This is a genomic window from Roseovarius atlanticus, from assembly GCF_001441615.1.
Classification (GTDB): Bacteria; Pseudomonadota; Alphaproteobacteria; order Rhodobacterales; family Rhodobacteraceae; genus Roseovarius; species Roseovarius atlanticus.
The window spans coordinates 1-54660 of sequence record NZ_LAXJ01000006.1 but is presented as its reverse complement, the minus strand read 5'-3'; the positions used below and the strand labels follow the sequence as shown (position 1 = coordinate 54660).

At 65.1% G+C, this 54660-nt stretch carries 63 protein-coding genes (1 of these 63 only partly in view); 18 read left to right on the top strand and 45 right to left on the bottom strand.

Features of this window, described 5'->3' with window-relative positions; translation table 11 throughout:
• The 13 genes from XM53_RS07095 to XM53_RS07035 all read right to left on the bottom strand — a co-directional run.
• On the bottom strand, positions 1–716 hold the 5' portion of the coding sequence (locus XM53_RS07095; RefSeq protein ID WP_057791744.1) for a cation:proton antiporter. Its footprint begins 526 nt before the window's first position; only the first 716 of its 1242 coding nucleotides appear in the window; the start codon lies at positions 714–716; its stop codon lies off the left edge, out of view.
• Between the two features lie 294 nt (positions 717–1010).
• On the bottom strand, positions 1011–1307 hold the full coding sequence (locus XM53_RS07090) for a hypothetical protein (protein ID WP_057791742.1): 297 nt from the start codon (positions 1305–1307) through the stop codon (positions 1011–1013).
• 129 nt (positions 1308–1436) lie between these two features.
• Positions 1437–1727 carry an SCP2 sterol-binding domain-containing protein gene (locus tag XM53_RS07085; protein ID WP_057791740.1) on the bottom strand — a complete coding sequence of 97 codons (291 nt, stop codon included), beginning with the start codon at positions 1725–1727 and terminating at the stop codon, positions 1437–1439.
• Between the two features lie 72 nt (positions 1728–1799).
• Positions 1800–2240 carry a molybdenum cofactor biosynthesis protein MoaE gene (locus XM53_RS07080; protein ID WP_057791738.1) on the bottom strand — a complete coding sequence of 147 codons (441 nt, stop codon included), beginning with the start codon at positions 2238–2240 and terminating at the stop codon, positions 1800–1802.
• Between the two features lie 4 nt (positions 2241–2244).
• Positions 2245–2490 carry a molybdopterin converting factor subunit 1 gene (gene moaD, locus XM53_RS07075; protein WP_057791736.1) on the bottom strand — a complete coding sequence of 82 codons (246 nt, stop codon included), beginning with the start codon at positions 2488–2490 and terminating at the stop codon, positions 2245–2247.
• 3 nt (positions 2491–2493) lie between these two features.
• The gene (gene pgsA / locus XM53_RS07070) at positions 2494–3153 is read right to left on the bottom strand and encodes a CDP-diacylglycerol--glycerol-3-phosphate 3-phosphatidyltransferase (protein ID WP_057791735.1); all 660 of its coding nucleotides are present in this window, start codon (positions 3151–3153) and stop codon (positions 2494–2496) included.
• 162 nt (positions 3154–3315) lie between these two features.
• Positions 3316–5199 carry an excinuclease ABC subunit UvrC gene (gene uvrC / locus XM53_RS07065; protein WP_057791734.1) on the bottom strand — a complete coding sequence of 628 codons (1884 nt, stop codon included), beginning with the start codon at positions 5197–5199 and terminating at the stop codon, positions 3316–3318.
• Positions 5200–5486: 287 nt separating this feature from the next.
• Complete coding sequence (locus tag XM53_RS07060; protein ID WP_057791732.1) at positions 5487–6287, bottom strand: SDR family oxidoreductase; 801 nt, start codon at positions 6285–6287, stop codon at positions 5487–5489.
• Between the two features lie 15 nt (positions 6288–6302).
• Entirely contained in the window at positions 6303–7259 is a 957-nt protein-coding gene (locus tag XM53_RS07055) for a calcium/sodium antiporter (RefSeq protein WP_057791730.1), read from the bottom strand.
• Complete coding sequence (locus tag XM53_RS23550; RefSeq protein ID WP_201455396.1) at positions 7259–7426, bottom strand: hypothetical protein; 168 nt, start codon at positions 7424–7426, stop codon at positions 7259–7261. Before XM53_RS23550 ends, XM53_RS07055 begins: the two co-directional genes overlap by 1 nt.
• 1 nt (position 7427) lies before the next feature.
• Positions 7428–8225: a S49 family peptidase gene (locus XM53_RS07045; RefSeq protein ID WP_057791726.1), complete on the bottom strand. Its 798-nt coding sequence runs from the start codon at positions 8223–8225 to the stop codon at positions 7428–7430.
• Positions 8226–8412: 187 nt separating this feature from the next.
• The gene (locus tag XM53_RS07040; protein WP_057791724.1) at positions 8413–9174 is read right to left on the bottom strand and encodes an ABC transporter permease; all 762 of its coding nucleotides are present in this window, start codon (positions 9172–9174) and stop codon (positions 8413–8415) included.
• Complete coding sequence (locus XM53_RS07035; RefSeq protein WP_057791722.1) at positions 9171–10100, bottom strand: ABC transporter ATP-binding protein; 930 nt, start codon at positions 10098–10100, stop codon at positions 9171–9173. The genes XM53_RS07040 and XM53_RS07035 overlap by 4 nt, the downstream gene beginning before the upstream one ends.
• Before the next feature lie 231 nt (positions 10101–10331).
• Here XM53_RS07035 and XM53_RS07030 point away from each other — a divergent pair, with 231 nt between their 5' ends.
• Positions 10332–11033 (top strand): SGNH/GDSL hydrolase family protein, encoded by a 702-nt coding sequence (locus XM53_RS07030; protein WP_057791720.1) that lies wholly within the window; start codon positions 10332–10334, stop codon positions 11031–11033.
• A gap of 248 nt (positions 11034–11281) precedes the next feature.
• Here XM53_RS07030 and XM53_RS07025 read toward each other — a convergent pair whose 3' ends face one another.
• On the bottom strand, positions 11282–11791 hold the full coding sequence (locus XM53_RS07025; protein ID WP_057791718.1) for a CoxG family protein: 510 nt from the start codon (positions 11789–11791) through the stop codon (positions 11282–11284).
• Positions 11792–11922: 131 nt separating this feature from the next.
• On the opposite strand from XM53_RS07025, the gene XM53_RS07020 reads away from it, so the two are divergent.
• A complete protein-coding gene (locus XM53_RS07020; protein ID WP_057791716.1) occupies positions 11923–12600 on the top strand; it encodes a polysaccharide deacetylase family protein in 678 nt (225 codons plus the stop codon).
• Between the two features lie 50 nt (positions 12601–12650).
• On the opposite strand, the gene arfB is transcribed toward XM53_RS07020, so the two are convergent.
• The 5 genes from arfB to XM53_RS06995 all read right to left on the bottom strand — a co-directional run bounded on the left by arfB (position 12651) and on the right by XM53_RS06995 (position 16986).
• Positions 12651–13067, bottom strand: a complete 417-nt coding sequence (arfB, locus tag XM53_RS07015; protein WP_408006052.1) for an alternative ribosome rescue aminoacyl-tRNA hydrolase ArfB — start codon at positions 13065–13067, stop codon at positions 12651–12653.
• Positions 13068–13390: 323 nt separating this feature from the next.
• Positions 13391–14014 (bottom strand): queuosine precursor transporter, encoded by a 624-nt coding sequence (locus XM53_RS07010; RefSeq protein ID WP_057791712.1) that lies wholly within the window; start codon positions 14012–14014, stop codon positions 13391–13393.
• A 71-nt stretch (positions 14015–14085) separates the two neighbouring features.
• Positions 14086–15012 (bottom strand): penicillin-insensitive murein endopeptidase, encoded by a 927-nt coding sequence (mepA, locus tag XM53_RS07005; protein ID WP_057791710.1) that lies wholly within the window; start codon positions 15010–15012, stop codon positions 14086–14088.
• The gene (locus XM53_RS07000) at positions 14997–16376 is read right to left on the bottom strand and encodes an MFS transporter (protein WP_057791707.1); all 1380 of its coding nucleotides are present in this window, start codon (positions 16374–16376) and stop codon (positions 14997–14999) included. Before XM53_RS07000 ends, mepA begins: the two co-directional genes overlap by 16 nt.
• Positions 16377–16449: 73 nt before the next feature.
• The gene (locus XM53_RS06995) at positions 16450–16986 is read right to left on the bottom strand and encodes an acyl-CoA thioesterase (protein ID WP_057791705.1); all 537 of its coding nucleotides are present in this window, start codon (positions 16984–16986) and stop codon (positions 16450–16452) included.
• Positions 16987–17112: 126 nt separating this feature from the next.
• On the opposite strand from XM53_RS06995, the gene XM53_RS06990 reads away from it, so the two are divergent.
• The 3 genes from XM53_RS06990 to yaaA all read left to right on the top strand — a co-directional run bounded on the left by XM53_RS06990 (position 17113) and on the right by yaaA (position 20622).
• Positions 17113–17421 carry a YggT family protein gene (locus tag XM53_RS06990; protein ID WP_057791703.1) on the top strand — a complete coding sequence of 103 codons (309 nt, stop codon included), beginning with the start codon at positions 17113–17115 and terminating at the stop codon, positions 17419–17421.
• A 267-nt stretch (positions 17422–17688) separates the two neighbouring features.
• A complete protein-coding gene (gene recQ, locus XM53_RS06985) occupies positions 17689–19728 on the top strand; it encodes a DNA helicase RecQ (RefSeq protein WP_057791701.1) in 2040 nt (679 codons plus the stop codon).
• Positions 19729–19863: 135 nt separating this feature from the next.
• Positions 19864–20622 (top strand): peroxide stress protein YaaA, encoded by a 759-nt coding sequence (gene yaaA, locus XM53_RS06980; RefSeq protein ID WP_057791699.1) that lies wholly within the window; start codon positions 19864–19866, stop codon positions 20620–20622.
• Between the two features lie 18 nt (positions 20623–20640).
• Here yaaA and XM53_RS06975 read toward each other — a convergent pair whose 3' ends face one another.
• The 12 genes from XM53_RS06975 to XM53_RS06920 form a co-directional block, all read right to left on the bottom strand.
• Positions 20641–21861, bottom strand: a complete 1221-nt coding sequence (locus XM53_RS06975; protein WP_057791697.1) for a phenylacetate--CoA ligase family protein — start codon at positions 21859–21861, stop codon at positions 20641–20643.
• A gap of 43 nt (positions 21862–21904) precedes the next feature.
• Entirely contained in the window at positions 21905–22492 is a 588-nt protein-coding gene (locus XM53_RS06970; protein WP_057791695.1) for a hypothetical protein, read from the bottom strand.
• On the bottom strand, positions 22489–23316 hold the full coding sequence (locus XM53_RS06965; RefSeq protein WP_057791693.1) for an ABC transporter ATP-binding protein: 828 nt from the start codon (positions 23314–23316) through the stop codon (positions 22489–22491). Before XM53_RS06965 ends, XM53_RS06970 begins: the two co-directional genes overlap by 4 nt.
• A 121-nt stretch (positions 23317–23437) precedes the next feature.
• On the bottom strand, positions 23438–24718 hold the full coding sequence (locus XM53_RS06960; RefSeq protein ID WP_057791691.1) for an ABC transporter substrate-binding protein: 1281 nt from the start codon (positions 24716–24718) through the stop codon (positions 23438–23440).
• A gap of 94 nt (positions 24719–24812) precedes the next feature.
• The gene (locus tag XM53_RS06955; protein ID WP_057791690.1) at positions 24813–25889 is read right to left on the bottom strand and encodes a branched-chain amino acid ABC transporter permease; all 1077 of its coding nucleotides are present in this window, start codon (positions 25887–25889) and stop codon (positions 24813–24815) included.
• Between the two features lie 99 nt (positions 25890–25988).
• The gene (locus tag XM53_RS06950; protein ID WP_057791688.1) at positions 25989–26237 is read right to left on the bottom strand and encodes a hypothetical protein; all 249 of its coding nucleotides are present in this window, start codon (positions 26235–26237) and stop codon (positions 25989–25991) included.
• Positions 26234–26623 (bottom strand): VOC family protein, encoded by a 390-nt coding sequence (locus XM53_RS06945; RefSeq protein ID WP_057791686.1) that lies wholly within the window; start codon positions 26621–26623, stop codon positions 26234–26236. The genes XM53_RS06950 and XM53_RS06945 overlap by 4 nt, the downstream gene beginning before the upstream one ends.
• The gene (locus XM53_RS06940; protein WP_057791684.1) at positions 26620–26832 is read right to left on the bottom strand and encodes a hypothetical protein; all 213 of its coding nucleotides are present in this window, start codon (positions 26830–26832) and stop codon (positions 26620–26622) included. The genes XM53_RS06945 and XM53_RS06940 overlap by 4 nt, the downstream gene beginning before the upstream one ends.
• Before the next feature lie 3 nt (positions 26833–26835).
• On the bottom strand, positions 26836–27825 hold the full coding sequence (locus XM53_RS06935) for a branched-chain amino acid ABC transporter permease (protein WP_057791682.1): 990 nt from the start codon (positions 27823–27825) through the stop codon (positions 26836–26838).
• 80 nt (positions 27826–27905) lie between these two features.
• Positions 27906–28724, bottom strand: coding sequence for an ABC transporter ATP-binding protein (locus XM53_RS06930; RefSeq protein WP_057791680.1), 819 nt, complete (start codon positions 28722–28724; stop codon positions 27906–27908).
• Positions 28725–28810: 86 nt separating this feature from the next.
• Positions 28811–29281, bottom strand: a complete 471-nt coding sequence (locus XM53_RS06925) for a hypothetical protein (RefSeq protein WP_057791678.1) — start codon at positions 29279–29281, stop codon at positions 28811–28813.
• Positions 29278–31251 carry an AMP-binding protein gene (locus tag XM53_RS06920; RefSeq protein ID WP_057791676.1) on the bottom strand — a complete coding sequence of 658 codons (1974 nt, stop codon included), beginning with the start codon at positions 31249–31251 and terminating at the stop codon, positions 29278–29280. The genes XM53_RS06925 and XM53_RS06920 overlap by 4 nt, the downstream gene beginning before the upstream one ends.
• Before the next feature lie 482 nt (positions 31252–31733).
• Here XM53_RS06920 and XM53_RS06915 point away from each other — a divergent pair, with 482 nt between their 5' ends.
• From XM53_RS06915 to XM53_RS06885, 7 genes are all read left to right on the top strand, one after another.
• Positions 31734–32336, top strand: coding sequence for a 2-hydroxychromene-2-carboxylate isomerase (locus tag XM53_RS06915; RefSeq protein WP_057791674.1), 603 nt, complete (start codon positions 31734–31736; stop codon positions 32334–32336).
• Positions 32333–34234: a PAS-domain containing protein gene (locus XM53_RS06910; RefSeq protein WP_057791672.1), complete on the top strand. Its 1902-nt coding sequence runs from the start codon at positions 32333–32335 to the stop codon at positions 34232–34234. Before XM53_RS06915 ends, XM53_RS06910 begins: the two co-directional genes overlap by 4 nt.
• A complete protein-coding gene (locus XM53_RS06905) occupies positions 34231–34944 on the top strand; it encodes a response regulator transcription factor (RefSeq protein WP_057791670.1) in 714 nt (237 codons plus the stop codon). Before XM53_RS06910 ends, XM53_RS06905 begins: the two co-directional genes overlap by 4 nt.
• A 245-nt stretch (positions 34945–35189) precedes the next feature.
• Positions 35190–35840, top strand: a complete 651-nt coding sequence (locus tag XM53_RS06900; protein ID WP_057791668.1) for a histidine phosphatase family protein — start codon at positions 35190–35192, stop codon at positions 35838–35840.
• A gap of 12 nt (positions 35841–35852) precedes the next feature.
• On the top strand, positions 35853–36482 hold the full coding sequence (locus tag XM53_RS06895) for a glutathione S-transferase family protein (RefSeq protein WP_057791666.1): 630 nt from the start codon (positions 35853–35855) through the stop codon (positions 36480–36482).
• Positions 36479–37525: a saccharopine dehydrogenase gene (locus tag XM53_RS06890; protein ID WP_057791664.1), complete on the top strand. Its 1047-nt coding sequence runs from the start codon at positions 36479–36481 to the stop codon at positions 37523–37525. Before XM53_RS06895 ends, XM53_RS06890 begins: the two co-directional genes overlap by 4 nt.
• 13 nt (positions 37526–37538) lie before the next feature.
• Complete coding sequence (locus XM53_RS06885; protein WP_057791662.1) at positions 37539–38681, top strand: saccharopine dehydrogenase family protein; 1143 nt, start codon at positions 37539–37541, stop codon at positions 38679–38681.
• Positions 38682–38746: 65 nt separating this feature from the next.
• Here XM53_RS06885 and XM53_RS06880 read toward each other — a convergent pair whose 3' ends face one another.
• From XM53_RS06880 to XM53_RS06850, 7 genes are all read right to left on the bottom strand, one after another.
• The gene (locus XM53_RS06880) at positions 38747–39355 is read right to left on the bottom strand and encodes an outer membrane protein (protein ID WP_057791660.1); all 609 of its coding nucleotides are present in this window, start codon (positions 39353–39355) and stop codon (positions 38747–38749) included.
• Positions 39356–39544: 189 nt separating this feature from the next.
• Entirely contained in the window at positions 39545–39871 is a 327-nt protein-coding gene (locus tag XM53_RS06875) for a DUF3775 domain-containing protein (protein ID WP_057791658.1), read from the bottom strand.
• Positions 39872–39941: 70 nt separating this feature from the next.
• The gene (locus XM53_RS06870; RefSeq protein ID WP_057791657.1) at positions 39942–40676 is read right to left on the bottom strand and encodes an SDR family NAD(P)-dependent oxidoreductase; all 735 of its coding nucleotides are present in this window, start codon (positions 40674–40676) and stop codon (positions 39942–39944) included.
• Positions 40673–41254 carry a DUF3833 domain-containing protein gene (locus XM53_RS06865; RefSeq protein WP_082630804.1) on the bottom strand — a complete coding sequence of 194 codons (582 nt, stop codon included), beginning with the start codon at positions 41252–41254 and terminating at the stop codon, positions 40673–40675. The genes XM53_RS06870 and XM53_RS06865 overlap by 4 nt, the downstream gene beginning before the upstream one ends.
• Positions 41254–42519, bottom strand: a complete 1266-nt coding sequence (locus tag XM53_RS06860; protein ID WP_057791653.1) for an MFS transporter — start codon at positions 42517–42519, stop codon at positions 41254–41256. Before XM53_RS06860 ends, XM53_RS06865 begins: the two co-directional genes overlap by 1 nt.
• The gene (locus XM53_RS06855; protein ID WP_057791651.1) at positions 42516–43271 is read right to left on the bottom strand and encodes a DUF1365 domain-containing protein; all 756 of its coding nucleotides are present in this window, start codon (positions 43269–43271) and stop codon (positions 42516–42518) included. The genes XM53_RS06860 and XM53_RS06855 overlap by 4 nt, the downstream gene beginning before the upstream one ends.
• Complete coding sequence (locus XM53_RS06850) at positions 43268–44566, bottom strand: NAD(P)/FAD-dependent oxidoreductase (RefSeq protein ID WP_057791649.1); 1299 nt, start codon at positions 44564–44566, stop codon at positions 43268–43270. Before XM53_RS06850 ends, XM53_RS06855 begins: the two co-directional genes overlap by 4 nt.
• Before the next feature lie 115 nt (positions 44567–44681).
• On the opposite strand from XM53_RS06850, the gene XM53_RS06845 reads away from it, so the two are divergent.
• Together XM53_RS06845 and XM53_RS06840 are read left to right on the top strand one after the other, a co-directional pair.
• On the top strand, positions 44682–45341 hold the full coding sequence (locus tag XM53_RS06845; protein ID WP_057791646.1) for a sigma-70 family RNA polymerase sigma factor: 660 nt from the start codon (positions 44682–44684) through the stop codon (positions 45339–45341).
• An 8-nt stretch (positions 45342–45349) separates the two neighbouring features.
• Entirely contained in the window at positions 45350–46000 is a 651-nt protein-coding gene (locus tag XM53_RS06840) for a ChrR family anti-sigma-E factor (protein ID WP_057791845.1), read from the top strand.
• A 98-nt stretch (positions 46001–46098) separates the two neighbouring features.
• On the opposite strand, the gene XM53_RS06835 is transcribed toward XM53_RS06840, so the two are convergent.
• From XM53_RS06835 to XM53_RS06825, 3 genes are read right to left on the bottom strand one after another with little or no spacing between them, the layout of a single operon-like run.
• Positions 46099–46458 carry a cupin domain-containing protein gene (locus XM53_RS06835; RefSeq protein ID WP_057791645.1) on the bottom strand — a complete coding sequence of 120 codons (360 nt, stop codon included), beginning with the start codon at positions 46456–46458 and terminating at the stop codon, positions 46099–46101.
• Positions 46459–46499: 41 nt separating this feature from the next.
• Entirely contained in the window at positions 46500–46901 is a 402-nt protein-coding gene (locus XM53_RS06830; RefSeq protein WP_057791643.1) for a group I truncated hemoglobin, read from the bottom strand.
• 33 nt (positions 46902–46934) lie between these two features.
• Positions 46935–47156, bottom strand: coding sequence for a tautomerase family protein (locus XM53_RS06825; RefSeq protein ID WP_057791641.1), 222 nt, complete (start codon positions 47154–47156; stop codon positions 46935–46937).
• Between the two features lie 181 nt (positions 47157–47337).
• Between XM53_RS06825 and XM53_RS06820 the strand changes: the two genes are divergently transcribed.
• Positions 47338–48036 (top strand): winged helix-turn-helix transcriptional regulator, encoded by a 699-nt coding sequence (locus XM53_RS06820; protein WP_057791639.1) that lies wholly within the window; start codon positions 47338–47340, stop codon positions 48034–48036.
• A gap of 166 nt (positions 48037–48202) precedes the next feature.
• Here the strand turns inward: XM53_RS06820 and XM53_RS06815 are convergent, their stop codons facing one another.
• The gene (locus XM53_RS06815; RefSeq protein WP_057791638.1) at positions 48203–48946 is read right to left on the bottom strand and encodes a glutamine amidotransferase; all 744 of its coding nucleotides are present in this window, start codon (positions 48944–48946) and stop codon (positions 48203–48205) included.
• Between the two features lie 193 nt (positions 48947–49139).
• On the opposite strand from XM53_RS06815, the gene XM53_RS06810 reads away from it, so the two are divergent.
• Together XM53_RS06810 and lpxK are read left to right on the top strand one after the other, a co-directional pair.
• On the top strand, positions 49140–50360 hold the full coding sequence (locus XM53_RS06810; RefSeq protein ID WP_057791636.1) for a 3-deoxy-D-manno-octulosonic acid transferase: 1221 nt from the start codon (positions 49140–49142) through the stop codon (positions 50358–50360).
• Entirely contained in the window at positions 50360–51352 is a 993-nt protein-coding gene (gene lpxK, locus XM53_RS06805; protein WP_057791634.1) for a tetraacyldisaccharide 4'-kinase, read from the top strand. Before XM53_RS06810 ends, lpxK begins: the two co-directional genes overlap by 1 nt.
• A gap of 67 nt (positions 51353–51419) precedes the next feature.
• Here the strand turns inward: lpxK and XM53_RS06800 are convergent, their stop codons facing one another.
• Genes XM53_RS06800 through XM53_RS06790 form a run of 3 tightly spaced genes read right to left on the bottom strand, consistent with a single transcriptional unit; the run spans position 51420 to position 53767 of the window.
• Positions 51420–52541, bottom strand: a complete 1122-nt coding sequence (locus XM53_RS06800; protein ID WP_057791632.1) for a CaiB/BaiF CoA transferase family protein — start codon at positions 52539–52541, stop codon at positions 51420–51422.
• On the bottom strand, positions 52538–53239 hold the full coding sequence (locus XM53_RS06795; RefSeq protein ID WP_057791630.1) for a DsbA family protein: 702 nt from the start codon (positions 53237–53239) through the stop codon (positions 52538–52540). Before XM53_RS06795 ends, XM53_RS06800 begins: the two co-directional genes overlap by 4 nt.
• A 9-nt stretch (positions 53240–53248) precedes the next feature.
• Positions 53249–53767: a DUF721 domain-containing protein gene (locus tag XM53_RS06790; RefSeq protein WP_057791628.1), complete on the bottom strand. Its 519-nt coding sequence runs from the start codon at positions 53765–53767 to the stop codon at positions 53249–53251.
• Positions 53768–53850: 83 nt separating this feature from the next.
• On the opposite strand from XM53_RS06790, the gene mutY reads away from it, so the two are divergent.
• A partial coding sequence (mutY, locus tag XM53_RS06785) for an A/G-specific adenine glycosylase (RefSeq protein ID WP_057791626.1) occupies positions 53851–54660 on the top strand: 810 nt, incomplete at its 3' end.

Sequence of the window (54660 nt, the reverse complement as noted above, 5' to 3'; positions counted from 1 at the left end):
GCCAGCGGCGCGTTCCGCGGCACCGAGAACAGCACGAACGCAAGAACGCGGCCGCCGGCCCATCCGGCAACGGTTCCGACAGCGATGCGATAGACCACGTCCCAGACCAGCCAGTCCAGCGCCCATGCGCTCGGGTTCAGGCCTTCGGCGGCCACGACAAGCCCCAGATACACGAACGGAAACGCCAGCCCGTCGTTCAGCCCCGCCTCCGTCGTCAGGGTAAAGCGCACGGGATGCTCCCGGCCTTCCTGTGGCGGGCCGACCTGCACATCGGCGGCCAGCACCGGATCGGTGGGCGCGATGACCGCCCCCAGCAGAATGGCCCCGGCCACGGTCAGGCCCTCCAGGCTGACGCCAAGCAGTGCCACGGCGGCGATGGTCAACGGCATGGCAATGCCCAGCATCCGCGCCGTCGGACTCCATTTGCGCCAGGGGCTGATCGTGTCGATCCGCATCCCCGTCCCGAACAGCGCCACGATCACGGCCAGTTCGCTCATCCTCTCCCAAAGCAGCGGCGCTTCGCGCGGGTCGGGCATGAAGGCCGCGGCGGGTATCAGCATCGCGGCCCCGGCCCCGAACAGGATCATCAGCGGCGCAAAGACCGGCTCTGCGCGGGACACAAGCCGCGGCAGCCATTGCGCGCTGATGACGATCAAGCCGATCACGGCCAGCGCGATGTGATAGGGGTCCAAGGCGAAGAAGGAGTCCGAGTCCATGGGCGCTTTTAATCGTTTGCAATCGTCACGTAAGACCGGATGTCACTTAGCCCCATAGGCCACCACTGCAAGGCCGCCCGGGGCCTCGGCACGAGACGCGCTTGCCCGCAGTGCCAGGATGCTCACGAACAGTCGATCCCGACCGGCCCGACAGGCGCACTGGTTGACGAGGATGCCGCGGGAGTCCCCCAGTTCCTCGGACGCGTCCCGCGCCACGTCAACGCCGGTTCACCGGACCCGGTCAAGCGCGACAAGCTCTGCAACCACGGGCCGCGCCGGCAGAAACCACGATGGTTATTGCGTCGGCGTGTCCGGCAGCGATCCGAATACCTCTTCGGCCAGAACTTCGCCCGACAGGCTCAGCTTTTTCTGCCCCTGCGGGTCTTCCTCGACCTCCAGCCAGACCTTCTCGCCATCCAGCTCGACGTAGAACCGCCACTCGTCATGCTCGATACTCGCAATCGCGTCTTCGGGCCTCAGTTGCCACGGCGACTTGCCAAAGAATTTCTTCACGTATCCACCAAGCTGCCGGATATCTGCCCCCGGCTTTGCCGAAGTATTTGCCCAAGTCACCTGTGCCGGTACTGCCATCGCATAAACTCCCTCCAGAGAGGTAAATGCTAGCACGGTTTACAATTTTGTCACGATTCTTTGAAAGAGCCACGCAGTTCCGGCCCATACGCCCGAGGAGGCGCCGCTCAGGTTGTTTCGGGACTGTGGCTACCCCGTCAGGATCCCGCTGACCTTTAGCGCCCGCTGCGCGTTGCCCTCGACCTTCAGCTTTCCCGACATATAGGCCATCACCGGGTTCTGCTCGCCCGACAGGATGTTGCGAAAGACCGCGTCGCTGGCCATCAGCACCACGTCGGCGTCTTCGTCGCCCGCCCGCGCGCCGGTCTCGTCCAGCATCACGCTGCCCGCGCCCTCGATCACCAGCTTCGCGGTGCCCCGAATGGTGCCCTTCGCCTTGGGGTCCAGCGTTTCGACATAGCTCTGGATGATCTCGTTCATGGAATGACGCGCCTCTGTTCGACCTGCATATCTCTTGACGCTAGCCACAATCCGGTCAACGCGAACCTTGCGTCACCAGCGACCCAGCGCGTCCTCGTCTTCGTCCTTGGCATCCACCCAATCGGCCCCTTCCCGCGTCACTTCCTTCTTCCAGAAAGGGGCCCGCGATTTCAGGTAATCCATCAGGAACTCCGCCGCCTGGAAGGCATCCGCCCGGTGGGGCGAGGACGTGGCGACCATCATGATCATCTCGTCCGGTTGCAACGCCCCGAACCGATGGATGACCAGCACATCGCCCAGGCTCCAGCGCCTTTGCGCCTCCTCGGCGATACCGGCCAGCGCCTTTTCCGTCATGCCCGGGTAATGCTCGATCTGCATCGCCTCCAGCCCCGGCGCGATATCCCGCACGATCCCGGTAAAGCTGACGACAGCGCCCATGCCGGTCTGCCGCGCGGCAAAGCCATTCACCTCCGCGCCAAGGTCGAACGCCGCGTCCTGCACCCGGATATCCAAGCCCTCAGCCCCCTGTCATGGGCGGAAAGAACGCCACCTCGCGCACGCCCGCCAGCGGCGCGTCGAAGTCCGCCAGTTCCTGGTCCACCGCCACGCGCAGCGCGTCCAGATCGGCAAACGCCATCTCGTAGCGCGCCTCACGCGCCCGTAGCTCCTCGACCAGATCACGTACCGTCGCGGCGCCGGTCTCAACCGTGTCCTTGGGGCGCCCGATCCGTTCGCGGACCCAGGCGAAATACAAAACGTCCATCGCTCAATCCCTCAGATACGGCGTCGCCTTGCGGAAGTAGTCGACACCCGTGATCAGCGTCAGCGCCGCGGCAATCCACAGCAGCCACAGCCCCGCGTGCGACGCGATCACCATGCCCTGGAACTTCCACCGCAGCCCCATCAGGTCCTCTTCCTCGCCAGCCAGCACATCGGCCACCAGCGCCTCGTCCATCCCCATGGACGACATGCCAAAATAATGCTCGAAAACGCCCTGCGCGAACAGCACCGCAATCGCCACCATCTGCAACGTGGTCTTCCACTTGGCCAGCTTGGTCACTTTGAGTGTCCCCGCCGTGTCGCCCAGGTATTCCCGCAGGCCCGACACGAACACTTCGCGAAACAGGATCATCGTCGCCGGCAGGACCAGCCACGGCGACATCGACGAATAGCCCAGGATCACCGCCAGCGCGATCACCACCATCGCCTTGTCGGCGATCGGGTCCAGCATCGTGCCCAGCTTGGTGGTCTGCTTCCACAACCGCGCCAGATAGCCGTCGAACCAGTCGGTCACCGCCGCGCTCACGAACAGCACCAGCGCGAACCAATCCGCCCAGGGCCGGTGAAAGTACAGAAACATCACCGCCACCGCCGGCGCCGCCAGCAGCCTCAGCACGGTCAACACGTTGGGAATATTCCACGTCATGCGTTTGTATCTAGTGCGAACCGCCCCCGTCCGAAAGCCCCGAATCCCACAACCCGGCGCCGTGCTTTTTCTTGCGGCGAATACTCCGGGGAGCGCGAGGGGCTGGCCACTCGCATCAAACCTGTAGCGCGAGGGGCTGGCCCATCAATCCCGGCCAGCCCCTCAGCCCTTCTCGTGGAAGTGGTCGTAAACCTTCTGCGCCAGCGCCGCCGACACGCCCTCGACCGCCTTCAGATCCGCAAGGTTCGCGCGGCTCACCGCCTTCGCGGACCCGAAATGCGCCAGGAGCGCGCGCTTGCGCGCCGCGCCGACACCGGCGATCTCGTCCAGCGGCGAGGCACTCACCGCCTTGGTCCGCTTGGCACGGTGCGTGCCGATGGCGAACCTGTGCGCCTCGTCCCGCAGCCGCTGGATGAAATACAGGACCGGATCGTTGTGGCGCAGGGCCATGGGCCGCTTGCCCATCCGGTGGAACTCTTCCTTGCCGGCATCCCGGTCCAGCCCCTTGGCCACGCCCACCATCGGCAGGTCGCGCACGCCCATCTCCTGCATGATCGAATGCACGGCGCTCACCTGTCCCTGCCCGCCGTCGATCAACAGAAGGTCCGGCCACAGCCCCTTGTCCCGGTCCGGATCCTCCTTGATCAACCGCTTCAGCCGCCGGGTCAGGACCTCTTTCATCATCCCGAAATCGTCCCCGGGAGTCAGCTCGTCGCCCCGAATGTTGAACTTGCGGTACTGGTTCTTCATCAGTCCCTCGGGCCCCGCCACGATCATTGCGCCCACCGCATGCGCGCCCTGGATGTGGCTGTTGTCGTAAACCTCGATCCGCTCCGGCGGGCCCGGCAGGTCGAACGCCTCCGCCACGCCCTTCAGCAGCTTGGCCTGCGTCGCACTCTCGCTCATCTTCCGCGCCAGGCTCTCGCGCGCATTGCGCAACGCCGCCTCGACCAGCTCGGCCTTTTCGCCCTTCTGCGGCACCAGCAATGCCACCTTGCGTCCCAGCTTGCCGGTCAGCGCCTCGGCCATCAGGTCGGGGCTTTCGATCTCGTGGCTCAGGATGATCTGCCGCGCCGGGTCCTTGGTGTCATAGAACTGCCCCAGGAACGCCTCCAGCACCTCCGCCTCGGCCACGTCCGCGCCCACGCGCGGATAGAAATCCTTGTTCCCCCAATTCTGCCCCGCGCGGATGAAGAACACCTGCACGCAGGCCTGTCCCTTCTCCAGGTGCAGCGCCACCAGGTCCGCCTCGCCCACCGTGCGCGGGTTGATCCCCTGCGCCGTCTGCACCTGGGTCAGCGCCTTGATCCGGTCGCGTAACGCCGCGGCGCGCTCGAACTCCATCGCCGCGCTGGCCTCCTGCATGTCGGCGGCCAGCTTCTCCTGTATCTCGGTCGACCGCCCCGACAGGTAGCGCTGCGCGTCCCGGACCTGCGCCGCATACTCCGCCTTGCTGATATACCCCACGCACGGCGCGGTGCAGCGCTTGATCTGGTATTGCAGGCAGGGCCGCGTGCGGCTCTCGAACTGCGTATCGCTGCAATTGCGCAGCTGGAACACCCGCTGCAACTGCCCCAGCGTCCGGTTCACCGCCCCCGCGCTGGCAAAGGGGCCATAATACTGCCCCTTCTCCTTCTTCGCGCCGCGATGTTTCTTGATCATCGGAAAGTCGTGGCCAGTCACCAGGATATTCGGGAACGACTTGTCGTCGCGCAACAGCACATTGTACCGCGGCTTCAGCTGCTTGATCAGGTTCTGCTCCAGCAGCAGCGCCTCGGTCTCGGTCGCCGTCGTCAGAAACATCATCGAGGCCGTCTCCGCGATCATCCGCGCGATCCGCGGCGTGTGCCCCGTGGGCCGCGAATAGCTCGACACCCGCGCCTTCAGGTTGCGCGCCTTGCCGACGTAAAGAACCTGCGATTGCGCCCCCAGCATCCGGTAAACCCCGGGCGAGCCGTCCAGGGTCTTCAGGTACGACTGGATCACCTTATGCCCGGTTTCGGGCGAGGCCTCGCGGCCTGATTCGTGATTCGATTCGCCTGTCATTTGCTCTGGTCGTGATTCTGCGCGTGGGCTGCAATGATTAGCACACACGCCGCAATAGGAAACATCTCCACGGATCGTGTGGATAACTCTGCGGACAAGTTTCGGTTACCCGGATTTTTTCGTTGTTTTCGGCCTGCTTCGTTAAGTTGCTTAAAAAATAGGCGAAAAACTAAGACGTTGTTTCTTAATGATAAAAAATCCGTGGTATCCCAAATATATGAAAACATTAAAACTTTTGTAACGCTTCGGTAACCGCCCTGCGCGCGGTGAACAAGTTGACGCAACGTCTATACATCAACGCCCAGAACATCCGGTGTCTGCCACGCCAGATGCTGCCCGCCATCGACGCAAATCAGCTGCCCGGTCACCGCCTTCGCTTCCAGGAAATAGCCCAGCGCGGCGGTGATATCCTCGGGGTTCACGCCCCGCTTCAGAATCGTCCGCGCCCTCTGGTCAAAGAACTGCTCTTCGCTCTGCTCGGTGCTCTTCAGCGTCGGCCCCGGCCCGATCCCGTTCACCCGCACGCGCGGGGCCAAGGCCTGCGCGGCGGTGCGCGTCATGGTCCACAGCCCCGACTTGGCGATCGTGTAGCTGGCGAAATAGGGCGTCAGCTTGCGCACCCGCTGGTCGATCATGTTCACCACCAGCCCCTGCGCCACCGGCTCGCCGTTCTCGTCCTTCACCGGCTCCGGCACCTGCGCCGCCAATCCTTGCGTCAGCGCGAAGGGCGCGCGCAGGTTCGACTCGATGTGCCGGTCCCAGCTTTGCCGCGTCGCGGTCTCGTACGTCTCGTCCTCGAATATTGACGCGTTGTTCACCAGCACATGCACCGGCCCGCCCAGCCGCGCCGCCGCCTCGGGCACCAACGCCTGCACCGCGTCCTCGTCCAGCAGGTCCGCCTGCACGGTCACGGCCTTCCGGCCCTTGCCCTCGATCTCTCCCGCGGTTTCCTCGGCGGCATCCGCCGACCCGCCGTAATGTACCGCCACGTCATAACCGCGCGCGCCCAGGTACAACGCCATCGCCCGCCCAAGGCGCTTGCCGCCTCCGGTCACGAGGGCGCGGCGGGTGTTCGTATCTTCGGTCATGCCGGGTGGCTCCGTTCAGCTCAACACGACCAAGACATAGATCACGTAAAGCACGGTCAAGGCGATGCCCCACAGCCGGGTGATATCCCGGCCCAGGAACACGAACGGGATCAGCAGCAGCGAGGCCGCCAACATCACCCACAGGTCGAATTCCAGGAACTCCGGGTCGACCGGAATCGTCCCGACAAAGGACGTGATCCCGATGATGGCCAGCAGGTTGAACATGTTCGACCCGATGACGTTGCCCAGCGCCACGTCCGCCTGCTTGCGCAGCGCCGCCATCACCGTCGTCGCCAGCTCCGGCAGGGACGTGCCCAGCGCCACCAGCGTCAGGCCGATCACCGCGTCACTGACACCGAACTCCCGCGCGATGATCGACGCGTTATCCACCAAAAGGTCCGCACCCAGCGGCAGCCCCACAAGCCCCAGCGCTAGGAAGACGAAGATCTGCCACCACGGCATGTCGGGGTCCGCGCCCTCGACCTCGTCCTCTTCCTCCGTTTCCGCATTCCGGCACGCGCGCCGATGGTTCCGCGCATCCCGGAACGCATCGGCCAGCACCAGGCCCAGACAGGCCAGCAGAACCGCGCCGGCCAGCATGTCGAACGGTCCCCGGAACGCCAGCCCGATGAACACCACGGTCGCGCCGATCATGAACAGATACGTCTTGCGCGTGTTACACCCCGAGGTGTGCAGCACCGACAACAGCGCCGGCACCCCCAGCACCAGCAGGATGTTCGCCGTGTTCGACCCGATCACGTTGCCCAGCGCCAGCCCCGGCTTGTTCTCCAGCACCGCGTTCACCGAGATCAGCAGTTCCGGCGCCGAGGTGCCGAAGGCCACGATGGTCAGGCTGACGATCAGCGCGGGGATGCCCACACGCAGGCTCAGGTTCACCGCGCCCTTCACCAGCGCATCCCCGGCCAGAAGCAGGATCAACAGCCCCAGCCCCGACATCAGCCATGGCCACATCAGGATTTGCCCTCCCGGCACTGGCACGGCCCCTTGCCGATGCGGAACCGTTTGCAATGCGGGCAGCGGGCCGACTCCAGCCTCTTCTGTCCGGGAAAGCGCAGGCGTCCGAACATCGCCAGCACGGCGATGAAGGCCAGGAATATGAGGGCGATCTTGCTCAGCACGTCACAGGCCGAACCGTGCAAACGCCGCGCGTTCCTCGACCGAGGCGAACGCATCCTCAACCACCGACGCGCCGAACCGCTGGAAAAAACCCTTCTTCTTGCCATAGGTGGCAAACCGAACCTTGTCGCCGTAAAGCTCTTTCAGCTTCGGCGCCAGATGCGCCACCCCGTCGGCCAGGCCCAGCTCGACGCCCCGGTGCCCCAGCCAGAACTCGCCGGTGAAAAGGTCCGTCTCTTCGCTCAGCCGGTCGCCCCGCCGCGCCTTGATCTGCGCAATGAAGTTGCCGTGCATCTCTTCCAGGATGCCTTTCAGCCGTGCCACATCTTCCTCTTTTTCGGGCTGGAACGGGTCAAGCGTGCTTTTCGACTTGCCCGCGGTATAGACCCGCCGCTCCACGCCCTGCCGCGCCAGGAACACATGCGCACCGAACCCGGCGGAAATCACCCCAATGCTGCCCACGATGGAATTGTCATCGACCCAGATGTCATCCGCCGCCGAGGCCAGCCAATAGCCGCCCGACGCCGCCACATCCTCGACAAACGCGTGAACGGGCACCTTGTGCTCGTCCGCCAGCCGGCGAATCCGCCCCGCGATCAGCGCCGACTGCACCGGCGAACCGCCGGGACTGTTGATCAACAGCGCCACGGCCCTGGGCTTGCCCCGCTTGAACGCCTTCTCGATGGCGGGCGCCATCGCCTCGTCGCTCAGCGGCATTCGTGACCCGGCGCCAATCGCGCCCGACAAACGGACGACCGACACCAGCGGGCCTGATTTCAAAAACGGGATAAATCGCTTCATGGATGCCGATGTAGAATGCCCGCGCACGACAAACAAGGTTGCGACACGTATCAATACCGCCCAAAGGCAAGAAAGCCACGTAAACGACGCGGGGTCAGACCGCCGCCGCCCCATCTTCCGGCGGCGCCCATCCTGCGTAGGGTGGGTGAAAACCCACGCGGTCCAAAACGCGCGGCCCCACTCCCCCTCAACTCTTGATCCGGTACCCCGTCCTGAAGATCCGCCAGATCAGGAACAGGCACAGCGCCGTGAACCCCGCAATCGCCAACAGGCTCAGGCCAATGGACACATCCGCCTGCCCGAAGAACGCCCACCGGAACCCCGAAATCAGGTACACGACCGGGTTGAACAGCGTCACCGTCTGCCAGAACGGCGGCAGCATCGAGATCGAATAGAAAGAGCCCCCCAGGAATACCAGCGGCGTCACGATCAAGAGCGGCACCAGCTGCAACTGCTCGAAATTCTGCGCCCAGATCCCGATGATGAACCCAAAGAGCGCGAAGCTGATACAGGTCAGCAGCAGAAACGCGACCATCGCGCCCGGATGCTGTATCTCAACGTCCACGAACAACGCCGAGGTCGCCAATATCACCACCCCGATGAAAAGCGCCTTGGTGGCCGCGGCCCCCACATACCCGATCACGATCTCCAGGAAATTCACCGGTGCCGACAAAAGCTCATAGATCGTGCCGATGAACTTCGGAAAATAGATCCCGAAGGACGCGTTCGAAATCGCCTGCGTGATCACCGACAGCATGATCAGCCCCGGCACGATGAACGCGCCGTAACTCACACCCTCCACCTGGTCGATCCGGCTGCCGATGGCCGCGCCGAACACCACGAAGTAAAGCGAGGTCGAAATCACCGGCGACACGAAGCTTTGCAAGAGCGTGCGAAAGAACCGCTGCATCTCGAACCTGTAGATCGCCGCGATGGCCAGGAAATTCATGCCGCATCCTCCTTCACCAGCCCCACGAAGATCTCTTCCAGGCTCGACTGGCTGGTTTGTATGTCACGGATCACCAGCCCCGCCTCCGTCAGTTCGCGCACCAGCCGCGCGATCCCCGTCCGCTCGGCATTGGTGTCATAGGTATAGGTCAGGCTCTGGCCGTCCGGGCTCTTCCACAACTCGTAATCCGACAGGCTCTCGGGCACCGCCTCCACCGGCTCGACCAGGTCGATCCGCAGGCTTTTGCGCCCCATCCGCTGCATCAGCGCGGCCTTGTCCTCGACCAACAGGATCTCTCCGTGGGCAATCACCGCCACCCGGTCGGCAATCGCCTCGGCCTCCTCGATGTAATGGGTGGTCAGGATGATCGTCACGCCATCCTGCCGCAACCCTTCGACCACCTCCCACATGTCGCGACGCAGCTCCACGTCGACACCCGCCGTCGGCTCGTCCAGGAACAGGACACGCGGCTCGTGCACCAGCGCCTTGGCGATCAGTACCCGCCGCTTCATGCCGCCCGACAGCTCCTTGATCTGGTTGGTGCGCTTGTCCCACAGGCTCAGCTGCCGCAGGATCTTCTCCACCAGCGCATCGTCGCGCCCCTTGCCGAACAGGCCGCGGGAAAAGCGTACCGTGTTGATCACCTTCTCGAACGGCTCCAACGCGATCTCCTGCGGCACCAGCCCCACCAGCGACCGCGCCGCGCGATACTCGGCCTCAATGTCATGCCCGCCCACGCGCGCCGTGCCGCCTGTGGGCGTCGTGATCCCGCACAGCGCCGAAATCAGCGTCGTCTTGCCCGCACCGTTGGGCCCCAACAGCGCCAGGATCTCGCCCTCGCGGATCTCCAGGTCCACGCCTTTCAGGGCCTGGAACCCGTCGTCATAGGTCTTCTCCAGGCCGCTCACCTCGACAAACGCCGCCATGTCCCGCGCTCCTTCTTTCGTCATTGGCGGCAACCTAATCCGGCAGCGACCCAGCGCAAGCCGCCAGGATAACACAACCCCTTGTGCATTCCTGCGCGCGCACGCCTACGCTGCCCCGAATAAAACGCATTGTTTCCACATTTTGCATTGTGCCCGCCGCCGCAAGCGGGAATCCTAAGCGCGGTTGGGGGCGCATGGTGCCATGCGCATCAAGACAATCGCAGGACAGACATGAAACGCCTCTCTCGTTTTGTCTGGCCGCTCATCATATTCGCGCTCGGTGCCTGCACCGAGACGGTGACGCGTGCCGATAACCCCCGCATCCTTCTCATGGGCGATTCCATGATGGCCTTCCACGGCATGGCCGGGAAATCCGTCTCTCACGCCATGGAACGCCGCCTGGGCGAGCCGGTCATCGACCGCTCCGTCTCTGGCGCCCGCTTCCTTTACGCCCTGCCCATCTCGGGCGCGGCCGGCATGAACATCACGAAACAGTACCGCTCCGGCAACTGGGACTGGATCGTGATGAACGGCGGCGGCAACGACATTCTGTTCGGCTGCGGCTGCGGGCTCTGCGACCGCCGCATCGACCGGCTGATTTCCCAAGACGGCACCACCGGCGTCATCCCCGGCTTCGTCTCGAAAATGCGCAAGACCGGCGCCAACGTGGTGATGGTGGGCTACCTGCACACCCCCGGCGTGCGCTCCCCCATCGAAGGCTGCGTCGACGAGGGCCGCGAGATGGACGCCCGCATGGCCCGCCTCGCCGCGCTGGACCGCGGCGTGCATTTCATCCCGATGAGCGACGTGGTCCCGCCCGGCGACCGCACCTACCACGCGGTCGACCTGATCCACCCCTCGCCCAAGGGGTCCGACGCCATCGGCAGCCGCATCGCCGAGCTCATCCGCCAGACCGGACCGCGCCGGAAATAAAGTGTCCCGCCTTTCACCTGACACTTCAGATAAAGGCGGGGCGCGCGCAACGATCAAGCCTTGCACTGCGCTTCGCCAAAAGCTGTGATTCAGGTTTTTGGCGAAACGCTCTAGCCGCGCGCCGGAGGCGTCCCGACAGACGCCCTCGGCACAACTTCAACGGCGAGGCGCCCCCTTTTCCTCTGGCCAAAAATATCCCCGCCGGAGGCTCCGACGGGGACGCACTCAACCCGGCATAAATCGAAGTCTCACCCCTTCGAGATCATCCGCTTCAGCCAACCCTTCTTCTCGGCCTGCTCTTCCGGCTCGTCCTCCTTCGGCCCCTCGATCACCTCCTCGAGGTTGGAAAAGAACTGGTCGGCCATCTTCTTGGCAAACCCGTCCACGATCCGGCTGCCCAGCTGCGCCAGCTTGCCGCCTACCTTGGCCTCCACGTCATAGCTCAGCTTCGTGCCGCCCTCGACTTCCTCCAGCCGCACATCCGCCGCGCCCTTGGCGAACCCAGCCGCGCCACCCTTGCCTTCGCCTTCAAGGCGCAGGCTCTCGGGCTGGGTCATCTCGCTGAACGTCACCATGCCCTTGAACGTGGCCTTCACCGGCCCGACCTTCTGCGTCACCGTCGCCTCGTACCCGTCCTGGGGGTTGCCCGTGACCTCCTGCGCGCCCGGCACGCATTCCTTCAGCACCTCCGGCTCCATCAGCGCGGCCCAGACCGTCTCCCGGTCCGCCGCTATCTCGCGCTCCCCACTCATCTGCATGGCATGTCTCCTCCTTGGGTTGGCCCGATCCTACCGCACGGCCCCAAACCCTCCAAGACCGATGCGCCCTGCAAATTGACAGAGGCGGGGTGTGTCGCGCATCAAGACCTTAGTCGCATGGGGGATCATCCTTGCCCGGCACGCTCTGCCTCACCTTCGACGATCTCTTCGTCGCCAACTGGGTCGCCGCCCGGCCCGTCTTCGCGGAACACGATGCCCGCGTCACCTTCTGCGTCTCGCACCTGCACGAGGCCAAGCCCGAACAACTCGACGGCCTGCACCTCTTGCAATCCGACGGCCACGAGATCGCCTGCCACACCCGCACCCATCCGAAGCTGAAACCCTACCTCGCAACCCACGGCCTCGACCACTGGCTGGAACACGAGGTCGACCGCGCCATCGCCGACCACCGCGCGGCGGGCTTCCCGGCCCGAACCTTCGCCTGTCCCTTCCACGCCTCCACGCCCGAGACCCGCACCGCGCTGGCCACCCGATTCGAAATCGTCCGCGCCGCTGGCCCCCGCAGCCTCGATCCCGCCGATCCCGCGTCCCGCATCTACACCGAACGCCCGGCCTCCCGCTGTCTCGACACCCTCGGCTTCGCCGACATGCAGCACAAGGCCTTCCCCGGCTGGCGCCAGCAGCATCACCTGCTCGACCTCATCGCCGAGACGGGCGGCCTCGCCGTCTTCACCGGCCACGACATTCGGACCAAGAAATCCGGCCCCGGCTTCTACAGCACCGCGCGCCAGATCAGCCGTTTGCTGGAGGCGGCCACCACGCGAGGCATCACGGTGAAACCTGCGTAGGGTGGGTGAAAACCCACGCGTGCCCCGCCCAATGATGGCCCTTTACAACCTCAAACCCCGTCCACCTTCCCCCTCAACGCCTTCACCTCGCCGCGTTTCTTCTTCGCCTCGACGCGCTTGCGCTTCTGGTTCTTCGACACTTTCGTCGGGATCCGCCGCTTCGGCTTTTCACAGGCCTTGCCGATCAACTCCGCCAACCGCTCCCGGGCGATCTCGCGGTTGCGGGCCTGGCTCCGTTCCTCCGACACCTGCAACACCACCGCCCCGTCCTTGGTCCAGCGCCGCCCGGCCAGCCGCCGCAGCCGCCGCTTCACCGGGTCGGGCAGGTTGGGCGAGCGTTCGGCCTCGAACCGCAGCTCCACCGCCGAGGACACCTTGTTCACGTTCTGCCCGCCCGGCCCGGACGCGCGGGTGAACTGCTCCGTCAGCTCCCAATCCTCGATGGTGATCTTGTCGTTGATCTTCATGATGCCCTGTCAAATAGCACCGATGCATTGCCACTCAAACACCGACGCGATACCGACGCGCCATTTTCACACTAAAAGGGCCGCTCCAACCTCGTGGAACGGCCCTTCTAAAAGTTTCGGAGGCGAGGTCGGTTAGACCCAGGACACCGTAGAAGCGTCCCTGCCAATCCGGGTGTTTACATGCCCAAGGGCTGCCTCAGACACGAACCTCCCTGACTGTTCCGACACCTCTCTCCAATCCCTTTATAGACACTGGATCACCTCCTTTCAGTTGTTGAACTCAAGGGTAGCCTGCCACAGATTTCGCGTTTGTCAAAACAAAATCATGTGGTCCTGCCACTAAGTGACCCCACGATGATGCGAAACGGCACAAGTGCCAAAATTGCCAGCACCAGTTTCACCAGCCAATCCGCCACCGCCAGCGACACCCACAGCGGCACCACCGGGCCCATGCCCAACAGCGGCAAAGCCTCGCCGGCCCAGCTCACGTCGTTGCCCGGCTCCAGGAATGTCAGGCTGGCCGAAAACGCAATGGTAAAAAAGAGCGCCGTGTCCACGCTCCCCCCGATCAGCGACGACACCACCGGCGCCCGCCACCACGCCCCGCCGCGCAGCCGGTCGAACACCGCGATGTCCAGCAGTTGCGCGCTCAGAAACGCCACGGCCGAGCCCAGCGCGATCCGCACCGTCACCAGCGGCCCGAACTCCCCCGAAATCTGCGTGCCGATAAAGGAACAGTTCAGCCCCACCACGAACCCCGCCAGCACCACGCGCCGCGCCGCCGCGCGGCCATAGACACGGTTCATCACGTCCGTCACCAGGAACGCCAGCGGATAGGTGAACGCCCCCCATGTCAGCCACCGGCCGAACAGGAACTGGACCAGAATATTCGACGCGACGACAATCGCCGCCATCGCCAGAACACCGGGAAGGATCTTGGATGTCATGCGCACAGGCCCCCGATACGCGTTTATATCAGGGGCCTGCGCTAGTCACTTCGCGGCAGAACCGCAAGACCTCACTCCGATTGCAGCACGCCCAGGCACTGCGCCGGCAGGTCCGCCATGGTCAGCTCGCGGCGCGGCTTGGGCGGCGGCGCGTTGGGGTCGGGCGGCGGCGGGTTCAGGATGTTGCGCTGCCATTGCCGCGCATCGGCGCAGCCATCCCCGGCGGGCGGTGCCGCCTGATCGACGCATCCTTTCGCGCCGCGCGGACATTTCAGCCGCACGTGGAAATGATAATGGTGCCCGTACCACGGCCGGATCTTGCGCAGCCAGCTGCGGTCGCCGGTCTCTTCCTCGCACATCCGCACCTTGGCACCCGGAAAGACGAAAATCCGCGCCACGCGCGGGTCCTTTGCGGCGGCCTTCATGATCTCGTGATGGGTGCGGTTGTAATTGTCGTTCGTATAGGCCCCGTTCGCCCGGCGCAGCGAAACCGACGACAGGCTTTCGCGCTGCGCCCGGCTGAGGTTCAGGTTGTCCGCCGGCCGCAGCCAGATATCCACGTCCAGCCCCATCTGGTGGCTGCGATGCCCGGTCAGCATCGGCCCGCCCCTCGGCTGGCTGATGTCGCCCACGTAAAGGCCGTTCCACCCCGGCTGCGTCGCGGCAAAGCGCGACAGCTTCTGGACAAAGTCGATCACCTCGGGATGGCCCCAGTTGCGGTTCCGGCTCAGGCGCATCGCCTGCCATGTCGGCCCCGTCTCGGGCAGTTGCACGCCACCGGCCACGCACCCCTTGGCATAGCCGCCAAAGGGGCGCGCCGGCTGCTGCGAGCCGCCCCGCTTGGCCCCGAACAGCTGTTTCGCCTGCACCCCGCGCATGTCCGCCGGAATGTTCTGCGTCGACAGCACCGCGGGCTGTGCATCCTCCGCTTCCTGCGTGGACCCGCCACACCCCGCCAGCACCAGCGCCAGCAGGAACGGCTTTACGATACGGACCATGTCTCACTATCCCCTTTTGCCTGCACCCAGCGTAGCAAGATCAACCCCACGAGGAAAAGCAGAATAAGGGGCGTGACCCCAATTCGCGCGCTTCCGCTGATATAGGTCACAAGGCCGATCAACGCCGGCGCGATAAAGGCGGTGGCCCGCCCCGACAACCCGTAAAGGCCAAAGCTTTCCGTCGGCACCGCCGGGTCCGTGTGGCGCACCATCAACGACCGGCTGGCCGATTGCAGCGTCCCGCCCAGGCCCCCGATCAGCACGCCGCAGCCAAAGAACACCATGTCCGGCAGGCTTGATCCTTCCTCCAGCGGGATGCCGAAAAACATCGTGCGGTCCATGCTGACAATGGTGATGCACACCCCGATCAGGATCCACACCGCCACCACGATCACCGGCTTCGGACCGAACCGCTTGTCCAGCATTCCGCCGACCCAGCTGAACGCCGCCGCACCGATGACGCTGATGATACCGAAGATGCCGACCTTCACGATCGACCAGTTCAGAACCAGCGTCGCATAGGTGCCGCCGAAACTGTAAAGCCCGTTCAAAGCGTCGCGATAGAACATCGACGATCCCAGGTAAGCCAGCAGGCTCTTGCGGTTGGGCAGGTTCGCCACCGACTTCTTCAGCAAAGCCATCGCACCGACGAACCCTGCGCCCTTGGGTGCGGTATCCGCATCGCGCACCCACAGGAAATAGGGGATCATGAACACAACGTACCAAACCGCCGCCAGTGGCCCGACGATACGCTTGTCCTCGTCCTGCGCGGCATCCAGCCCCAGCGCCGGTTCCAGCCCCGCGATGGTGCGCCCCCCGTCCATCGTCTGGAAAAACACCAGCATGATCGCCAGCGACACCAGCCCGCCCAGGTAGCCAAAGGCAAACCCGCTGCCCGAGGTCGATCCCACATCATCCGCCGTCGCCACCGACGGCAGCTGCGAATTGACGAAGATCAGCGCGTATTCCGCCCCGATAAAGCCGATCCCGAACATCACCAGCATCGCGATCATGTTCGATCCGTCCGGCGCCGTCCACCACAGCCCGGCCGCACCGACCACATAGAGCACCGAAAAGAACAGCATCCACGGAATGCGCCGCCCGGTCGAATCCGCCATCGCGCCGATCACCGGCGCGCCAAAGGCGATGACCAGCCCCGACAGCGCCAGGCACCATGACCACAGCGTCTGCGCCCGCGCATCCGCCGCCTCTTCCGCCAGCCCGGTGCCAAGGAAATACCGCGACGCCACGGCGGCAAAGAACGGCCCGAAGACGAATGTCACCAGCAGGGTATGATACGGCTGGCTGGCCCAGTCGAAAAAGAACCAGCCCCAGATCCGCTTGCGTGCCGAAACCTCTGCCATCTCGCCCCCTCGTTTGGTCGCGATCAAACGCGGTTCGAGGGGCGGTGGCAAGCCCTTCGTTCGGCTTTCCGCGTCAGTCCCGCATCGGCGGCCAGGGCCGCTTGGCATCCGCCTCGATCCACGCGGTCACCCATTCGGGTGCCTCGGGCCGCTCGACAGGTTTGCCCAGCGCCGCCATCACCTCGTCAGGCGGCACGATCCCTTTCTTTCCGGTCACGGCCGAGCGATAGACGATGTGATTGGCGCACTCGCCGTCCGCCTTCCACATCGACTGTTCCAGGTAAACGAACCGCGCGTCCCACCACACGGCGCGGGACCGCATCTCGACCGTCTCGAACATCCGGATCCGGCGGCGATACCGCACGCTCGCCCCCGCCATGGTCAGCCCCCAGCGGTTCTTTTTCAGAACCTTCACCAGCCCCGCCCGCATTGCCAGTGGGATACGCCCAAGATCATACAGCGTCAGCGTCCGCCCATTGTTCAGCTCCATCCACAGGTCGATATCCCACGGCAGGCACACATGCCGCGACACATGCGTATCGGTCGGCGCCAGCGGCGGCGAATTGCGGTGCTTGAAAAGCTGCCAGAACATGCGGACGACAGGATACATCGGGCGCTCCTTTTGCCCGAGGTCTTGACGCAACTCACGGCCACGTCAACCACAACCTCGCGTAAAGCTTGCGGAATACCGCCATGACGCTTACCTATTCGGCGCAGCAAGCAAGAGGTTCATCAGATGCAGGCAATCGCAGGTCCCATCGGGCTCATTCTGGACGTGGTGTTCTTCATCATGATCATCCACATCATCATGAGCTGGCTGATCAATTTCCAGGTCCTGAACCTCAGCCAGCAGTTCGTGGCCCAGATTTGGTACGGCCTCAACCGCCTGCTAGAGCCGATCTACCAACCCATCCGCCGCATCCTGCCGGACACCCGCCCCCTCGACCTCGCGCCTCTGGTAGCCTTCGTCGCGCTGATCTCGCTGCGCGACTTCATCCTGCCGGAACTCCTGTGCAACGGACGCCCCCTGGGCTATTGCGGATAGACGCGCCATCGCCAGACCGCGGGCTGGCGACCTGACGGGTGTTCAGGGCACTTCATGTCGGCCAAACCCGAAAAACCTCCAACCGGGGCGCACACGCTCCCCAATCGCCAGCCCGTCCGGGCGGTCTGGCGATGGCGCGGCGGCCTGCGGCCTTGATTCTGCGCAGCCAACATCGACCGTCTGACCCCAATCCGGGACTTGTTTACGATTCCTTAGTGTGGGACTGTCACCCGTAAGAGCAGAAAACTAAAATCTTACAGGTTCCCCATGCAAAGCGCTGCCACGCTGCTGCAAGACGTCTTCGGATTCTCCGCCTTCCGCCCCGGCCAGGAAGAAATCGTCCAGACCGTCGCCCAAGGCACCAACACCCTTGCCATCATGCCCACCGGAGGCGGCAAATCCCTCTGCTATCAACTCCCTGCCCTCCTGCGCGACGGCGTCACCGTCGTCATCTCCCCTCTCATCGCGCTCATGCGCGACCAGGTCCGCGCCTTGCGCGCGGCGGGCGTCGAGGCCGGCGCACTCACCTCCGGCAATACCGAGGAAGAAACCCAGGCCGTCTGGGACGCGCTCGACGACGGACGCCTGAAACTGCTCTACATCGCCCCCGAACGCCTCGCCGCCGGGTCCGCCATGGGGATGCTGCGCCGCATCGGCGTAAACCTCATCGCCGTGGACGAGGCGCATTGCGTCAGCCAATGGGGCCACGACTTCCGCCCCGATTACCTGCGCATCGGCGAGCTGCGCCGCGCCCTGGACGTGCCGCTCGCCGCCTTCACGGCAACCGCCGACGCTGAAACCCGGGCTGAAATCGTCGAGAAACTCTTCGAGGGCCAACAGCCCGAAACCTTTCTGCGCGGCTTCGACCGGCCCAACATCACGCTGGCCTTCTCGGCCAAGGACAGCCCCCGGCAACAGATCCTCAGCTTCGCCGCCGCCCGCAAGGGCCAGTCCGGCATCGTCTATTGCGGCACCCGCGCCAAGACCGAAACGCTGGCACGCGCCCTGCGCGAGGATGGCCACAGCGCCTGTCACTATCACGGCGGCATGGACCCGGACGACCGGCGCCATGTCGAACACCGCTTCAGCACCGAGGACGGGCTGGTGGTCGTCGCCACCATCGCCTTCGGCATGGGGGTGGACAAGCCCGACATCCGCTGGGTCGCCCATGCCGACCTGCCCAAGTCGATCGAAGCCTATTACCAGGAAATCGGCCGCGCGGGCCGCGACGGCGCGCCCGCCGACACGCTCACACTCTTTGGCCCCGACGACATCCGCCTGCGCCGCAGCCAGATCGACGAAGGCCTCGCCCCGCCCGAACGCCGCGCCGCAGATCACGCCCGCCTCAACGCCCTTCTGGGCCTTGCCGAAACCCACGCCTGCCGCCGTCAGGCGCTGCTGCGCTATTTCGGCGAGGATCCGGCACCGTGCGACAATTGCGACACCTGCGCCACCCCGCCCGAAACCTTCGACGGCACCCAGGACGTGCGCAAGGCGCTCTCGGCCATCCTGCGCACGGATGAATTCTTCGGCGCGGGCCACCTGATCGACATCCTGACCGGCAACGAGACCGACAAGATCCGCGCCCGCGGCCATGACGGCCTGCCCACCTTCGGCGTGGGTCGCGACACCGATCGCCGCACCTGGCAGGGCATCTTCCGCCAGATGATGGGTTGCGACCTGATCCGCCCCGACCCCGAACGCCACGGCGCCCTGCGCATGACGGAACGGGCCATTCCCATCCTCAAGGGCGAGGACCAGATTACCCTGCGCCGCGACACCCTCGCGCCCAAGTCCCGCCGCCCCGCCGCCAAGACGCTGGTGGCCGAGGAAGACGCCCCGCTGCTGTCGGCGCTCAAGGCCAAGCGCCGCGCGCTGGCCGAGGCCGCCAAGATGCCCGCCTACATCGTCTTCAACGACCGCACCCTGATCGAGATGGCCGAAACCCGCCCCCGCACGCTCGACGACATGGCCCGCATCTCGGGCGTCGGCTCCAAGAAGCTGGAACAATATGGCGCGGCCTTTCTCGAGGTTATCAACGGCGAGGCCGAGGTGATGCACCCCACCCGCCGCAAACTCGCGGGCCGCGAGACAGGCACGGTCTATGACCGCCTGCTGGAAGTGCAGGCCAATCTGCAACGCGGCGAGGATGGTATCGACAAGCCGCTCTCCTGCTCCGCCAGCCTGCTGGCCCGCGTCGCGGCCTCGAAACCCCGCGACCTCGGCGACCTCGAACGCCTGCTGGGCGACAAAAGGACCGAGCGTTTCGGCCCGGCCTTTCTGGACGTCCTGCACGCGACGGACTGAGGTGTTTCGAGGACAACATGACCAGAGTATCGCCAATGTCCCGAGAACGCCGAAGGCGTGACAGGGTATTGGCGATTCCATTTTTCCTCGAAACGCCCTAGATCCCCGGAAAGCTTAATTTCTCAAGGGTCACAAATGCTCGTCGTCGTCTCGCCTGCCAAGAAAATGGACATGTCCCCGGCCGAGGGGGTCCACCCCACCGGCCCCGCCTTCGCCAAGGATGCCCACGCCCTGGCCGACGTGGCCCGCGACCTCAGCCAGGCCGACCTGAAAAAGCTCATGGGCATCTCCGACGACCTGGCCAAGCTCAATGCCCAGCGGTTCAGCAATTTCGGCAAGCAGGACAAAAAGCCCGCCGCGCTGGCCTTTGCCGGCGACACCTACCAGGGGCTCGAGGCGGGATCGCTCGACGCGGACGAACTCGACTGGGCCCAGGACCACCTGCGCATCCTTTCGGGCCTCTACGGTCTCCTGCGCCCGCTCGACAATATCGAACCCTACCGGCTTGAGATGGGCAGTCGTCTCAAGACCGAGCAGGGCAAGTCGCTCTACGACTACTGGGGCGATCGGCTGTCAAAGGCGCTGAACCGGCAGGCGAAAGAGACCGGCAGCAAGACACTGGTCAACTGCGCCAGCCAGGAATATTTCGGCGCGGTGGACCGCGACGCGCTCAAGCTCAGGGTCATCACCCCCACCTTCCTCGACACCAAGAATGGCGAGGCCAAGGTCATCAGCTTCTTCGCCAAGAAGGCCCGCGGCGCGATGGCCCGCTTCATCGTCCAGAACCGCCTGACCGACCCCGAAAGCCTGAAGGAGTTCGATAGCGGCGGCTACCGCTACGACCCGTCTCGCTCGACCCAGGACGAACCGGCGTTCCTCCGCGACGAACAGTGACGCGGCCCCCGGACAGCGTCATTCGTAACTGCGCAAATCCTCGATCACCTTCCCATCGTTGGGCAGGCTGCCCCGTGCCACGACCTCGATCTTGCCCTTCAGCTTCAGAACGTCGCTCACCGTCGCCGCATAGGCCTCGGGCGCACCGCCATCGGCCTCGATCTGCACGGTCATCACGTCCATCTCGCCCTCGCGGCTGGCCACGACCCTTGCCCGCGCGATCTCGGAATGCTTGGCCACCAATGCGGCCACCTGCTCGGGGCGCACGAACATGCCCTTGATCTTGGTGGTCTGGTCGGCCCGGCCCATCCAGCCCTTGATGCGCATGTTGGTGCGTCCGCAGGGGCTTTCCCCCTCCATCACCGCACTCAGGTCGCCGGTGGCAAAACGGATCAGCGGATAATCCGGGTTCAGCGTGGTCACCACCACCTCGCCCACATCTCCGGGCGCCACCGGCGTGCCGGTGCCGGGCGTCACGATCTCCACGATCACGCCCTCGTCGAGGATCATCCCCTCCTGCGCCACGCTTTCATAGGCGATGTTGCCCAGATCCGCGGTGGCATAGCATTGCAGGCAGGTGATGCCCCGATCCGCATATTCCTGCCGCAGCGAAGGAAACAGCGCCCCGCCCCCCACGGCAGCCTTGGTTATCTTCAAAGCCAGCCCCATCTCGTCCGCCTTATCCAGGATCACCTTCAGGTAATCCGGCGTTCCGGCATAGGCCGTGGTCCCGATGTCATGCGCGGCCTGCACCTGCAATTCCGTCTGGCCCGTCCCGGCAGGCAGCACCGTGGCCCCCACGGCCCGCGCCCCGTTCTCGAACATCATGCCAGCCGGCGTCAGGTGATAGCCGAAACAGTTCTGCACGATATCGCCCGCACCGATCCCGCAGGCGTGCAGAAACCGCCCCATCCGCCACCAGTCGCCCCCGGCCCCGCCCGGCTCATAGATCGGCCCGGGGCTCTGGAATACATGCGCAAAGCCCGAGACCGGCCCCGCCGTCAGCCCGCCAAAAGGCGGCGCGGCCTTCTGCGCCTGCCCCAGGTCCGCCTTGCGCAGCACCGGCAACCCGGCCAGATCGGCCACGCTCTTGATATCCCCCGGCGCGACTCCGGCCAGGGTATCACCATACCCGGCAAGGCCCTGCGCCCGTTCGATCTGTGACTGCAACGCACGCGCCAGCGCCGATGCCCGGTCCTCGGGGTCCCGTGTCTCAAGATCGTCGAAATACTGGCTCATCTGTCGGCCCTCCGCTGGCCAATGTCTCTGCGTCCAACCGCTCTCATATCCGGTACCCGTCCGATGCCAGCCCTGGCCGCCCCACATTCCGCTCCAGGCTGTCCCTGACCGCATCCATCACTGGCGTGCCATAGGGCCAGTTCCACAACCCCACGCCAAAGCCGGCCAGGATAAAGCCGCCCTCGGCCGCCCAGTCATTCACCGCCGTGTCGACCCCGCAGGTGATGCACCTGACGGCCCCATCGGAAAAGTCGGCATCGGCCACCCTCTCTCCGATCTCGTTGATCTGGTCGTCAAAGGCTTCCGTGTCCTGATCCGAAATCGTCACCCCACAGTGGCGACACTCCAGCGTGCCGGCGTTCAGCGGACCGTAATTGAAGATCAGAGACCCGCAGAACTCCGCCCCATTGGTCAGCAGCTCCATAAAGGAGTCATATGGCCCCGCAAGTGCCACCGCCCCTTGCGCCGGTCGATGCACCGGCCCCCTGGGCTCACCCAGAATGGCCTCCGGGTCCTGGTCCCGCCGAATGATCCCCTGCCCGACCAGATCGGCAATCGTGCCGCCCAGCAAAGCCGCGGCGTCGGGCGGCGTCGGTTCCGGATAGGCAAAATACCAGACACTGTCGCTCATGAAAGCCACCGCTTGCGGCGGCGATAGCTGCGCACGTCGCGGAAAGATTTGCGCCCCTCGTCCGACATGCCCAGGTAGAATTCCTTCACATCCGGGTTCTCGCGCAATTCCTTCGCCGGCCCGTCCATCACCACGCGGCCAGACTCCAGGATATACCCATACTGCGCGAACCGCAGCGCCACGTTGGTGTTCTGCTCGGCCAGCAGAAAGGTATAGCCCTCCTCCTCGTTCAGCGATTTCACGATCCCGAAAATCTGCTCCACCAGCTGCGGCGCCAACCCCATGCTGGGCTCATCCAGCAGGATCGTCTCGGGCCGCGACATCAGCGCACGCCCGATCGCGCACATCTGCTGCTCCCCGCCGGACGTGTAACCCGCCTGGCTCTTCCGCCGCTCCTTCAAGCGCGGAAAATACTCGTAGACAAGGTCCAGATCCTTCTCGATCTCCCCCTTGCTCGACCCGCGCGTATAGGCGCCCGTCAGCAGGTTCTCCTCCACCGTCAGGTGCTCGAAGCAATGGCGCCCCTCCATCACCTGGATGACGCCCTTCTTCACCAGCTCCGATGGCACAAGGTCCTGCACCCGCTCGCCCCGGTACCGGATATTGCCCTTCGTCACCTCGCCCCGCTCGGATTTCAGCAGGTTGGAAATCGCCTTAAGCGTGGTGGTCTTGCCCGCCCCGTTGCCGCCCAGCAGCGCGGTGATCCCGCCCTTGGGCACGCTCAGGCTCACGCCCTTCAGCACGAGGATCACGTGGTTGTAGATCACCTCGATATTGTTCACCTCAAGCAGGGTCTCCTGCGTCTCGACGGCGGCCTCGGCCATGGCTCAACTCTCCCGCGCGCGCCCCGGGGCACAAGCTGCACCCCCGGCTTTCACTGTTCTTCAAATACTCAGGAATTCCCCGGCCGCCACCATGTGCAGCGGCCGGGAAGAAAGCGTCAGATCAGCATCCCGGCTCGATGCCGTTCTCTTCCGCGAACGCCGCCGAATCCTCTTCCACCAGCGGTTGGATGACCTCCTGGTCCGACTGGTAGTATTCGGTGATCAGGTCGAACTCGCCGGCCTCCGCGTTCCACTGCGACACGGCGCCAAAGCCGTTGCCGCCATGGTTCTCGCACGACACCTTGAACTCGGGGCCAAAGTTCGGAAGGCCAAGCGCGGCCATCTTCTCTTCGGTCATTTCCAGATTCTCCATGCCGTCGCGCATCTGCGCGGCGTTGATCGCGGTCACGCCGTGCATCTCCTGCGCGGTCTTGATCGCTTCGGCGGCCAGCATCGCGGCATACATGCCCCGGTTATACAGGACCGAGCCGATCTGATCGCCCGCACCGGCGGCATTGCCGGTATCCACGACATATTGCTGGATATCGTCATAGACCGGATAATCGGACCCCAGGTTGTGGAAGGTCAGCGCCTTGTACCCATCGGCCCCGGCGCCCGCGGATTTCACGTCGTTCTCCGAACCCGACCACCAGATGCCGATGAAGTTCTCCATCGGGAACCGGATGTTCACGGCTTCCTGGATCGCGACCTGGTTCATCACGCCCCAGCCCCACATGATCACGTAATCCGGGCGCTGCTGGCGCACCTGCAACCATTGCGACTTCTGCTCCTGGCCCGGGTGGTCGACGGGCAGTTCCATGAGTTCGTAACCGTGCTTCTCGGCCAGGCTTTGCAGCGTCCGGATCGGCTCCTTGCCATAGGCGGAGTTATGATAGACCAGCGCCACCTTCTTGCCGCTCAGATCGCCGCCGTTCTGCTCCAGCAGATGCGTGATCGCAAGGCTCGCCCCGTCCCAGTAGTTGGCGGGATAGTTGAACACCCACTTGAACACCTCGCCGGCCTTGGCGCTGGTGCGGCCATAGCCCATCGTGTGAAGCGGGATACCGTCGGCCGTCGCCTTCGGGATCAGCTGATAGGTGATGCCCGTCGACAGCGGCTGATAGACCAGCGTGCCTTCGCCCTTGGTGGCCTCGTAGCACTCCACACCTTTCTCGGTGTTGTACCCGGTCTCGCATTCGATCAGGTTGATCATCTCGCCGCCGATGCCGCCGTCACGCTCGTTCAGCAGGGTGAAATAATCCTGGTAGCCATCCGAGAACGGGATGCCGTTCGCCGCATAAGGCCCGGTGCGATAGCTGGTATCGACGATGGTCAGCTCCGCAAGCGCGGGGCTCGCCACCATCGCCACAGCCGCAATCGCTGTCAGCAGTCTCTGTTTCATCGGTTTGTTCCTCCCTTGGTATGTCCGATGTTCCTTCATGAACGCGCGATGCGTCCAACCCGTAGGGTGGGTGAAAACCCACGCGTGCCCCGCCCTAATGGGGGAAGGGCCATAGTCTCAATTTCTCCTTGGCCACCCGCCACAGCTGCGCCAGCCCGTGCGGCTCGGCCACTAGGAATATCACGATCAGCCCGCCCACGATGATGAACTCGAAATGCGCCGCCAGGTCCGTGGGCCAGCCCAACCCGCCCACCAGCACGTTCTTCAGCAAGACCGGCAACAGCACCAGGAACGCCGCCCCGGCGAACGAGCCGAAGATCGACCCAAGCCCGCCGATGATCACCATGAACAGCACCAGGAACGACTTGTTGATCCCGAAAACCTCGCCAACTTCCACAGCGCCCAGGTAGACGGCAAAGAACAGTGCACCCGCGATGCCCACGAAAAAGCCCGACACGGCAAAGGCGCTCAGCTTGGCCTTCAGCGGATTGACCCCGATGATCTCGGCCGCGATGTCCATGTCCCGGATCGCCATCCACTGCCGCCCCTGCATCCCCCGCGTCATGTTCCGCGCCACCAGCGCGCAGACAACAGTGAACACCAGGCAGAAAAGATAGGCCGCCCATGGCGCAGTCTCTGCCCCGGTGATCGGCACGCCCAGCACCGTGCGCTCCGGCGCGTTGATCTGCCCCGAGGCCGAGTAGTTGTAGAACCACCCCACCCGGTTGAAGAGCCACACCAGGAAAAACTGCGCCGCCAGCGTCGCCACCGCCAGGTAGAACCCCTTGATCCGCAAGGATGGCAAGCCGAAAAGCACACAGACCCCCGCCGTGATCCCGCCCGAGATGATCACGTGGAAAAAGATGCTCACCTCCGGGAAACCCGTCATCAGCTTGTAACAGGCATAGGCCCCCACGGCCATGAACCCCCCGGTGCCCAGGCTTACCTGCCCGCAATAGCCCACCAGGATGTTCAGCCCGATCGCGGCAATCGAATAGATCAGAAACGGCAGGAAGACCGCGTTCACCCAATAATCGTTGATCACGAAGGGCACGATGGCGAACGCCACCAGCAACACCGCGTAATAGCGGAACCTGTCGAACTTGATCGGAAAGGTCTGGCTGTCCGCCACATAGGACGTCTTGAAATCGCCCGCCTCACGATAAAACATCAGATCTCTCCTCCACATACGTCACAGGCCCGAAACGAAGGTCCCGGGCGGGCGGGTGCCGTGGCCCGCAGGGACACGCGGTCGCCCGCGCGGGCCCGCTCAAACCGGTTCCGCATCGTCATCCTCCCGCATCATCACCCGGTTCGCGGGCCGGGCATAGCCGGTCTCTTCCGCGTGCCGCACCAGCCAGAAATACGCCAGCATCCCCGTGCCGCCGCCCAGCGCCGCCAGGATCGCAGCCACTACCATCTGGCCGCTCTGATCCACGCCCGAGGTCAACGCCAAGTAGCCAAAGGCCCAGAACCCCGACCATGCCACGACATTCAGAATCGCGATCAGCTGTCTCATCTCCCGGTCTCTCCCTCGAACCTGGCCGCGTCGCCGGGCCAGTCGTCACCCTGCGGCCCCACCAGGCAGAACCTGTGCCCAGTCGGCGCCTCCATCACGATCCAGCCGCGCAGCCGTTCGACCTCGCGCGCGCCCAGCGCCGTCAGCCGCGCACATTCCGCTTCCCGGTCGTCAGTCTCGATATCCAGATGCACGCGCGGCGCGTGATCCACCGCCTGCAACAACACCTTCGGATGCCCGCGATGTCCGTCGAACTGGGTGTATTTCCCGCGTTCGTCGATCTTTGCGTCCTTGCCCAGCGCCGCCGACCAAAACGCCGTCGCCTCCGACAGGTCCTCGGTCTGGCAGTCGATGCAGACCACGCTGATACGCGCCTTGTGGGTCATGCCTCACCCTCCCCGGCCTTCAGCATATCCGCCTTCAGCGCCGCGAACTTCGCCTGCGCCGCGCCCCAGCTTTCCCCGGCGCGTCCCGCCATGGAAATCTCCGCCCCACACGTGCCACAGGCAAACGACGCCCCTTCCATCAGCGCCCGCGTCTCTATCGCGATGGGCGTGCCGCAATCCGGGCAGTCTATGCTCTGCTCAAGGCGCACCGCTCATACCCTCTCGATGATCTTCTCGCCGAACAGACCCTGCGGCCGGAACACCAGGAAGATCAGCGCCAGCACATAGGCAAACCAGATCTCCGTCGCCCCGCCCAGGTAAGGCGCGCCGATGGCGAATTCGAAAAGCTTCTCGCCCACGCCGATCAGCAAACCGCCCACGATGGCGCCTGGGATCGACGTGAACCCGCCCAGCATCAGAACTGGCAAGGCCTTCAGAGCGATCAGCGACAGCGAGAACTGCACGCCCGACTTCGTGCCCCACATGATCCCCGCCACCAGCGCCACGAAGCCCGCCAGCGACCACACCATCACCCAGATGAAGTTCAGCGAAATGCCCACCGACAGCGCCGCCTGGTGGTCATCCGCCACCGCCCGCATCGCGCGCCCCTGCTTGGTGTATTGCGCGAACACGATCAGCGTGAACACCAGCGCGGCGGCAATCACCGTCGCCACGATGTCCAGGTTGTCGATGAAAAAGCCGTATCCGAACCACCCCGCCGTCGTCTCGTCGATCACGTCGTTGATCCCCTGCGGCAGGCCCACATCCATCGTCTTGATGTCCGACCCCCACATCATGTCCCCGAATCCTTCCAGGAAATAGGCAAGGCCGATCGTGGCCATGAACAGGATGATCGGCTCCTGGTTCACCAGGTGCTTGAAGATCAGCGTGTTCACCGCCCAGGCCAGCGCCACCATCACCACCATCGTCAGCAAAATCGCCGCCAGCGCCGGCACGTGCCAGCCGAAATGGTGGATCTCGGTGCCGAAGATCGCGTTGATCAAGTGCGAAAACGGCACCTGCCCTTCCATGATCCCCACCAGCGTCAGCGCCGCGAACAGCGCCATGACGCCTTGCGCGTAATTGAAGATCCCCGACGCCTTGTAAATCAGCACGAAGCCCAGCGCGACCAGCGCATAGAGAACCCCGGCCATCAGACCGTTCAGGAACACTTCCATCCCGAATATCAACTGATCAGGCATTTCTCACCTCCGCGCCAAATTTCTTCGAAGAAATTTGACAAAAATTTTCGAAAATTTTTGGCCGCACACACCCCAACCGTTCAATCATGCGCCACCCCCAGGTAAGCGTCGATCACCGCCTGGTTGCTGCGCACCTCGTCGGGCGTGCCATCCCCGATCTTCTTGCCGTAATCCATCACCACTACACGGTCGCTGAGGTCCATCACCACACCCATGTCATGCTCGATCAGCACAATCGTGGTCCCGAACTCGTCATTCACATCGAGGACAAAGCGGCTCATGTCCTCCTTTTCCTCGACGTTCATCCCCGCCATCGGCTCGTCCAGCAGCAGAATAGACGGCTCGGCGGCCAGCGCCCGCGCCAATTCCACCCGTTTCTTCAACCCGTAGGGCAGCCGTCCCACCGGCGTCTTGCGAATATGCTGGATCTCCAGAAAGTCGATGATCCGCTCCACGAAGGCCCGGTTTTCGACCTCCTCGCGCTCGGCCTTGCCCTTCCAAAGCGCCTGCGCGAACAGCCCCGATTTCATCTGCCGGATGCGCCCCGTCATCACGTTGTCCAGCACGCTCATCCCCTCGAAGAGCGCGATGTTCTGGAACGTCCGCGCAATCCCCTGTTGCGCCACCTGGTAAGGCTTCATCTGCGGGCGCTTTTCACCCTTGTACCAGACCTCGCCCTCCTGCGGATTGTAGAAGCCACTGATGACATTCAGCATCGAGGACTTGCCCGCGCCATTGGGCCCGATGATCGCCCGGATCTCGCCCTCCCGCACGTCAAAGCTGATATCCTGGATAGCCACCACCCCGCCGAAGCGCAGCGTGATGTTCTTCATCTCCATCACCACGCCGCCAATCTTGCGGCCATCCTCGGTGGTGTATCCTTCGATCTGATCAAGCATCAAAACTCTCCCAACGCCAAACGGGATGGCGGGCGGGGCGAAAGCGCAGCTGAGCGTCGTCTCGACAGCTGGCAACCCATTTGAATCTACTGCGTGCTTTCATTCTCGCCCTCTTCGGAAACACATCCTCGCATAGCGTATAACTCCTGAGTCTGCGTCGCGAGGTCCCCGCGCGGCGTTTCAAGGTCGACGCCCATTTCATCCTCGAACTTCGCAACCAGACGCTCGGGGAATTCCGCATCCACGGTCATTGCTTGACTTCTACGCGCGACCAGCCACCCGACACAGAACTCGGCTGAAGCGCCGGGATGTGCCATGCGGAACGCGTTCTCGGAGTTTAGAAACTCAGGGTCCGATGACCTCGGGCAGCCTCCGAGACCTGCAACCACGTCCGCGGCAAGACGACTTGCATTTTCCCGATGCCGCGCGGCCCTTTCCCGATCGGGTAGCGCGAGGACAACACAATCCACCTCCCTGAACAGCGCCTCCGCGTCAGGCGCTGCGGGGACCATGCAAGGGATCACAAATGCGATCGAGGCAATGACCACGCGCTTCATTCCGCCGCCACCTTCTGCGTCTCCACCGGCACCACCTTGGCCTCCACGATCTTCAGCGTGGCCGAGATGCTGCCCTTGCGCCCATCTTCATAGGTGACTTCCGTCGTCGTGAACTTCTCCTCCGAGCCGTCGTACAAGGCCACCAAGAGTTCCTCGAACTTCTCCGAGATCACGCCCCGCCGCACCTTCCGCGTCCGGGTCATCTCGCCATCATCCGCATCCAGCTCCTTGTGCAGCACCAGGAAGCGATGCACCTGGCAATGCGCCAGCATCGGGTCCTCGGCGAGGCTCCGGTTCACCTCCTCCACGTGTTCCTTCACCGTCTCCAGCACGCGGGGATGCCCCGCCAGCTCCTGGTAAGACGCATAGCCAATATTGTTCCGCTCGGCCCAGTTGCCCACGGCATTCAGGTCGATGTTGATAAAGGCCGTACACTCGTCCCGCTGGTTACCGAACACCACGGCCTCCAGAATATTGGGATAGAATTTCAGCTTGTTTTCCACGTATTTCGGCGCGAACAGGCTGCCATCGGCCATCTTGCCCACATCCTTCGCCCGGTCGATGATCTTCAGATGCCCGGTCGCCTCGTCGATGAACCCGGCATCGCCCGTGGCGACCCAGCCCTCGGCATCCTTGGTGCTCGCTGTGCTCTCGGCGTTCTTGTAATACTCCTCGAACACCCCGTCGCCGCGATAGAACACCTCGCCACTCTCGGCGATGCGCAACTCGACGCCCGGCGCGGCAACGCCCACCGTGTCGCTGTAGACCTCGCCATCGGGTTGCAGCGTGATGAACACCGACGCCTCGGTCTGCCCGTAAAGCTGCTTCAGGTTGATCCCCAAGGAGCGGTAGAAATCAAAAATCTCCGGCCCGATCGCCTCCCCGGCGGTATAGCCCACGCGCACCCGGCCAAAGCCCAGCGTATCCTTCAACGGGCCGTACACCAGCAGCCCGCCAAGGCGGTATTTCAGCCGGTCCCAGCCGCTGACGCTCTTGCCGTCCAGGATCGCCGGCCCCACCTTCCGCGCGTGGGCCATGAAGGTATGGAACAGCCATTGCTTCATCCGGCTGGCATCCTCCATCCGGATCATCACGTTAGTCAGCTGCCCCTCGAACACCCGCGGCGGGGCGAAATAATAGGTCGGCCCGATCTCGCGCAGGTCCACCTGCATCGTGTCCGGGCTTTCCGGGCAGTTCACACAGAACCCGCACCAATAGGCCTGCCCGATGGAAAAGATGAAATCCCCCACCCACGCCATGGGCAGATAGGCCAGCACTTCCTCGTTCCGCGTCAGGTGATCGAACTCCGACGACGATTTCGACGCCTCAATGATATTGCGATTGGACAGCACCACGCCTTTCGGCTTGCCCGTCGTGCCCGAGGTATACAGCATCACGCAGGTGCTGTCGTAATCCAGGGCCTCCCGCCGCGCCTTGAGCTCGGCCATCAGCGTGTCCTTCGCCTCACGCCCCTGCGCCTGCACATCGCTGAACTGGTGCAGCTTGCCATGATCGTATTTCCGCAGGCCCCTGGGGTCGACATAGATCATGTGCTCGAACTGGTGCAGCTGGTCCTGAATGTCGATAATCTTGTCGACCTGTTCCTGGTCCTGGACGATGGCGAACCGCGCGCCGCAATGGTCCAGCACATAGGCCATCTCGTCGCTTGCGCTGTCCTGGTAGACCGGCACCGGGATCGCGCCCACCGATTGCGCCGCGACCATCGACCAGTAGAAATAGGGCCGGTTGCGCCCAATGATGGCAATGAAGTCGCCTTTATCGACGCCAAGCTTCAACAGCCCCAACGCCAGCGCCTCGATCTCCTGCTCCGCCTCGGCCCAGGTCCAGCTTTGCCAGATCCCGTATTCCTTTTCCCGATAGGCGGGCTTGGTCCCGAACTGCGCCGCGTTGCGCTGCAAAAGGGCCGGAATGGACACAAGCCCATCCGCGCCTCTCGACGACTGTGCCAAATTTTGTCCTCCCTTTGTCCGCTCTCTCCCGCGAACAGACCGCGCCCCCTGGGGACCGAGTCTCGATCCCCATAGAGTGCGCAGCCGACGCTGAGCGTCAACTTTTTCCTGATCTTTGCCCAATCCTTACGAATTGTAACAGGCGCAACGAAGTGCACCGGAGCCGCGCGCTCGCCAGACCGCGGGCTGGCGAACGACCTTCCATCAGCGCGCTTTATCCACGCCAAATCCGCAAAACCTCCAATCGACGCGCCCACGTCCCCCAATCGCCAGCCCGTCCGGGCGGTCTGGCGATCGCGCGGCGGGCCTGAAGGCCCTTGATTCCGCGCGCCACCACTTCAAAACGCCATCCCGGACCTGATCCGGGATCTCCCGCCCCGCCATCCCGGACCTGATCCGGGATCTCCCGCCCCGACGCAGCCCCACCCTTGACATACCCGCCATTTCCCCGTCGATTGCCCCTCTCGCAAGAGGATCCAACGATGACCCGGCCACAGATGGATTTCTGGTTCGAATTCGCCTCGACCTATTCCTATCTCAGCGTCATGCGCCTGCCCGCCCGCGCGGCCGAGGCCGGCATCACCGTCCGCTGGCGCCCCTTCCTGCTCGGCCCGATCTTCGCCGCGCAGGGCTGGGACACGTCGCCTTTCAAAATCTACGCCGCCAAAGGAAATTACATGTGGCGCGACATGGAACGCCGCTGCGCCGCGCGCGGCCTGACGTTCAAACGCTCCAACACCATGCCCCAGCACAGCGTGCTCGCCGCCCGCACCGCGCAACTGGCGCTCGAACACCCCCAGGGCATCGCCTTTTGCCAGAACGTCTACCTCATGCAGTTCGCCGAAGGCCTGAACATCGCCGACCGGTCCGTCATCGCCGCCTGCCTCGACGCCGCCAAACTGCCGCCCGACCTGATCGACCAGGCCCAGGCCGACGCCAACAAGCACCGCCTGCGCGACACCACCGAAGAGGCGATGCGCCGCGGCATCTTCGGCGCCCCCAGCTTCACCGTAGAGGATGAACTTTTCTGGGGCGACGATCAGCTCGATACCGCCCTCGACTGGGCCCAGAGGCACGCCGCATGACCCAGCGCGACACCACCCGCATGACCACGGCGGGCCTCAACCTCATCCAGCAGGCCCTCACCATCTACGACGCCGATCTCGACCTCGCCGTGTGCAACCGCCGCTTCCAGGAAATGTTCGACCTGCCCGACCGGCTGGTCACCCCCGGCGCCCGTTTCGAGGACACGATCCGCTTTCTGGCCGAACGCGGCGACTACGGTAAGGTGACAGACCTCGACCATTTCGTCGCAACCCGGGTCGACACCGCCCGCGCGTTCAAACCGCATTACATGGAACGCACCCGCGCCAATGGCCGCACCATCAGCGTCGAAGGCTCGCCCCTGCCCCAGGGCGGCTGGGTTACCGTCTACACCGACATCACCCGCGCCAAACAGCAGGAGGCACTGCTCGCCGCCCGGTCCGAGGAACTGTCGGACCGGCTCGTCACTTATTCAGACGATCTGGCGGCCGCCAACCGGCAGCTTGAATCCACCATCATCGCGCTGGAAGAGGCCCAGCGCCAGGCGTCCGAAGCCGAGGCCCGGATGCGTCTGACGACCGAGATGGTGCCCGCCCATATCGCCCATGTCGGCCCCGACCGGCGCTATACCTATTCCAACCGCCGCCTGTCGCTCGTCATGCCGGGCAGCACCGCCGACCCGGTCGGCCTCGCCCCCGCCGACGCGCTGGGGGAAGAGACCTTCGCCATCATCGCGCCCCATCTCGACCGCGCCTATGCCGGCGAGCCGTCCGTGTTCGAGTTCACCCACGCCACCAGTTCCCGCCGCATCCGCGTCGCGCTCACCCCCGATCCGGCCACCGGCGGCGTCTACATCCTGTCAATGGACATCACCGAAGAGGCCCAGACCCGCGCCGCGCTGGGCCAGCACCGCCGCCGCGAGATGGCGGCCCAACTGACCTCCGGCCTCGCGCATGATTTCTCGAACCTGCTGACGATCATCCTCGGGATGCAGTCGCGCCTGCAATCCATGTCCCTGCCCGAAGAGGCCGCTGACCTCATCGCCGCCACCTTGGGCGCGGCGCGGCGCGGCGGCGCCCTGCTCGACCGCATCGCCGACATGACCGGCCCGCGCGAACACACGCCCGTGCCCACCGACCTGCCCGCCTTCCTCAACGATCTCGAACCGCTGGCCCGCTCGGTCCTGCCCGACACTGTCACCCTCGATATCCGGCCCGCCGACGCGCCACGCACCTGCCTTCTCGACCCGGGCATGTTGCAGGACTCTCTGATCAACCTCCTCCTCAACGCCCGCGACGCCATCGCGGGGCCGGGCCGCATCACGCTTGCCCTCACGACCGTCCAGGACACCTGGCTCGACGTGACGGTCTCCGACACCGGCCCCGGCTTTTCCGACCACGTCCGCAGCCACGCGTTCGATCCGTTCTTCACCACCAAGGGCGGCGAAGGCTCGGGGCTGGGCCTCACCATGGTCTACAACATGACCAAGCTCGCCGGGGGCCGCGTGATGATCGACAACACCGACGCGGGCGGCCAGGTCACCCTGCGCCTGCCCCTGCGCGAGGCCAGCGCCGACGACACCCCCGGCTTTGTCCTCCTGGTCGAGGACAGCGCCGACCTGCGCGAAAGCATCCGCGCCATGCTGCGCGCCGACGGTCACCAGGTGATCGAGGCCACCAGCGCCACCGAAGCGCAGGCGCTTCTGAACGGCCTGCCCGAGATCACCGCCATTCTTTCCGACATCACCCTCGAAGGCGAGGCCACCGGCCTCGACCTCATCGACGCGCTGCCAGCGCGGCACCCGCCTGCGGTGCTCATGACCTCGCTGCCGCCCTCCGATCCGCTTCACGCCGCGGCCCTTGCCCGCGCGCCGGTGCTGCGCAAACCCTTCCAACCCGGCGCTCTGCGCGCCGCCCTGTCTGGCGGAGCGCCGCGATGACCGCCACCACACCCCTCGTCACCATCCTCGACGATGAACCCGCCATTCGCACCATGCTGGCCCAGACGCTTGAAGAGGCCGGCTTTCGCACCCTCACCTTCGCCCGCGCGACCGAGTTCGAGGCCGCGCTGCGCACCCACTCGCCCGATATCTGCCTCGTGGACCTCTCGCTGCCCGACCGCGACGGGCTGACGCTGGTGCATCGCCTCGCACTGGAACAGGGCGCACGGGTCATCATCATCTCCGGCCGGGCCGAGGTGCAGGACCGCGTCACCGGGCTCGAACTCGGCGCCGACGACTACATCATCAAGCCCTTCGATCCCGCCGAGGTGGTGGCCCGCATCCGCGCCCGCCTGCGCCGCGACGCTCCCGGCCCGAATACCGGCAACACCGCCCGCTTCGGCCCATGGACCGCGCATTTCGACCGCTACGTCCTGGAAGACGACACCGGACAGGAAACCCCCTTTTCCCATGCCGAGGGCGAGGTGCTGCGCCTCTTTCTCGACCGCCCCAAGCGCCTGATCTCGCGCCAGGCCATGCAAGAGGCCCTGGGCGGCGCGGCGGGCGAAAGCTTCGACCGTGCCATGGACGTCCGCATCTCGCGCCTGCGCACCAAGCTGCGCGAGGACCCCAAGAACCCCCGCCTGATCAAAACGATCTACGGCGCCGGCTACATCTTCCTCGGCGATGTCAGCTGGGGCCCTGCATAACGCACGGGCCACCGCGTAGGGTGGGTGAAAACCCACGCGCCTCCACCCCCTGCAAACCCCTCGCCCGCCACCAAGGCCCTCCGGTCCATCTTGCGGCCACGCATTCCGGACCCGCCACATCCAACGCGTAGGGTGGGTGAAAACCCACGCGTCCCCATCCCCCGAAATAATCCGCCCCAACCGCCTTCACCCTCCCGCGCCCCGGCGCTAGGTTGCCCGCATCTGACACAACGAAAGCACCCACCTTGGCGGAACTCATCCTTGTGCGGCACGGGCAGGCCAACAGCCACGCCACCGACGAAGCGGGCTACGACCAACTCTCCGACCTCGGCGCCGACCAGGCCCGCTGGCTGGGCGAGCACATCGCCGCGACCAACCCGCATTTCGACCGCGTCCTCACCGGCACGCTGCAACGCCAGGTCGACACCGCTCACCACATGGGCGTCACCGTCACCGCACAGGATCCGCGCCTGAACGAGCTCAGCTATTTCGCCCTCGCCCAGGCCGCCTTCGACGCCCACGCCATCCCGGTGCCCACCGACCCGTCAGAGTTCGCCACGCACCTGCCCCGGGTCATCACGCTCTGGACCACCGGCGACCTGCCCGGCGTCCCCGAAAGCTTCGATGATTTCGCTGCCCGCATCACCGAGGTGCTGACCGAACAATGCGCCGACGCGGGCCGCACCCTTCTGGTCACCTCCGGCGGGGTCATCGGCATGGCCCTGCGCCACGTGCTCGACCTCGACAACACCGCCATGGCCCGCGTCATGCTGCAAATCAACAACGCCTCGATGCACCGCCTCAGCTACGTGCACGACACGCTCATGGTCGCGGGCTTCAACGCCATCCCGCATCTCGACCGCCCCGACCGGGCCCATGCCCGCACCTTTGTCTGAAGGACCCCGCGCATGAAATTCTACTACGCCCCCGGAACCATCTCCGTCGCCACCGGCCTGCTTCTGCAAGAGGCCGGGCTGGACCATACCCCCGTCGCGCTCAGCTTCGCCGACGGCGACCAGACCAAGCCTGACTACCTCGCGCTCAACCCCAAGGGCCGCGTCCCGGCCCTGGTCACCGATCAAGGCATCCTGACGGAAACCGGTGCCATCGCCGAATACATCGGCAGCCTCGCCCCGGATAAAAACCTCGTCCCCGCCGACCCGTGGCAGGCCGCCCAGATGCGCAGCGTCTGCTACTACCTTGCATCGACCATGCATGTGAACCACGCCCACGGCCCCCGCGGTATCCGCTGGGCCGACAGCGACGCGGCGCTCGCGGACATGAAGGCCAAGATGCCACGGACCATGGCCGACAGCTGCACCTTCATCGAGGAAAACTGCACCTTCGCCCCCTTCGTCATGGGCCAAGAGATGACCATCGCCGACCCCTGGCTTTTCGCGATCTGCTGCTGGCTGGAAACGGACAATGTGGACGTGGACCACTTCCCCAGGATCAAGGCCCATCGCGCCATGATGGCCGCCCGCCCCTCGGCGGCGGCGATCCGCGCCTACGGCCTGCTGACGAAAGACTTCGCATGACCCATCTCTGGCTCCGCGCCGAACAGCGCGACAACGAAGACCGCACCGGCCTCACCCCCGAGGGCGCCGCCGCCCTCATCACACAAGGCATTGAGGTCAGCGTCGAAGACAGCCCCGACCGCATCATCCCCACCGACCGTTACGCGCAGGCCGGCGCCACCATCGTGCCGCAGAACAGCTGGCCCGACGCGCCCCGCGACGCCATCATCTTCGGGCTCAAGGAACTGCCCGATGACGGCACGCCCCTGCCGCACCGGCACATCATGTTCGGCCACGCCTTCAAGGGCCAGCATTCCGGCCGCCGCCTGCTGGACCGCTTCAAGGCCGGGGGCGGCACGCTCTACGATCTTGAATACCTGGTCGACGAGCAGGGCCGCCGCGTCGCCGCCTTCGGCTACTGGGCGGGCTATGCGGGCGCCGCCGTCAGCCTCTTCGCCTGGGCCGCCCAGCAACACGGTCAGACCTGCGGGCCCGTCTCCGCCTACCCGGACAAGGACGCGCTGCTGACGGATCTCGCCGAAACCCTCGACGCCACCGGCGTCGAGCGTCCCTCCGCCATTGTCATCGGCGCGCTTGGCCGCGTCGGCACTGGTGCTGCCGACCTCTGCACCGCGATGGATATCACCCCCACCAGGTGGGACATGGACGAGACCGCCCATGGCGGCCCCTTCCCCGAAATCCTGCAACACGACCTGTTCCTCAACTGCATCTTCGCCCGCCCCGGCACGCCCGTCTTCGTGCCCAAGGACGCCCTGACCGCCCCCCGCCGCCTGACCGTCGTCGGCGACGTCGCCTGCGATCCGGACAGCGATTACAACCCCGTGCCGGTCTATTCCGAAGCCACCACATGGGACGCCCCCGTGACCCGCGTGCACGACGCGCCGCCACTCGACGTCATGGCCATCGACAACCTGCCGTCGCTCCTGCCGCTGGAATCCTCGCAAGACTATGCCAGCCAACTCTTGCCATCCCTGAAAACACTGGACAAACTGGACGCCGGAGTGTGGGCGCGCGCGGAACAGACCTTCCGCGCGCACGTTTGAAGGGGGCACCAACATGACAATCCACTGGTGTGGCACCGGCCTGTCGGCGGTGCCCGGCCTGCGCAGGCTGATCGAGGCGGGCCAGCCCGTCACCGTCTGGAACCGCTCGCTGGACAAGGCCGAGGCTGCCGTGGGCGACCTCACGAACCGCATCCGCGCGTTCGACTTCGACATGCTGTCCGCCGAGGTGCAGGAAGGCGATATCGTGGTCTCCATGTTGCCCGGCGACTGGCACGTGCCCATCGCCGAGATGTGCATCAACAAGGGCGCGAACTTCGTCTCAAGCTCCTACATCGCCCCCGAGATGCGCGCGCTCCACGCCAAGGCGCTCCTGCGCGGCGTTTCCGTGGTCAACGAGATCGGCCTCGATCCGGGCATCGACCACCTGATGGCCCATCACCTGATGGCCGATTACCGCGCCTCGGCGGCCTTCAACCCCGAAAACGATCTCAGCTTCCTCAGCTATTGCGGCGGCATCCCCAAAAACCCCAACCCCTTCCGCTATAAATTCAGCTGGTCACCCCTGGGCGTGCTCAAGGCCCTGCGCTCGCCCTCCCGCTCGATCCGCAACTACTCCGAACTGAACGTGCAGCGCCCGTGGGATGCCCTCGGCACCTACACCGCGCCCCTGCCCACGCCCGAAACGTTCGAGGTCTACCCCAACCGCGACAGCCTGCCCTTCCTCGACGACTACGGCTTCGAGCCCGCCTGGCGGGTCAAGGAATTCGTCCGCGGCACGCTGCGCCTCGACGGCTGGTCCGAGGCGTGGGCCGATGTCTTCGCCGAGATCGAAACGCTCGAAGGCCCCGAAGGCGAGGCAAGGCTCAAGGAAATGTCCGACCAGTTCTGGCGCGACAACGCCTATGGCGAGGACGACCCCGACCGCGTCGTGCTCTGCGTCGACCTCAAGGCCGAACGCGGCGGCGACGCCGTCTGGCACAAGACCTTCGTGATGGACGCCTGGGGCGACGCGCGCGGCACGGCGATGTCCCGGCTGGTGTCGGTCCCGGTCTCTCTCGCGGTCGAGGCCGTGGCCAATCACGAAATCCCCGCCGGCGTCAGCCCCGCCCCCAGCGATCCCAAGCTGGTCGCACGCCTGCTGTCAGAGGTCGACCGCCTCGCGCAGCATTTGCAGGTCGTGGACCACCTGGCCTGAAGCGCGGTCACAAGGCGTAGGGTGGGCGAAAGCCCACGCGCCACCCTCGTCACTGTGACCCGGGTCTAAAACCGGTACGACATCCGCAGCCGGTACGTCATGCCGTCGACACCGCCGGACGGCGAAACGTCGTCGAACTCGTGGTACAGCGCATCCGCGCCCGCAACCCATTTCTCGCTCAACTTGAAATCGACGCCCGCACCGGCCACCCAGCCCCAACCGTCCAGGCTGAACCCGCCACCGCTACCGCTCATATAGGCCGCGCCGGCGGTGCCATAGACAAAGGCGCTGCCGGTATCGACGCCCATCCGCAGCCGCAGCCGCGAAATGGTGTCCACGTCGACCGTGTTGAACGAAATGTCGGTAAAGTCGATATCGGCCTCGACGCCGTAAACCAGCGTGCCCCGGTCCCAGTTGTACCCGGCATGGACACCGCCCAGGAACCCATCATCGCTCAGGTTGACCGCCGGAAAGTTGGCGCCGGGCGTGGGGTTCGTGGCGTTGATGTCAAGATCGCCAAAACCCAGCTGCACACCGGCATAAGGTCCGGCCCAGTCCGAAATCGGCGCGGGCGGCGGGGCCACATAGGGGTCCGCCGGCGGCGTGATGTTGCCCGCGAATGCCGGGGCTGCAAGAACCGAAACGATGGCTGCGACGGATACAGATGCTTTCATGTCACCCTCCTGGAACGCTTTCGAGACTGTTATACCATGTCTCACGCGCTCTCGGACCGTCTCCGTACATCACGCCGCATTTTCCCGAATCGCGCGGGCAAACGCGCAACACCCGTAGGGTGGGTGAAAACCCACCTTGGTGTGTGAAAACCCACCTTGGTGGGTGAAAACCCACCTTGCCGCAAAACGTCATCCCCCGCGCACCAGGTCGTCCTCGTCGTCCTGCGCCGACAGGCCCAGCTCTTCCAGCCCGTTTTCCAGGTGATCCGACAAATGCGGCGTGCCAAGCAGGTAATCGGCGGTGGGTGTCGTCGCCTCCTCCCGCGCCGTCGCCTTGGCCTCTTCCAGCTCATCGGCCCCGAAACTCCCGCGCCCGATCCACATCAGCGCCACCAAGCTGGCCTGCTCGTCCTCGGCCAGCCGCTCGATGAACGCCCGAACCTCCCCTTCCGCGCGGTCCAGTTCGCGCGACATGAGGATCACCTGGGCGACTTTGTAAGTGCTGATCTCCAGCATGTCCCGACCTCCTTTTCCGGCAGTGATTCTACCAAAAATATGGCCTTCGGGACAGGCGCCGACCTTGATCTCACGCAAACAGGCGGAAATACAGCCAGTTGGGCAGGAACCGCGCGCCCCGGAACACCAGGCTGAACCAGCTGGGGAAATTCCGGTCGAACGCGTTCTCGTCGTTCATCAATTCGAACATGATCTGCGCGGCCTCTTCGGGCTCCATCAAACCCGGCATCTTGAAATCGTTCTTGTCGGTCAGCCGCGTGCGGATAAAGCCCGGGTTGGCGCATTGCACCAGCACACCCGTCCGCCACAGGTCCGCCCGCATACTCTGCGCCAGCGACATGATCCCGGCCTTCGAGGCACCATACCCGATCGCCCCCGGCAGCCCGCGAAAGCCCACCAGCGAGCCAGTCACAACGATGTGCCCGTGGTCCCGCGCAACCATCTTGGGCACCACGTGGTTCAGAACCCGCACCGTGCCGGTGAAATTCACGTCCGCCATGGCTGTCACCTGCTCAGGCTCCCACTCGGTCGCCTTCATCGGCCAGTAGACACCGGCCAGCGTCACCACGCCGTCGATCTCGCCCACCTCTTCGGCGGCGGCCTTCACGCTTTCTTCGTCGGTCACGTCCACGGTCACGACACTGGATCGCCCCGGCAGCATCTCCGCCACCTCCTTCAGCCGGCCCTCGCTGCGCGCAGACAGGATCACTTCCGCCCCCACCGCGCTCAGTTTCCGTGCCAGCGCCGCGCCAAGCCCTTCGCTCGCGCCCACCAGCCAATAGCGTTTTCCAGTCCAGTCCATTATGCCGCTTTCTGAATTTCCGTGTCGTCCAACTTGTGCATGGTCGCCACAAGCTCGGCGACCTTGATCCCATACTTGCGAAACTGGCTGCGGTTCACAATGGTTCCACCCGGCGTCAGGTACATCCAGTCCTCGACGCTCAGAACATGACCACCCGCCTCGGCGGGCAGGCGAATATCATAGCACAATTGCACCGCCGCGCCCGCGTGCCGGCCCTCGCCGGTGCCGACCACGTCGTCGGCCTCGGCCCGGATGCGCCCGTCATTGCCCAGCTCAAGCCGCCACTCGCGTTCCTGCACCGTGCCGCTGTCATAGGTGAAACGCTCGGCCATAACGCCCTTGTTGCCGTCCCAGCGCGCGTCGAACCGTGCCGAAAACCGCGACGCCACGCGCCCGAGCGGGCCGTATATCACCCCTTCGCAGCGCATCGGCCCGTTCAGATGCTGGCGCAGGTCGAACCGCGGCAGCGTCTCGGCGTAATCCTCGACGCTCTGCGCCCGGAACCCGGCGAACCGATTGCGCAGCACCGCCACCCCCGTGGCCAGCGCCGCCCCGCACATGATCAGAAATCCTTCGAACATCATCTCCGTCTCCCCGCTTCAACCATGGCCCCCTGGGGCGCGTCCCCGCCCCCGGGCGCCGTCGCCAACAGCGCAATCGCCGCCAGTTTCAGAACGCAGGGCACCGCTCCGTAAAGCAGGCTCAGCGCCCACAACGCGTCTTCCGAATTCTCTTGCCCCGAGGCATAGCCGACCGACTCCAGCAGCGGCAGCAGGCCCACAGCCGCAATCGCCAGCGTGATCTTCGACACGAAGGACCACAGGCTGAAGCCCTCGGCCGCCCCCGGCGACACCTCCGCCATCCGGTCGGCGAACAGCGCCGGCAAAAGCGTCATGTCCGCCCCCAGCGCCACGCCGGTCAGCACGCAGATGACCGCAAAGGCCCAGATGTCGCCCGCGCCCAGCATCACGGCGAACGCGAAGGCCACGATGGCCAGTACCATCGCCCAGATCAGCACCCGCCGCGCGCCATAACTCTCGGCCAGCTTGCCCCACATCGGCGCCGCGGCCGCCGCACTCAGGAAAAACACCAACAGCAGCGGCCCTTCCCAGCCCGGCGCCGCCAGCCTGTCCTCGACATAGAACAGAAACAGCGTCGAACTCACCGCCACCGGCGCCGAATTGGCCAAGGCCACCAGCAACAGCCGCCGCGCTTTCGCATCGCGCAGCACCGTTCCCAGCTGCGAGGTCACGCCCTCCTCCGGCGGCTGCCCGCGCCACTCGGTCCCCATCCCCCACAGCGCCACGAGCCCCAGCCCGGCGAACGCCACGGCAAAGGCCGCGTACCCACCCAGCGCCACGGGCGCCACGGCGGCGGCACAAATGCCCAACAGCGCCCCGGTCTCGCGCCACCGCGCCACGCGCAGGTGGCCGCCTTGGCCGGTGCGGCCCGCCACCGACACGCCTTGGGCATAGAAACAGATCGTCAGGTAGCTGAACGCCGAAAAGACCAGCGTCAGCATCACCGCGAACCACCACAGGGGCGGCAACACCGGCTCCACCGCGAACAGCCCCAGCATCCCCGCGATCATCGCCACGCCCGCGATCAGTACGGTCATCCCGCGATAGCCCGCCGTCATCGCCGACACCCGCCCCAACAGCGGGTCCTGCACGAAATCCAGCAGGCGCAGCACCCCCAGCACCGTCCCCAGCGCCGCCAGCGACACGCCGTATTCGTCCACGAAAAACTTCGGCGCGTGCATATACAGCGGCAGTCCCGCCGCCGACAGCATCGCCGCGAACAGCGCAAAGGCCGGCAGGCGCGGCGCTTTGCCGGCCCCGCTCATCGGCTCACTTCCCGCGTCGGCGGCTCGGGCCGGTTCTGGAATTTCGCGCCCTTCCACCACAGCTTCAGCGCCTGCCAGTGGATCAGCGCCAGCACCCGGCGCGACCCCAGCGGCCGCCGCGCCAGCGCCTTCAGCACGCTCCCGGTCGTCAGCGGCCTGCGATCCCCCACCAGCGTCGCGATCACCCCGCCCTTTCCCCGGCTCAGGTCGATCCAGATCCCGATCCGGTCGGGCCGAATATCGAACCGAAAGGTATACTCCCCCTCGATCGTCTGGAATGGCGAGACATGAAACAACTTCTTCGCCCGCAGCCGGTCTTCGGGGCCGATGGGACTGCGATCGTCGTGGTGACACAGGTACGAATGACGGTCGCCATAAGTGTTGGTCACTTCCGCGATCACCACCATCAACTCGTCCGCCGCGTTGTAGCACAGCCAGAACGACACCGGGTTGAAGATATGCCCCAGCACCCGCGGCTGGGCCAACAACTCGATCCGCACAGGCGCCGCGAACTGGTGCGCGTCCAGCACCTCGCGCACCCAGACCGGCCCGCGCCCCTGCCCCGGCGGGCCGCCGTGGTCCCGGTCACGCAGGCTGAAGAGGCCGGCGCGGTTGCGCCCGAACACACGGCTTGGCGACAGCGCCGCCTCCGCATCCACCATCACGTAATCGATACTGTACCGGAACGCGTTGCGGATATCGCCCTTGCGCCCATGCCACGTATGGCCCGCGATATGGTCGGCCCCATTCACGCCGCCGCCGCGGCGCTGTCCCGCGCCAGGATCGCATCGGCCACGTCATAGGCGCTCGACAGCCCGTCCTCGTGAAACCCGTTCTTCATCCACGCGCCACAGAACCATGTGCCGCCCGTGCCGTTGATCCGGGCCACTTCCTGCTGTGCGCGCAGCATGTCCATGTCATAGACCGGATGCCGCAGCACCGTCTGGTCATAGATCATCTCGTCCCGAATGGGCCGCGTGCTGTTCAGCGTCACGAAATGCGGATCGTCCATCGCAATGGGCTGCAAGCTGTTCATCCAGTAGGTCAGGTCGATCTGCCCGTCCCGCTTGGCCGGCCCTTCCATGTAATTCCACGACGACCACACCGCCCGCCGCTTCGGCATGACGGATGTGTCGCAATGCAGCACCACGTCGTTCGGCTGGTATTTCACGCGGCCCAGCGCGGCGCGCTCCTCGGGCGTCGGGTCTTCGAGCATCTTCAGGCTGTCATCGCCATGGGTGGCAAAGATCACCTCGTCAAAGCTCGCCCACTCGGCACCATGCGCCCGCACCTCCACACCGCCATGCGTCCGCCTGACCCCGGCAATCGGCGCGCCGGTCCGGATGCGCACGCCAAACTTGCGCAACGCCTCTTCCAGCCGCGAGACATACTCGATCGACCCGCCTTGAACGGTGTACCACTGGTGCTGCCCTTCATAGCCAAGCAGCGCGTGGTTCTCCATGAACCGGATCAGCGCGTGCGCCGGGAAATCCATCACCTTCTCCGTCGGCGTCGACCAGATCGCACCGGTGAACGGGCTCAGATACCGCTCGCGAAACCACTTCCCCAGCCCCATCGTCCGCAACAGCTCGCCGATACTGGCCTCGGGATGCGCCTCCGCCGTGCGCACCGCCCGCGCATTGAACCGAAAGATATCGCGCAGCATCATCCACATCCGCGGGTCCAGCACGTTGCGAGTCTGGGCAAAGAACGCCTGCGCCCCGTCCAGCCCGTACTCGAACCGCGTGTCCCGGAACGACGCGCCAAAGCTCATCTTGCTTTTCACCACCGGCACGTCCAGCGCCGCGAAGAGCTCCGTCAGATGCGGATAATTGGCATAGTTGAACACGATGAACCCGGTATCCACCGGCTGCGTCCCGTCCTTGCCCGCCATCCGGGTCCGCGCATGGCCGCCCAGCCGCGCCTCGGCCTCGTACAGCGTGACATCGCACGCCCCGGCCAGCCGCCACGCGGCCCCCAATCCACTGATCCCCGCGCCGATGACTGCGACTTTCTTGCGCAACGGCGCAACTTTCGTAACTGGCATTCCGTGTAGTACCTTTAATTGTCCCTGCTTAAGGTACGACCATGCGTCGAAATCGGATGCAAAGAAAACGTCTGAATTTTTTGATCCGATACGGCAATGCCCGCGTAGCAAGGACATGTTCAGTGATGCTGACGCCATCGAGATCACCGGCCCCCGTGCCGACACCTCGCCTCAGGCGGGCGTGCTTCTTTCGATCCGAGGCAAAGGCAAGAGTATTGAACCGGTGATCGAGAAGACGGAAGAGCATACCCAGGACTGGGCGCATTACATCGCCCGGATACGCGATCAGCGCGACCGCGCCGCCTTTCAGCGGCTGTTTTCGCATTTCGCCCCACGGGTTAAAGCCTTCCTGATGAAATCCGGGACAGACGCCTCACTGGCCGAAGAATGCGCACAGGAGGTCATGGCGACCCTCTGGCAAAAGGCCCATATGTTCGATCCTTCCCGCGCCAGCGCGGCGACCTGGATCTTTACCATCGCGCGGAACCGCAGGATTGACGCGATCCGCAAGCAAAGACGACCCGAACCCGAGGAATTGCCCTGGGGCCCGGAGCAGGAACCAGACCAGGCAGATGCCCTGGCCCTGCAACAGGAGAGCGAAAAACTGGGCGCTGCCATCGCGCAGCTGCCCGAAAAACAGAAGGACCTGATCGAAAAGGCCTATTTCGGCGATCTCACCCATTCCGAGATCGCCGAGGAAACCGGCCTCCCGCTCGGGACCATCAAATCGAGGATCAGACTGGCGCTGGACCGCCTGCGCCACCAGATGAAGTGATGACGACGATGACAGACACGATCAAACACCACCTGAGTGACAAGCTGCTCATGGGCTATTCCGCGGGCACCCTGCCCGAGGCGTTCAGCCTCGCGGTGGCCGCGCATATTTCCATGTGCGACGAATGCCGCGCCCGGCTGGCGTCCTTCGACGCCGTCGGCGGTGCCCTGATGGAAGACTGCGGCGATGCCGACCTGTCCGACACCGCATTCGAAGACACGCTGGCCCTGATCGACGCGGCCGACACGCCCGCCCCCGACACCACCCAGACGGCCGCCGGCACGCTGCCGCGCCCCCTGCAGGACTATATCGGCGGCGATCTCGACGCGGTGAAATGGAAATCCGTCGGCATGGGGGTCAAGCAGGCCATCCTGCCCACTTCGCGCGAAGCCACGGCCCGCCTGCTCTACATTCCCGCCGGCGCCGCCGTGCCCGACCACGGCCACCGCGGCACGGAACTGACGCTGGTGCTGCAAGGCGCCTTCGCCGACGAGGTCGACCGCTTCGGCCCCGGCGATATCGAGATCGCCGACGAAGACCTCGACCACACGCCCGTGGCCGAGGTGGGCGCCGACTGCATCTGCCTTGCCGTCACCGACGCCCCCCTGCGCTTCCGCGGCTTCCTGCCCCGCATCGCACAGCCGTTCCTGCGGATCTGACTTGCCGCTCGCGGCACACGCCGGGCAGATTTCGAAACGCCCGCCGCGCGGATCGGCGGGCGTTTGTCGCTCGGGTCGGCAGCAAAGCTGACTCCAACCTACTCGTTCGCACTCTCGAACAGGATAAGTTCCACCCGCGTGTCGCCCGCGACATGGGCATCATGGCCCGGCGGAATCTCGAAGAAATCGCCGGGTGTGATCTCGGTTTCGCGTCCGCTTTCGACCATCCGCACCACCAGCCGGCCCGACAGGCAATAGCCCGTGTGATGCATCGGGCAGGTCTCGGGATTGCCCAGCAGCGGTTTTTCGTCCGCCTCCCAGGTCCATCCCGGCTCGAACACGGCATGCATCCCGGTGCAGCCCTGCGCGGTCTTCACGATGTCGATCCCGCCTCGCTCTTTCATGTCGAGCCTGTCATCCGGGTTCTCGAAGCGGCGAATCTCGATCTCGGTTGTCATCTCGGTCTCCTTTCCACGATCCGGCCAACGGGCCGTACCGTTCATGCGTGAGTGATCTCGGGTTTCAGCGATTGCAGGATCTCGCCCACCGCGGCGCAGGTCTCCACGTCATACCGCAGGGCGTCCATCGTCCGCAGGATGTCCCCCGCGGCCGCGTCATACTCGGCCGCGTCGATATCCATCCCGCGATGCGCGTCGCGCATGCTCCGCCCGTCATAGGCGTCCGGCCCGCCGCTCCCGGCCGCAAAGAAATCGCAGGTATGCGCCTTGATCTCCTCGACCCGCTCGGGCTGGTCGGCATAGGGCGCGAAGCGATGACAGATCAGCGCATTCTCCATGTGCGCGGCAACCGCGCCATCGACGATCCGCCGGATTCCGGCCGGACCGCCAAGGCGCTCGAATAGCGTCACGTCGTTCAAATCTTCCGCGACATGCGGTGTCATGTCTCCTCCTTTCTCCTCCGGTGCTGGCTGGCTTCAGGCCGGTTCCGTCTGCATCGCCTTTACGTCACGCGCGCTCAACGGCTTGCCACCGATGGCCCATTCGCCACCGGCCACTTCCTTGATCCGCACCCAGGTGACGCCGCGCATGGCCTCGCCCTCCACGCCGACCATCGCCTCGGTCACGTCGTGGATCATTCTTCGTTTCTGGTCATCGTCGAAGACACCTTCGATCAGTTCGATATCGACAAGGGGCATCGGTCTTCTCCTTTCTGTCCTGTGTTCATCTCACCGGGCTCACCGGCATGGGCCAACCGTGACAGACCCGCCGCCCGCCATGCCAGTTCACAATCTGAATCCGCCCGGTACAGACTCTGAACTGGCCGGACGGGGCATCGATATGTCAGGATGCAAAGCCGACACCGAAAGGAGGCCAACCATGACCAACGCGAGCTACAAGCAATTCTGCCCGGTCGCGATGGCGGCCGAAGTACTCTGCACCCGCTGGACAATCGTCCTCTTGCGGGAACTGGTCGCCGGATCGACCCGCTTCAACGAGCTGCGACGCGGCGTGCCGCGCATGTCGCCGGCCCTTCTGTCCAAGCGCCTCGGCGAACTTGAAACGGCCGGCGTGGTGGAACGCACGCGCCTCACCGGCCCGCCAGAGGTCGACGCCTATCGTCTCACCCCGGCGGGCCGCGACCTGCAGCCGGTGATCGAGGCGTTTGGCATGTGGGGCCAGAAATGGGTCGAAACCGAGCCCTCGCTGGAAAACCTCGACCCCGAGTTGCTGATGTGGGACATGCGCCGCAACCTGAACACCGAACCGGTGCCGGACCGGCGCGTGGTGATCGCCTTTACCTATCCCGAACTGCCCACATCCCAGCGCAAGTGGTGGCTCATCGTCGAGCCGGAAGGCACCGTCGACCTCTGCCACATCGACCCCGGCTTCGACGTCGACCTCTATGCCAATGTCGACCTGCGCACGATGACCGAAATCTGGATGGGCCTGAGGTCCGTCGCCGATGCCATCGATCGCGACGCGCTGGTGCTGGTTGGGTCGTCCGAACTGATCCGCAACATGCAGGCCTGGCTCGGCCTCAGCCCCTTCGCGCAGCAGGCGAAACTGGCCGGGTAAACGCGCCGCAATAATCGACAGGTCGCATACCTTCCGTGGCGCCAGTCATTTCAGGCGCGCGCCTTGCGCAATCCGTTAACCCGGTAGTTCCCCGGCAAATCACACCGTCGCCGTACCACTCGGATACCGACGTGATACCGACGCCCTTTTCGTGCCTGCCCTGCCGTTAACCCCTGCCGTACCGCTTCACGAAATTCCGCAGGATCATCTCGGGCGCGAACACGTCCGCCGCCCGGCACATCGCGATCAGGTCATCCGCATCCTCGGGCGGGAAATAGCCCCGGTCGCGATAGATCCTGATCCGCGTCTCGAACCCCGCCGCATCCGCTTCGGGGTGGAACTGCGTGGCATAGACATTCTCTTTGTACCGCAGCATCTGGTAGGGGCACGCCTCCGACCTAACAAGATGTACACATCCGTCCGGCAGATCCTGCAACGCCTCCTTATGCCCCACGAAGGCGTCGAACGCCGTCGGCACACCCTCCAGCAGCGCATCCTCGCGGCCCTCCGGCGTGACGTCGCAAGCCGAGGTGCCCACCGCCTCGCCATAGGCCCGCTTGCTGACGTCACCCTTCAGATGCGCCCCCAGGATCCCGATCCCGTAACAGCATCCAAGAAAAGGAAAATCCCGCGCCGTCACCTTGGGCATCAGCCCCAGCACATCCGCCTCGATCCGCGCCTCGACCTCGGATTTGTCCTCCGGCGTATCGCTGACACAGCCCGGCCCACCGCCCACGATCACGCCGGAAAACTCATCCAGATCAATATCTTCCGGCAGCCGCTCTTGGTCCATCCGGATGCGATGCACCTCCCCCGCCTCCAGCCCGCCTTTGGCGAGGATCGCCGCAAACTCGTCATCCGCGGCCTCGGTTTCGGGCCGCAGCTGCAAGATCAAAAAGGGCTTCGTCATCGCACGGTCTCCGGTCTCATCCTGTCCATTGGCCCCATTCCGCCGCTCGGGTCAACCCGTCGCCCTCCCTTGACCCCGCCCGGCAATCAAATACCCTGCGCCCAACCCGGCCCGCCGCGAAGGACCCCATGGTGCAGCGCCCCTACAACCCTGATTTCCGGGACTTATTCACGCCAGCCCCCGGGCCGCGGCCATGAGCCGTTCGCTCAGCCTCACGGCCTATCTCGCCTACGCGCGCCGCGGCCCCACGCGCCGCTACGCGCCCGACGCGCCGCGCCCGCCGGGCCGACTGCTTTGGGCTCACGCGGCCGACACGATCCATATCGACGCCTTGCTGCAACTCTTCGACCGGCTGCGCCTGCACCGGCCCGACCTGTCGCTTCTGCTCACCACCGCTGGCGCGGTGCCCGACACCCCGTTCAAGCCTCGCGCCGAGGTCGTTGTCGAACAGCTCCCCGAGGACACAGTCGCCAACGCCGCGTCCTTTCTGTCCCACTGGCAGCCCGACATCGCCCTCTGGACCGGCGGCGCGCTGCATCCGGCGCTGATGGATCGCGCGGGCGAGCTTGGCATTCCCATGGCGCTGATCGACGCCACCGAAACGGCCATGTCCCGCCCCGCCTGGCGCTGGTTTCCCGACCTGCCCCGCGCGCTCTTGCGGCAGTTCGAATTCGTCATGGCGAGAGATGAGGCGTCCGCCCGATACCTGCGCCGCATGGGCGTGCCCGAACGCGCCCTGTCCGTCACCGGCCCCCTGCTCGAAGGCACCGTCTCGCTGCCCCACAATGAGACCGACCGCACCGAACTCGCCACGCTTCTGCTGGGCCGCCCGGTCTGGCTTGCCGCCATGCTCCGCCCCGAAGAGATTGGAACGATCCTCACGGCCCACCGCGAGGTCAGCCGCTTTTCCCACCGCACCCTTCTGATCGTCGTCCCCGACTCACCCGAAGACACCACCCCCTTCACCGACGCCCTGGCCGAGGCCGGGATGCGCCATATCGCCTGGTCCACCGGCACCTTTCCCGACGAGACGACACAGGTCATCCTCGCCGACACCCATGGCGAAATGGGCCTGTGGTACCGCCTCGCGCCGATCACCTTCATGGGCAGCTCTCTGGTCTCCGGCGCACATGGCTGCGACCCGAACGAACCCGCCGCGCATGGCTCCGCCATCCTTTACGGCCCCAATATCCGCCGCTACCTGCCCAGCTATTCGCGCTTTGCCGAGGCCGGCGCCGCCCGCATCGTCCGCGATGCCGAAACCCTGGCCGCCGCCGTCAAGCGCCTGATCCCCCCGGATCAATCCGCCGCCATGGCCCATGCCGCGTGGGAGGTCGCCTCGCGCAGCGCCGAACTGACAGACCGGATCGCCGATCTTTTGAACGACCGGCTCGATCAATTGGAGATGCGCTGATGCGTGAACCCGCCTTCTGGAACACGCCGCCGCGCCGCCCGTCCCTGCGCGCCCGTGTACTGTCGCCACTCGGCGCGCTCTATGCCCGGGCCACCGCCCGCCGTTTGGCCACGCCCCCCGGCTACCGCGCGCCGGTCCCGGTCATCTGCGTGGGCAACCTCAACGCCGGCGGCACCGGCAAGACGCCCACGGTCATCGCCCTCGTGCAACACCTCAAGGCGCGCGGGCGCACCCCCGCCGTCATCTCGCGCGGTCACGGCGGCAGTCTCGACGGCCCCGTCGAGGTGGACGAGCGCCAGCACACTGCCGCCCAAGTCGGTGACGAACCCCTGCTGCTTGCCGCCTTCACCCGCACCTGGATCGCCCGCGACCGCGCGCTTGCCGCCCAGGCCGCTGCCGCCTCGGGCGCGGACGTGATCGTCATGGATGACGGTCATCAGAACCCGTCGGTGGCCCGCGACCTGTCGCTCGTCGTGGTCGATGCGGTCAAGGGCTTCGGCAATGGCCGCTGCATCCCCGCCGGCCCTCTGCGCGAACCCGTCCTGACGGGTCTCGACCGCGCCGATCTTCTGCTCTCCATCGGCCCCGAAGCCGCCCAGATCGAGTTCCGCAAGACATGGGGCCACATCATCCTGATCCCCCATGTGAACGGCCGGCTGGAACCGCTGCAAACCGGAATGGACTGGACCGGCACGCGCTTTCTGGCCTTCGCCGGCATCGGCCACCCCGAGAAATTCTTCGCCACCCTGCGCGGCCTCGGCGCCACGCTCTCGCGGGCCGAGGCGCTGGACGATCACCAGCCCCTTACCGAGGCGCTGATGACCCGGTTGGAAAACGAGGCCGCGCTCATCCACGCCCAGCTTGTCACCACCGAGAAAGACGCCGTCCGCCTGCCCCCGGCCTTTCGCCGCAAGGTGCTGACCCTGCCGGTCCGTCTCACCCTTTCCGATTGGTCGGCAATCGACGCAAAGCTGGAAAACCTGGGCCTCTGACCCGATTTTCACTGTTCTTCAAATACTCAAATCGAAAAACAAAGCGTGGCGCAGCCACACAATCGGATCACGCCGGATCGTTCTCGCCCAGCTTCGGCGAGGCACGGCACAGCGACAAATCCGCATCGGAAAACCGCATCGGGCTGCGCACGCCCGGCACCCCGTCCACCTCCACCTTCAGGCCGCGTGCCACGACCTGCGGATCGGCGAAAACCTCCGCCATGTCGTTGATCGGCCCCACTGGCACGCCCTGCGCCTCGCACCCGGCTTGCAACGCGGCCTTGGTCAGGCGCACCGTGTACCCGGTCAGTGCCGCAGTCAACGCGTCTCGATTCGCCACCCGGTCGGCATTCGTTGCGTACTCCGGCGCTGCCTTCACTTCCGCCGCGCCCAGCACTTCGCAGAACCGTCCGAACTGCGCGTCGTTGCCCACCGCCACGATCAGGAATCCGTCCGAACACTCGAACACCTGGTAGGGCGCCAGGTTCGGATGCTGGTTGCCCAGCCTTTGCGGCGGCGTGCCCGTGGCAAGGTAATTCATCGCCTGGTTCGCCGTCACCGCCACCGCCGTATCCAGTAGCGCCATGTCGATATGCTGGCCCTTGCCCGTCGTCTGCCGCTGGTGCAACGCCGCCAAGATCGCGGTGCTGGCATAGACGCCGGTGAAGATATCCGTCACCGCCACGCCCACCTTCACCGGCTGGCCGTCGGGCTCGCCCGTCATGCTCATCAGCCCGGACATGCCCTGGATGATGTAGTCATACCCCGCCTTGCCCGCATAGGGCCCGTCCTGCCCGAACCCGGTGATCGAACAATAAATTAACTCCGGATTTACGTTTGCAAGGCTAGGGTAATCCAGCCCGTACTTGGCCAGCCCGCCAACCTTGAAATTCTCGATCAGGATGTCGGCACCCGCCACCAGCTCACGGACACGGGCCTGACCCGCCTCGGTGCGGAAATCCACCGTGACGCTTTGCTTGCCACGGTTGCACGAATGGAAATAGGCGGCCGAGCGGTCGCCGTCGCGCTCGATGAACGGAGGCCCCCACTGGCGCGTATCGTCGCCCGCGGGGCTTTCCACCTTGATCACCTCGGCCCCCAGGTCGGCCAGCACCTGCCCGGCCCACGGGCCGGCCAGGATCCGCGCCAGCTCGACGACCTTCAGGCCGGCCAGCGGCGCGGGCTTCATTCCGCCAGCTGTTCGTCGATCATCGCCTTCAACTCGTCATAGGACATGTTGGAATGTGTCTCGCCATTGATGACCAGCGTCGGCGTCGAATTGACGTCGTCGGCCTCGGCGTTCTCCTGGAACCACGCGACCAGCGTCTTGGCCTTGTTGGCATCGTTCAGGCAGGCATCCAGCTGATCATCATTCAGCCCCGCGACCTTGCCGATCTTGCGCAGCCGCTCGGCAATCGCCACCGGGTCCTGCCCGTCGCCGATCCAGTCCTTCTGCTGGTCATAGATCATGTCGGTGATGCCAAAGAATCGCTCTTCGCCACCGCACCGCGCCACCATCGACGCCCAAAGGCCGTAGCGGTCGAAATAGACGTCGCGATAAGTGAAGTGCACCTTCCCTGCGTCGATATACTCGGACTTCAGCTGCTTGAACTGGTTCTCGTGAAAATTCGCGCAATGCGGACAGGTGAAGGATGCGTATTCCACGATCTTCACCGGCGCGCTTTCCTCGCCCAGCGTCATTTCCACGATCGAGGAGGTGTCGATCTCTTCCGCCGGCGCGTCCGAGGCCTCCTGCGCATTGGCCGCACCGGGCAGGTCGATCATGCCACTGTCCTGCGTCGTGTTGCCGGTCTGCCCGCTCAGCCACCAGCCGCCGCCGGCCGCCAGGACAAGGGCCGCGGCCCCGGAAAGAAGCACGTTTTTCATCTTATCACCTTACGATTTCTGCGTGTTGCTTTTCGATAGTACGTTCCGGCCCAGCATTTCCAGCGCATCGCGCAGCATGGCATCGCCCACGGGCTGCGCCAGCCTGGCGGCGACGGCCATGGTCATCTCGCTGGGGGCGGGCTTTTCGGCCGCCTTGGGCCGGTGCTCGAAACTGGCCTGCCCTTCGGCAAAGCCGGTGGGCGCGGTCTGCGTGATCTGCACCCGCGCGATGGCATTATATCCATAGGCGGTGTTCACGCGCTCGCGCAGTTTTTCCTTCTGCATTTCCAGCATCGGCGCCTGTGCGCCCGTGGTCAGCACGACCAGCGTCGCCCCGAACCCCTGCCGCGCATAGCTCACCTTGACGGGGCGGCAGATGGCGGCGATCTCTTCACCCGCGATCTCGGGCCAGTGGGTCACCACGCGCGACACCGCAAAGCCCCTGCTTTCCGAGGCTTTCCGGATCTGCGCCCCCAACAGGGCGCCACTGCGCTTGAAGCCTTTCGTCGTGCCCCGATATGCGGGCATGGCTGACCTCCCGTTTCCTCGCCCTAATGTAGGGGGTATGAGGATGAACGACAAACGCAAAGCTGGCAAAGGCGGGATAACAGATGCGTGACACCAAGCTGAGCGCCGAACTGCTGGACTGGTACGACCGCCACGCCCGCCAGATGCCGTGGCGCGTGCCCCCGGATGCGAAACAGGCCGGCGTGCGCCCCGACCCCTACGCCGTCTGGCTCAGCGAGGTGATGCTGCAACAAACCACCGTCGCCGCCGTCAAAAGCTATTTCGAACGCTTCACCGCGCTCTGGCCCACCGTCACCGACCTCGCCGCCGCCGAGGATGCGCAGGTCATGGGCGAATGGGCGGGCCTCGGGTATTACGCCCGCGCCCGCAACCTGCTGAAATGCGCCCGCGTCGTGGCGTCCGACCACGATAGCCAATTCCCCGGCACCGCCGCCGAATTGCAAAAACTGCCCGGCATCGGCCCCTACACCGCCGCCGCCATCTCGGCCATCGCCTTCGATCAGCCTTCCGTGGTGGTCGACGGCAATGTCGAACGGGTCATGGCCCGCCTGCACGACATCCACACCCCCCTGCCCGCCGCCAAGCCCGAACTGACCGAGGCTGCGGCAACCCTCACGCCGCCTCAGCGCCCCGGCGACTATGCCCAGGCGGTGATGGACCTTGGCGCCACCATCTGCACGCCCCGCGCGCCCGCCTGCGGCATCTGCCCGTGGCGCACGCCCTGTATTGCCCGCAAGAACGGCACGCAGGCCGAACTGCCCAAAAAGACCCCGAAAAAGGCCAAGCCCACACGCCTTGGCATCGCCTATGTCGCCCGCCGCGCCGATGGCGCCTGGCTGCTGGAACGCCGCCCCGACAGCGGCCTTCTGGGGGGGATGCTCGGCTGGCCCGGC

Excerpts from the sequence above, each read along its gene's own strand:
- XM53_RS07090 (WP_057791742.1), bottom strand. The coding sequence starts at position 1,307 with ATGGCAGTACCGGCACAGGTGACTTGGGCAAATACTTCGGCAAAGCCG.
- XM53_RS07085 (WP_057791740.1), bottom strand. The coding sequence starts at position 1,727 with ATGAACGAGATCATCCAGAGCTATGTCGAAACGCTGGACCCCAAGGCG.
- moaD (WP_057791736.1), bottom strand. The coding sequence starts at position 2,490 with ATGGACGTTTTGTATTTCGCCTGGGTCCGCGAACGGATCGGGCGCCCC.
- pgsA (WP_057791735.1), bottom strand. The coding sequence starts at position 3,153 with ATGACGTGGAATATTCCCAACGTGTTGACCGTGCTGAGGCTGCTGGCG.
- uvrC (WP_057791734.1), bottom strand. The coding sequence starts at position 5,199 with ATGACAGGCGAATCGAATCACGAATCAGGCCGCGAGGCCTCGCCCGAA.
- XM53_RS07060 (WP_057791732.1), bottom strand. The coding sequence starts at position 6,287 with ATGACCGAAGATACGAACACCCGCCGCGCCCTCGTGACCGGAGGCGGC.
- XM53_RS07055 (WP_057791730.1), bottom strand. The coding sequence starts at position 7,259 with ATGTGGCCATGGCTGATGTCGGGGCTGGGGCTGTTGATCCTGCTTCTG.
- XM53_RS07045 (WP_057791726.1), bottom strand. The coding sequence starts at position 8,225 with ATGAAGCGATTTATCCCGTTTTTGAAATCAGGCCCGCTGGTGTCGGTC.
- XM53_RS07040 (WP_057791724.1), bottom strand. The coding sequence starts at position 9,174 with ATGAATTTCCTGGCCATCGCGGCGATCTACAGGTTCGAGATGCAGCGG.
- XM53_RS07035 (WP_057791722.1), bottom strand. The coding sequence starts at position 10,100 with ATGGCGGCGTTTGTCGAGGTGAGCGGCCTGGAGAAGACCTATGACGAC.
- XM53_RS07030 (WP_057791720.1), top strand. The coding sequence starts at position 10,332 with ATGAAACGCCTCTCTCGTTTTGTCTGGCCGCTCATCATATTCGCGCTC.
- XM53_RS07025 (WP_057791718.1), bottom strand. The coding sequence starts at position 11,791 with ATGCAGATGAGTGGGGAGCGCGAGATAGCGGCGGACCGGGAGACGGTC.
- arfB (WP_408006052.1), bottom strand. The coding sequence starts at position 13,067 with ATGAAGATCAACGACAAGATCACCATCGAGGATTGGGAGCTGACGGAG.
- XM53_RS07010 (WP_057791712.1), bottom strand. The coding sequence starts at position 14,014 with ATGACATCCAAGATCCTTCCCGGTGTTCTGGCGATGGCGGCGATTGTC.
- mepA (WP_057791710.1), bottom strand. The coding sequence starts at position 15,012 with ATGGTCCGTATCGTAAAGCCGTTCCTGCTGGCGCTGGTGCTGGCGGGG.
- XM53_RS07000 (WP_057791707.1), bottom strand. The coding sequence starts at position 16,376 with ATGGCAGAGGTTTCGGCACGCAAGCGGATCTGGGGCTGGTTCTTTTTC.
- XM53_RS06995 (WP_057791705.1), bottom strand. The coding sequence starts at position 16,986 with ATGTATCCTGTCGTCCGCATGTTCTGGCAGCTTTTCAAGCACCGCAAT.
- XM53_RS06990 (WP_057791703.1), top strand. The coding sequence starts at position 17,113 with ATGCAGGCAATCGCAGGTCCCATCGGGCTCATTCTGGACGTGGTGTTC.
- recQ (WP_057791701.1), top strand. The coding sequence starts at position 17,689 with ATGCAAAGCGCTGCCACGCTGCTGCAAGACGTCTTCGGATTCTCCGCC.
- yaaA (WP_057791699.1), top strand. The coding sequence starts at position 19,864 with ATGCTCGTCGTCGTCTCGCCTGCCAAGAAAATGGACATGTCCCCGGCC.
- XM53_RS06975 (WP_057791697.1), bottom strand. The coding sequence starts at position 21,861 with ATGAGCCAGTATTTCGACGATCTTGAGACACGGGACCCCGAGGACCGG.
- XM53_RS06970 (WP_057791695.1), bottom strand. The coding sequence starts at position 22,492 with ATGAGCGACAGTGTCTGGTATTTTGCCTATCCGGAACCGACGCCGCCC.
- XM53_RS06965 (WP_057791693.1), bottom strand. The coding sequence starts at position 23,316 with ATGGCCGAGGCCGCCGTCGAGACGCAGGAGACCCTGCTTGAGGTGAAC.
- XM53_RS06960 (WP_057791691.1), bottom strand. The coding sequence starts at position 24,718 with ATGAAACAGAGACTGCTGACAGCGATTGCGGCTGTGGCGATGGTGGCG.
- XM53_RS06955 (WP_057791690.1), bottom strand. The coding sequence starts at position 25,889 with ATGTTTTATCGTGAGGCGGGCGATTTCAAGACGTCCTATGTGGCGGAC.
- XM53_RS06950 (WP_057791688.1), bottom strand. The coding sequence starts at position 26,237 with ATGAGACAGCTGATCGCGATTCTGAATGTCGTGGCATGGTCGGGGTTC.
- XM53_RS06945 (WP_057791686.1), bottom strand. The coding sequence starts at position 26,623 with ATGACCCACAAGGCGCGTATCAGCGTGGTCTGCATCGACTGCCAGACC.
- XM53_RS06935 (WP_057791682.1), bottom strand. The coding sequence starts at position 27,825 with ATGCCTGATCAGTTGATATTCGGGATGGAAGTGTTCCTGAACGGTCTG.
- XM53_RS06930 (WP_057791680.1), bottom strand. The coding sequence starts at position 28,724 with ATGCTTGATCAGATCGAAGGATACACCACCGAGGATGGCCGCAAGATT.
- XM53_RS06925 (WP_057791678.1), bottom strand. The coding sequence starts at position 29,281 with ATGAAGCGCGTGGTCATTGCCTCGATCGCATTTGTGATCCCTTGCATG.
- XM53_RS06915 (WP_057791674.1), top strand. The coding sequence starts at position 31,734 with ATGACCCGGCCACAGATGGATTTCTGGTTCGAATTCGCCTCGACCTAT.
- XM53_RS06910 (WP_057791672.1), top strand. The coding sequence starts at position 32,333 with ATGACCCAGCGCGACACCACCCGCATGACCACGGCGGGCCTCAACCTC.
- XM53_RS06905 (WP_057791670.1), top strand. The coding sequence starts at position 34,231 with ATGACCGCCACCACACCCCTCGTCACCATCCTCGACGATGAACCCGCC.
- XM53_RS06895 (WP_057791666.1), top strand. The coding sequence starts at position 35,853 with ATGAAATTCTACTACGCCCCCGGAACCATCTCCGTCGCCACCGGCCTG.
- XM53_RS06890 (WP_057791664.1), top strand. The coding sequence starts at position 36,479 with ATGACCCATCTCTGGCTCCGCGCCGAACAGCGCGACAACGAAGACCGC.
- XM53_RS06885 (WP_057791662.1), top strand. The coding sequence starts at position 37,539 with ATGACAATCCACTGGTGTGGCACCGGCCTGTCGGCGGTGCCCGGCCTG.
- XM53_RS06880 (WP_057791660.1), bottom strand. The coding sequence starts at position 39,355 with ATGAAAGCATCTGTATCCGTCGCAGCCATCGTTTCGGTTCTTGCAGCC.
- XM53_RS06875 (WP_057791658.1), bottom strand. The coding sequence starts at position 39,871 with ATGCTGGAGATCAGCACTTACAAAGTCGCCCAGGTGATCCTCATGTCG.
- XM53_RS06865 (WP_082630804.1), bottom strand. The coding sequence starts at position 41,254 with ATGTTCGAAGGATTTCTGATCATGTGCGGGGCGGCGCTGGCCACGGGG.
- XM53_RS06860 (WP_057791653.1), bottom strand. The coding sequence starts at position 42,519 with ATGAGCGGGGCCGGCAAAGCGCCGCGCCTGCCGGCCTTTGCGCTGTTC.
- XM53_RS06850 (WP_057791649.1), bottom strand. The coding sequence starts at position 44,566 with ATGCCAGTTACGAAAGTTGCGCCGTTGCGCAAGAAAGTCGCAGTCATC.
- XM53_RS06845 (WP_057791646.1), top strand. The coding sequence starts at position 44,682 with ATGTTCAGTGATGCTGACGCCATCGAGATCACCGGCCCCCGTGCCGAC.
- XM53_RS06840 (WP_057791845.1), top strand. The coding sequence starts at position 45,350 with ATGACAGACACGATCAAACACCACCTGAGTGACAAGCTGCTCATGGGC.
- XM53_RS06835 (WP_057791645.1), bottom strand. The coding sequence starts at position 46,458 with ATGACAACCGAGATCGAGATTCGCCGCTTCGAGAACCCGGATGACAGG.
- XM53_RS06830 (WP_057791643.1), bottom strand. The coding sequence starts at position 46,901 with ATGACACCGCATGTCGCGGAAGATTTGAACGACGTGACGCTATTCGAG.
- XM53_RS06825 (WP_057791641.1), bottom strand. The coding sequence starts at position 47,156 with ATGCCCCTTGTCGATATCGAACTGATCGAAGGTGTCTTCGACGATGAC.
- XM53_RS06820 (WP_057791639.1), top strand. The coding sequence starts at position 47,338 with ATGACCAACGCGAGCTACAAGCAATTCTGCCCGGTCGCGATGGCGGCC.
- XM53_RS06815 (WP_057791638.1), bottom strand. The coding sequence starts at position 48,946 with ATGACGAAGCCCTTTTTGATCTTGCAGCTGCGGCCCGAAACCGAGGCC.
- XM53_RS06810 (WP_057791636.1), top strand. The coding sequence starts at position 49,140 with ATGAGCCGTTCGCTCAGCCTCACGGCCTATCTCGCCTACGCGCGCCGC.
- lpxK (WP_057791634.1), top strand. The coding sequence starts at position 50,360 with ATGCGTGAACCCGCCTTCTGGAACACGCCGCCGCGCCGCCCGTCCCTG.
- XM53_RS06800 (WP_057791632.1), bottom strand. The coding sequence starts at position 52,541 with ATGAAGCCCGCGCCGCTGGCCGGCCTGAAGGTCGTCGAGCTGGCGCGG.
- XM53_RS06795 (WP_057791630.1), bottom strand. The coding sequence starts at position 53,239 with ATGAAAAACGTGCTTCTTTCCGGGGCCGCGGCCCTTGTCCTGGCGGCC.
- XM53_RS06790 (WP_057791628.1), bottom strand. The coding sequence starts at position 53,767 with ATGCCCGCATATCGGGGCACGACGAAAGGCTTCAAGCGCAGTGGCGCC.